The following is a 54,298-nucleotide window of genomic DNA, read 5'->3' on the forward strand; positions in this document are numbered from 1 at the left end:
GCGCCCGAAACCCTTCGACACTTGCGACCGTTAGCTTCGGGATCACAAATCGAGGTAAGCTGACACTGACGCGCACAGATCCGAGTCTCTTATTATCATGTCGCGCGGCATACACTGGCGCGACGGGGTAATCCCATTCATTATACGACATTCCAACCTCCGACTGTGAACTTGTCCCCCAAACGCTCTTATTAAAGCACTGCGGAACCCAAGCGCCCCTCCTGCGGGATACGTTCCTGCAACCAACGGCCACGCGATCTGCCTGGAATAGGTGACATTCGACATTCGATGGGAGGTAGAACCAGGCCAGCGAAAGCAACGCCGCCGCTCTCTGTCAGGGCGAAACGGGCGGCGACATTCGCGCACGCTTTATTTCGATATCGCTTGGTTGACGAAGCAAATGGATCTTGTTCCCGCGCCGCACAATTAATCCGGCTTTCTCAAATGCGCTAAGCCACCCTTCCATCGGCCATATCTTCCAACGTGCCCGAAAGAGGCTGGCGTTGTGGACAATGTCCTTCAGATGTTGGAGCGGCGGCTCGAAAACGTCGTGATATTGATGAAACGCCCCTGCGCCGCCCAGGAATAACAGCGGCAAGCCTGCTGCGCGCGCGCGGAAGCCGAAGTCGGTATCTTCACCGCCATAGCCGGTAAAGGCTTCGTCAAAACCGCCCATATCCAGAAATCGCTGACGATGGATGCCGAACGCCAGCGACCAGAACAGACCGGCATTATCTTCTTGCCGCACTCCGTTTAAAGGAAATTGTCGAACTGGATGCCCCTGAACGCGCGATAGGAGATCGGCCTCATCCCATTCACCACGGGCATCGTTAGGCCCTAGATAGCGTATCTCGGCGCAGATCAGCGCGTTATGCTCGGTCAGGCAATGTGTGATCGCACTGGTCAGTGCACGCATCGGGATGCAGTCGACGTCGAGGAACAACAGCTTGTCCCCTCTCGCCGCTCGTGCGGCGGCGTTCCGGGCTGCCGCGAGTGGCAGTCCGGGGTCATCGAGACGCAGGATCTGAAGCGGGAATGGCGCTTGTTCGGCGCTGATCGGCGGACTGCTGGCCATGTCGACGATGATGAATTCGTCGGGGAAATGCGCGCTGCGCCGCAGACCTTCGAACATTTGTGCCAGATGGGCCGGCCGATCCTTGACGATGGTGAGGACGCTCAGGGTCATACTAGCGCACGCCACAGGTCGAGGCGATAATGTGGCATGCGCTCTGTGGTGATGACAGTGATTGCAGAGGCTAGAGGGGCCTGTAATTTCCCCACCGCATCATCACCGCTCTGGGGATAGTCGGTGTCGCCGGTCCAGTGGACGAGCAGGATATCCCCGCCGGGCGCTATATGGGTGATGATCCACTGGGCGGCGCGGCTGATATCCTGGTCATCCCAATAATAGGCGACTTCGGACAGGATGATGAGATCGAAGGCGCTTCCCATCGGCGCCTGCCCCGGAAACGCCATCCGGCCGAAGGAAACATGATCGAATGCGGCACAGCGCTCGCGCGCTGCTTTCAACGCTGTTTCGCTGACGTCGATCGCCAGCAATGCGTGGCAATGGGTTGCCAGCAACTGCGTCAGGACACCTTTTGCGCATCCAATCTCGAAACCCAGTTCATAGGTCCGTCCCGCCAGGACGCGGATGCTATGAGCATATTTGTCCCGCTCATAGGCGCTGCTTTCCAGTTCCCAGGGATCTTCGGTCCTGCGAAATATTGTCTCGAAATAATCATGGCCCAGGCTGGTCTTATGCCGCGTCATTTGGCTCTCCGCAGGTAGAGGACATCGCTGGCTGGCATGGCACGATGCGAGGCGGGCAGTCGGAAGCCGGGACCGTGGGACGCGGTAAGCTGGCTACGGTGCGCGGCCAAGGCGTGACGGCGTTGTCCGCGCAACATGGGCGCGGTGCGCAGCTTCCGGTGCGTGCGGGAATCAGGGGCTTTCGACCAGACGACATATTCGGCGACGACCAGCCTGCCCCTGGCCCATTGTCCAACTGCATAGGCCAGCTGCGCCGCGGCCTGATGGTCGCAATGGGATTCGTGACTGGCGGTAACGGCAAGGGCATCGACCTGCCAGCGACGGCAAAGGGCGGTCAGCCGTCGGGTAGCCCGGTCGAAAGCCGGATGCCCCGGCTGTGCAGGTGCAGCATCCTTCCAGTCAAGATGCAGCGGCGGTTGGCGGCGACTACCAGTCAGACGACGCAAAGCGGTGGCGGCTTCGCGTTTCCGGCTGATGACCAGTTTTCCTGACCGACCTGACGCTATTTCATGCGATCCCGACCCGTCAGTGAGATAGATAAGGCCCGCCAGTCGCCCAGCCCTCGCCGTCTGCGCGATGAGCGCGGCAGCCCCCAGCGTCTCGTCATCGGGATGCGGCGCTAGCACCAGCCACCGCAGCGTTCGCCAGGGTTTAGCGGACAAGGATAGCCCTACCACAAGGCGTCCTCCGTGCCCCAGGCGTCATGGTCGAGCCAGGCGAGCGCAGCCTGATCGCCAGCATAGTCGGGTCCGCCCTGCCGAAGATAGAGGCTGAGGTCGCGGATGATCTTGTCGATCCGTTCGCCGTCCATCGCGCTGCGCGTGCCGGTGATGCGGGCGGCCAGTTCCATGACGTCCAAACCCGCACGCTCGACTATGCCGCGCGTCATGCGGGCGAAGGCGGGGCCATCGGGATCATCGTGCGCAGCCCGGAGCGCACATTCACGGACCCAGAGATAGGCGGTGCGGGTTGCGGCAACCGCATCAGCGAATTTCGCGCGTTGCAGCGGATCGGCGCGCGCCGCATCAGACATGGCAAGCCGGATTTCGATCAAGAGCGCCTCGATCCCCCCCAGTTGCACGGCGGTGAAACGCCACGCGCCCGTTGTAAAGCGGGGTTCGCGATCATAATCCCCGGGCTGGCCGAGCAGATGCGATGGATCGACCGCCATGCCCGTCAGGTCATAGAAGCCACTACCGGTCGCCCGCATACCCCTGATCCGCCATTGCGACAGGTCGGTCCGGGCGGGGTCGTCGGCACGGACGACGACCAGTCGCCGTTCGCCGTCTTCGGGCTGCGCGGTGATGACGGCATAGGCTAGACCGCCAGCGCCGGTCGCGAAAGACTTGCGGCCATCCAGTGCGGATTGGCATAGCTGTACCCCCGGCTGTGGCTCGGTGGCCCACACGCCGTAAAACGCACCCTGAGCGAGTTTTTGCCCCAAATCTGCCTTTTGCGCGGGAGAGCCAAACCAGTCGAACAGCGCGAGCGCGTTGGCATGGCCTTCATAGAGCCGCCCGACGCTGAGGTCAGCGCGACCAATGATCCGCAGGACGGTCATCAGGCACTGGTTCCGTGCGACGGCATCGTCAAAGGCCTCGCCGCCGCTTTCTAGCGGCGCGAAGGTGCGATGGAGATCCGCAACGACGAGCGCTTTCATGCTTTCCACCGGAAAGATCGGCGCGGCATCATAGCGGCTGCCGAGCGCGACAAGGGTGGGTGTGATCGCCCCGGCGCGCGCAGTCGGGGTGCCGATGCTGGAACAGGGATGGCGGGACAGGGTCATACTACAGGTTCCAGTTCTTGCACAGCAGTGGCGGCCATTGTCGCGAGCCAAGTCGCTGCTGCATCAACACCATTGCGATCGTGCAGGCGTTTGCGGGCGTAAGGCGGCAATGCCTTTGCCTGGCTGATGAAAGTTGGCCATTGGTCGGGGGAGGGCCATGTTTCGAGCATGATCGCAGCGCCCAGCGCGTGCAGGGCGCGTGCCGTTGCCCGTTGCTCACCAAAAGGGCGTTCCTCCGGAATGCAGAGGAAAGGACGATCGGCGGCGAGAACCGCCCCCATCAGCCCGTCACCCGCCGCGCCGACGATCAGCCCGGCGGAGGCGATTTCACACGCCGGATCGTCAACCCATCCGGCCAGATCGAGATTGGCGGGACGATCGGTCGGTGCGGTTACGGGGCCGATGACGCGCCATTGTATATCCGGGCAGGCGCGTGCGGCCTGTGCGATCGCTGCGCCATCGCCGGGCGGGCCGCCCCGACCGATCACTATGAGGATATGGTCGTCCTGCCGGGGATGATCCTGAGCAGCGGCAGTGATGGCGGGCAGATAGCGGGTCTTGTCCCTGATCCACGCAGGCGTCGATGGCATCTCCAGCTCAAGGTGAAACGGCGCGAGCAGCGCTGTAGCGCCACGAAACGCTTCGAGATGCGCCGCGTCGCTGCGTTCGCCGTTGAGCCGCACATAGACGGTGGGGACCGACGCAAGGCGCGCCAGCATCGCAACTTCGACCGAGACATCAACGACCATCAGCGCGGGGCGCTCCGTCGCGATCCATTGTGCGATCCGCGCCACGCGCGACCGCACGCCTTCATGGTCAACGGGCGCATAGTGCAGGGCGGCGGGGCGTGAGGCCGTGTCGTCCATCCCGTCGAATCGGCCGGACACGGGTCGGTCATCGGCAAGGTCAATTCCTGCTACGGCCAGCCCTGTACCAAGCAGGACGATCGGCCAGTCGATGGCGGCGGCAATTGCCTCCGCCCGCGCGCGATGCCCAGCGCCATGATGATGGACATAATAGCCGATCGGCCGGCGGGTCATGGGTGGAGTTCCAGCATCATGTCGTGCGGCATCGGAGGCAACAGGGGTTCCTGACGGGCGATCAAAGCAGCGCCATCGGGCCGCGCACGCAATTGCTTGCGCCAGTGCGATCGCTCACGCCAGTGGGTGAAGGCAGGTGCCATGAGCGAGAGGCCGTTTTCGGCCCTTTCAAACAGCACCTGCATCGCAACTGCCATGCCGCCTTCCGCGCGTCCCTCCAGACGCGGGGAGACGCGGGTGTAAACCCTAACGGGGTGAACAAGGCGCGCGCCGCGGGCAAGCGCCGCCAATACAAGCGCGCGGTCCTCTCCGCTCGCTATGGCCGGAACGCCGCCGCAGGCCAGATAAAGCTTTGCCCGGATGGCGAGCGATGCGCCGGTATGATCGCCGTGGCGGGGCGCGGGATCCCAGGGCAGAGGATCGATCGCATCCTCAATAGCGCGGACGGCGGCCCAATATTCGTCCCATGCCATGCGCAAGCGATGCACGGGCGGTGGCAGGGATTCATCGCTATCGATGTCGATCCGGCCGCCGACCATGTCGGCACCACGCGAAAAGGCAGCCGCGATATTACGCAGCCAGTCTGTCGGAGGGCGGCTGTCAGCATCCGTACTGACGAGGGCAGCGCTGTCCAGCGCGGGCAGAAGGCCAAGGCCTGTGTCCATTGCGATCCGCCGGGCTGATCCGGCGTGCGCCAGTTCCGGCGCGAAAGTGCGTTCGACTATGCGGATGTCGAGCCGTCCGGCATGACGATGGCGGGCAGCGTCGGCAACGGCTCGGCTATCATCAGTGCTGTTGTTGATGGCTATCGCAACTGGAATCGCACCGGGCCAGTCCTGCATCGCCAGCGCATCCAGCAATATCGGCAACCGCGCGGCCTCGTTCCGCGCCGGGACGCAGACGCACAGGGTCATGGCGCTAGCGTCAGCCATGGGAAGCCGATCTCTGGTCTAGTGACGCATGGGACGGCAGCGTTGAGGGCATTAGGTGGATCGACGCCGTACGGTCGGCACGGGAGGGTGCCGTCGCCCTGTCGATCTGCCGCAGATAAAGCGCCTCATAATTGTCGACCATGCGTTCGGCATCGCACATTTGTTCCGCCCTGGTGCGGCAGGCGCTGCGGTCCCGCGCTAGAGCCGACAGCGCAGCGCTGGCGAGCGAAGTGACATCGTCCGGGGTCGCAAGCACCCCGCATGTCGTATCCAATATTTCAGGGATCGCCCCGCGCGCAAAGGCCGCGATTGGCACGCCACACGCAAGCGCTTCTGCAACGACAAGGCCGTAAGGTTCATCCCACATAGGGGTGCAGAGGAAGGCCCGCGCGCCGCCCACAAGCCGGGCGAGTTGCTGGTGCGCGAGATGCCCGACATGGGTGATGTCGTGGCCCAGCGCGGGCGCGATCTGTGTCCGATAATAATCATCGTCAAGGATTGGCCCTGCAATCCTGAGCGGGAGACCGACCTGCCGGGCAGCCTCGATCGCCAGATGCAAGCCCTTTTCCGGGACGATACGGCCGTACCAGACCACATAGGGATCGGCATCCGGCAGGCGATGAAAAGCAAATTTTTGCAGGTCGATGCCATTCCATATCACCGCGTCGCTATGGGTGACATGATTCCACAAAGCGGCAACCGAGCGGGACACGGCAACGAAACTATGGTTGCGCGCAGCGCAAAGGCGGATCCCGCTTTCCAGCCAGCAGAAGGGCGGCGTGTGCAGCGTCGTCACCATCGGCATGGGCAGGCTGTCAGCCATCGCGACGGGCAGATAATGCAGCGAATTATTATGGATGATGTCGAAATCGCGATGGCGCAGGTCGTTCATCAGGCTGAGATAGGCGTGATGCTCACGGAAGAAGGGCACGTCGTTCGCTTCTGTCGTACCCACGGTCTGGATCGCGGTTTCGGTGCAGATCGCTTCCAGGCCGATTCCGGGTGCCAATCGGGACGAAGCGAATAGCGTGACCGCATGGCCACGATCCCGCAGCGATCGCGCCAGCAAATGCGTGTGCATTTCCAGTCCGCCGGCAAAGGGTTCGGCAATCGGATGTTTTAGATGGGCGATGATGCCGATCCGCATTGAGTATGATCCTGTCGTGCGCATGGCTGGGGATGGTACGAGACCATCCCCTTAGATTGACATTGATAGCCCGCGATCAGGCGGCGGGCTGGGCGTCCAGATCGACCGCCAATTCGCGCGGCCAGTGGCGCAATGCCCGGCAGGCAGTCAGGAAAGCGCCTGCATCCTTGGCTGTGGCCAGCGGTAGGCAGGCCTCGTCCAAATCGTCGGCTATCCCCGCCTTTTCGAACAGCGCCTGGGCCTGCGCGGTCAGGCCGATATATTTGCAATGCGCAAAGGCGTCGGTGACGAAATCCTTGGCGGCCGCGTCGATTGCCAGCAAACCAGCACCCTCCTCCGACGCCACCACGGCAACTGCGTCGAACAGGACAGAGGGACCGCCGTCAATCTTCTGTTTGGCCGCTACGGCCGTGCCATCCGATAGAGTGACGCCGCCAATCTTGGGGGCGACGACCTCGTAAACCGCGCCTTCCTTGTCCACGGCCTTGACCAGCGCATTGAAGATCGCGGCGTCGGCACCGTCGGTCAGCAGGATGCCAAGTTTGCACCCCTTGAAACTGTCCGGTCCGTTCTTGAGGATGCTGAGCGCATCGGACGGCGGCAGGTCCATCATCGTCGGGCGCGCTGCCTGCGCCGGATCAGGCAAGGCAAGGCCAAGTCCGTTGGCTACAGTCTGCGCCAGCGTAGCGTCGATATTGAGCAAGTGAGAGACCGTCCGCGAACGGATATCGGGGCGTTCGACCTTGCTCAGTTCAAAGACGATGGCATCGCCGATATGCTTCTGCTCGGTCGGCGTCTGGCTGTTGAAGAATTGCCGCGCCTGGCTGTAGTGATCGGCGAAACTTTCCGAGCGGACCCGCTGCTTGGGGCCGTCTGCCTCCTGCGTGTAACTGGTGAAACCACGCTCTGGGTCCTCGCGCGGGCCACCTTGTTCGGTACCCCAGCTATTGGGTTCATAATTGGCGCGACCCTTGGGATTGCGCATCGCCATATGCCCGTCCTGCTGGAAATGGGCCATCGGACATTTGGGTGCATTGATCGGCAAATGGGTGAAGTTAGTGCTGCCCAGACGCTTAATCTGGGTGTCGAGATAGGAAAAATTACGGCCCTGAAGTAGCGGATCGTTGGAAAAGTCGATGCCTGGCGGGACATTCTGGGTCATGAAGGCGACCTGTTCTGTCTCGGCAAAGAAATTATCGACGACCCGGTCCAGCACCAGCCGCCCGACGATGCGGACCGGCACCAGTTCCTCCGGGATCAGCTTGGTCGCGTCCAGCACGTCGAAGTCGAAACTGTCGGCAAACGCATCGCCGAACAACTGGACCCCCAACTCCCATTCCGGGAAGTCCCCGGCGTTAATGGCGTCCCACAGGTCGCGACGATGGAAGTCGGGATCGGCGCCGTTGATCTTGACCGCCTCGTTCCACATAACCGACTGCAGGCCCTGCTTGGGCTTCCAGTGAAATTTGACGAAGGTCGACTTGCCGTCCGCATTGACGAGACGGAAAGTATGGACGCCAAACCCCTCCATGGTGCGCAGTGATCGCGGAATGGCGCGATCCGACATCGTCCACATGACCATGTGAAAGCTTTCAGGCGTCAGGCTAATAAAGTCCCAGAAATTGTCATGAGCGGTCTGCGCCTGCGGGAAGTCGCGGTCAGGCTCCGGCTTGGCGGCGTGGATCAGGTCGGGGAATTTGATTGCATCCTGAATGAAGAATACCGGGATGTTGTTGCCAACGATATCCCAATTGCCCTCCTGCGTGTAAAGCTTCACGGCAAAGCCACGCACGTCGCGGGCGAGATCGGCCGACCCCTTGGATCCGGCAACTGTCGAGAAGCGCACGAAGGCAGGCACGCGTTCACCGACCCGCTGGAGGACATCCGCACGCGTAACGTCGCTCAGGGATTCCGTCAGTTCGAAATAGCCATGCGCACCGTAACCGCGGGCGTGGACGACGCGCTCGGGGATGCGTTCATGGTCGAAATGGAACATTTTTTCGCGGAAGTGGGAATCCTCCAGCAAGGTTGGGCCACGCGCGCCCTGCTTCAGGCTGTTCTGGTCATCAGCGACCGGGATGCCATGTGCCGTTGTCAAGAATGCGACATCTCCTCCTGCAACCTGATGCGTTTCGCCACCTTCGGCCTGCGGTTCGGCAAAGCTGTTCGAGATGCTTTCGGCGGGCGCAGATGGGGAAGTCTTTTTGGGCGTCTCGCCGGAGACTTTATCGACGGTGGAAGGAGACTTGGCCATGGGACATCCTCATGCACGAGAAACGTGTCGGACGCAGGTCCAGCACATTGGGAGTAGTGATCGAGAAACATGCGAATTCCCGATCATCACAGGGAATCCGCGGCATTTGTGGAGAGATAACCCGCCGTTCTTCAGCAAGTTGCGCAGACCGCCCTAAAACTAATGTGCATCATAGCGATTTATTTATGGTGGCTGGATACCGCGTCGCCACGGACCGTTCCTATAGTTCAAAGCCAAGTCTTTTCGCTATGAAGGGCCGATATTGTTTACGGACAAATTTCTTAGGGATCGTCGCGGCGTCGAACTGGAAGTTCAGGAACGCGCTGTTCTGGAAAAAGCCATTTTCGAGATACGGACGATAGATGCGCGCAAGACTGTCGTGCAGGCTGGCGAAACCCTGTCCGTGAGCATGTTGTTGCTGGAAGGCTTCATGTGCCGTTATCTGGACGATCGCGAAGGTATGCGCCAACTTGTCGCCGTGCAGGTGCCAGGTGATTTTCTGGACTTGCACGCCTACCCGCTTAAAATATTGGATCATGATGTCGCCAGCCTGACCGCCGCCACGATTGCAGTCATTCCGCACAAGGCGCTGGACGAAATCAATGCGGCCATGCCTGAACTTACGCGCAAGCTGTGGTTTTCTACGCTCCTCGACGCGGCGATGCACCGGGCGTGGCTGTTCCGCCTGGGGCGGCTGGATGCGGTTGGACGAGTGGCGCATTTTCTGTCCGAAACCAATGTCCGGCTGGTTTCCGCCGGCCTGAGCGATGGGAACCGTTTTGTCCTTGGAATAACGCAAGCGGATATTTCGGAAATCTGTGGCATAACGAGTGTCCACGCCAATCGCGTGCTGCGGCAGTTACGGGAAGAGCGATTGTGCATCTTTCGCTCTTCCCTTGTGGAAATTCTCGACGTCGAGGGTCTGGCCCGCAGGGGCCAGTTCAATCCTGGCTATCTATACATCGAAAATAAATCCGGTCGCACGGACATCGAAAGGCCAACATCATGATACCCCCAGAAGATTCCGGTGTTCAATCGCTGCCCGGTAAGGCGAGCGTGGAAGAAGGGCTTGTCCTGCTGGATGGGCCAGATGGTGTCGCGGTCACCATGACAGCGTATGCCGCATTGGAAACTGGCAAAAGTCTACTCGAAGCGGCTAGGTTGATTGAAGAAAAATCGCACAATGACAAATTATAAAAAACCGACTTTCGCACAATAATTACATGGTTTAAGTCAAATTTCCCTGACCAACCAAATTTTGAAAATAATTGATCAGAATTAAAGTTGGCGCAGCGTTTGGTCTTCAAAATAGCAGACTGTTCACTCTTGGGGATGCAAATTGGCCAGTTGAATGGCCATTAAGGGGCGACTTGCGACCGGCGGCCTTATCGACGCCCCTTAAAACGGGAACGCCCGCCCCTGGGGAGTTTGCTGCCTTGCGGGTCAGCGGCATTCGCCATTTCAGTCGGATGGTCTGATAGCTTGCCACAGCGATGGCGCAGAATTGAAGTTAGCGCGCCAGCAGTAGAAGGAGAGCGGCGTCAGTGACGATAAAGTCGGTTGTGACGGACCAATGAACTTTCTCAGTCTCCAAAAATCCTCCCCAGAGCGCCAAATCCCACGTTCAAAGACAGATGCATCACGACTTCCCGGACCAAAGTCGGATGTCGGGAGTTATAGGTTGTGCGCGTGTAATGATCTTGGAGATGTGCGTGACGTTTGATGAGCAACTACCTGCGATGGTTTCTACCGGGACTGCCGGACTCGATGAGATTCTCAACGGCGGCCTTACTCCTGAGCGAATGTATCTAGTCGAAGGTACGCCGGGGACCGGCAAGACCACGCTCGGCCTCGGCTTCCTGCTCGCGGGCGCGGACGTAGGTGACATTAGTCTTTACATTACGTTGGCCGAAACTGAGGTCGAATTACGCGCTGTCGGCAAATCGCACGGTTGGTCGCTCGACAAGCTGCAGCTTTTTGAAATGGTCCCGGCAGACGGTTTTACCGAAGATCATGAACAGACATTGCTGCATCCGAGTGAGGTCGAACTCGGCGAAACGGTCCGCAATATCATGGCCAAGGTTGATGAGCTGCGGCCCGCGCGTGTTGTGCTCGACAGCCTCTCGGAGCTACGCCTGCTCGCGCAAAGTCCGATCCGCTACCGGCGCCAGATTCTCGCGCTCAAGCATTTCTTCTCCACCCGGGCCTGCACCGTCCTGGTGCTCGATGATAAGGGCGCGAGCGGAAGCGACCTGCAGCTCCACAGTATCGCGCACGGGGTCATCTCGCTCGATCAGTCGCTTGCGGGGTTCGGCGGGCAGAGGCGGCGGCTGCATGTCGTCAAGATGCGCGGCGTACAATTCCGTGGCGGCTACCATGACTTCGAGATCATGCGCGGCGGGCTCTGTGTTTTTCCGCGCCTGATCGCCGGAGATCATGACACCATCGACGGCGGCGCAGCGATGACGACCGGTTCGGACGAACTCGACACCCTGCTCGGCGGTGGCCTGGTTCCGGGGACCGCCACCTTGCTGACCGGACCGGCCGGGGTCGGCAAAACGACCGCCTCGGTGCAATGCATGGTCGCTGCGCTCGATCGTGGTGAGCGCGCCGCCTATTTCCTGTTCGACGAACGTGTACCGACGCTGATGGCGCGCAGCGCTGCGCTCGGCATGGACCTCAAGCCTTTTCTCGACAACGGTCCGCTGACCCTAAGGGCAATCGATCCCGCCGAAATGTCGCCTGGGGAATTCGCTGGCGCGGTCCGGTCAGCTGTCGAGGAAGATGGCGCCCGCATCGTCGTGATCGACAGCCTCAACGCCTATCTTCAGTCGATGCCGAACGAGCAGTTCCTCGTCCTGCAGATGCATGAGATGCTGAGCTATCTTGGCCAGAAGGGCGTCATCAGCCTGCTCATTCTTGGGCTGCACGGCGTCACTGGAGACATCCGCACCGATGTCGATCTGAGCTATTTGTCCGATACTGTCGTCCAGCTGCGTTATTTTGAGGCGCATGGCGAGGTCCGCCAGGCAATATCCGTCATCAAAACGCGCACAGCGCGGCACGAACGGACGATCCGCGAATTTCAGATCGGCAGCAGCGGGTTGCAACTCGGCGACCCACTTAGGCAATTCCAGGGCGTGCTGACGGGTGTCCCAACCTTTTCGGGCGAGGCGAATACATTGCTGGCGAGCCAGACGGATCCGGATACTCCTCGCGGATAGAATGAACGACCTTGTCCTGATCCTTGCGCCGCGTGGCCGCGATGCCGCAATTGCCGCTGGCCTGCTCGGCCGTCACGCCATCGCCGCGCGAATCTGCACGGATGTGCGCGACCTTGCCGAGCATCTTGATGAAGGTGTCGGTGCGGTCCTGCTCACCGAAGAAGCACTTGTCGGGGCCAACGCCTCGGAGATTGCTGGCTGGGTGGCCGGGCAGGAAAGCTGGTCGGACATTCCGTTCGTGGTGTTAGGTAACGGTTCGCGCACGCCGCGCACGGTCGCCGCGACCGAGCGGCTTGCCGAGCTTGGCAATGTCGTTCTGCTCGAGCGTCCGCTCCACGCCGAGGCGATGCTCGGCGCGATCCGTTCTTCGCTCAAAGCGCGCGCGCGGCAGTTCGAGGTGCGCGATTCCGCACGTTTGAGCGCGGCGCAGAACCGCATCCTCGCGCTTGCCGTCGAGGCCGCGCCGCTCACCACCACCCTAGAGGCAATTGTCCGCGAGGTCGAAACCCTGTCAACTTTTGGCGTGATCGGATCGATCCTGCTGCTGAGTGAAGACGGTAGTCGCCTACGCCATGGTGCGGGGCCGAGTCTGCCGGCTGCCTATAAAGACGCAATCGACGGCATCGAGGTTGGACCTGCAGTAGGCTCCTGCGGTACTGCGGTGTATCGCAAGGAGCCGGTGTTCGCTGCCGATATCTCTTCCGATCCGCTTTGGGTCGATTTTCGCGATTTGGCGCTGGCGCATGGCCTGCGTGCCTGCTGGTCCGTCCCGATCACTTCAGTCGAAGGCGAGATTCTGGGCACGTTCGCCATGTACCACAGCGAGCCGCGCGAGCCGGTCGCGACAGACCTCATCATCGTAGACTTCGTGGTGCGCACCGCCGGCATCGTCATCGCACGGACGCGGGCCGAGGATAATCTTCGCGCCAGCGAGGCCCGCTATCGCCAGATCGTCGAAGGGGCGGACGAATTCGCCATCGTGTCGCTCGACCCGGTCGGCACGATCACCGGATGGAGTAGCGGCGCCACACGTCTGCTGGGTTATTCGGCAAGCGAGGCGCTCGGCCAGACTGGTGGCCTGTTCTTCACGCCCGAGGACCAGGCCGCGAATGTGCCGGCGCAGGAAATGGCGCGGGCGACAGCGAAGGGCCGTGCCGTCAACGAGCGATGGCATGTGCGGAAAGATGGTCGTCGATTCTGGGCCTCAGGTCTCACCATGCCGCTCGCCGAACGTGACGGCGGCTACGTCACCATCTTTCGCGATCGCACCGCCGAGCATGAAGCCGAAGCAGCGCTGCGCGAAAGCGAGGCACGCCTGCGCTTTTTTGGGGTATTGGAAGAGCGACTGTTCAGCGCGGCTACAGCCGACGATGCGATGCGGGCGGCAGCCGAAATGTTGGGGCAGCAGATCAATGCCTCCCGTTGCGCCTATGCCGATGTCGACGCCGACAATGATCGCTTCTGGATCCGCAACGACTATACAGCGCCAGGCATCGCGACCTCGGCCGGAATCTATAGCCTCGAACTGTTCGGCCCGCGCGCTGCCGCCGAACTGCGGCGGGGGCAAACCCTGATCGTCCGCGACGTGGCGGGCGAGCTCGGTGCCGATGAAGGGCGCGCGATGTTCCAATCGATCGGCATCGAGGCGATCGTCTGCTGCCCACTTGTAAAGCAAGGCCAGCTGGCCGCGATGATGGCAGTACATCAGGATGTCGCGCGCGATTGGAGTCTGAGCGAGATCGCCCTGATTCGTGAGGTTGTCGAGCGCTGCTGGGCGCATGTCGAACGTGTCGGCGCCGAGGCGCGGCTGCGAGAGAGCGAGGAGCGGCTGCGCCTTGCCGTTGAAAACGCCGAGATTGGCTTTTGGGATGTCGATGTCGTCAACGACCTGCTGATCTGGCCTACTCGAACCAAGGCCATGTTCGGGATTTCCGCCGATGTCCCGGTCACAATGGCAGACTTTTACGCGGGCTTGCATCCCGACGACCTTGAAGCGACGACTGCAGCCTATCTGGCGGCTGCCGACCCTGTGCAGCGTGCACTTTACGAGGTCGATTATCGCACCGTCGGAAAGGAAGACGGCGTGCTGCGCTGGGTGGCTGCAAAGGGGCGTGGTGTGTTCGATGCCTTGGGGCGCTGTCTGCGTGTCGCCGGCACCGCGCTCGACATCACCGCGCGCAAGCAGGCCGAGGAGGCCCTGCGCGACCTCAATGCAACGCTCGAAACCCGGATCGCGGAGGCAATCGCGGAGCGCGAGGCAGCGCATGAGGCACTGCGCCAAAGTCAGAAAATGGAGGCGATGGGCCAACTGACCGGAGGAGTTGCGCACGACTTTAACAATCTACTTACCCCGATCGTTGGTTCATTGGACATGCTCCAACGTAAGGGGGTCGGAACCGAGCGTGAGCAGCGCTTGATCGCGGGTGCGGCGCAGTCCGCCGAACGCGCTCGAGTGCTGGTGCAGCGTCTACTCGCCTTCGCGCGGCGCCAGCCATTGCAATCTGTCGCCGTCGATATCGCCCTGCTGGTCGCCGGGATGGGCGATCTCGTCGAAAGCACCACCGGGCCTCAGATCAAGGTCGTAGTCAATGTCGCCAGCGACCTGCCGTCGGCCAGAGCTGATCCCAATCAGCTCGAAATGGCGCTGTTGAACCTCTCGGTGAACGCGCGCGACGCCATGCCCGATGGCGGAACACTGCGCATCTCGGCGAGGGCTGAGCCAGTAGGCGCAAACCATCGCTCCGGCCTTTCCCCGGGAGAATATATTCGAATCTCTGTCGCCGACACAGGGTCAGGCATGGATGAGGTTACGCTCGCCCGCGCGATCGAGCCCTTTTTCTCGACCAAGGGGATCGGCAAGGGCACTGGCCTTGGCTTGTCGATGGTGCATGGCCTGGTCTCGCAGCTAGGCGGCGGTCTTACCATCCAAAGCCGACTCGACATGGGTACCAACATCGAACTCTGGCTCCCTGTTAGCGCAACACGTGCCGAGGGAGTGCCGGATCACCAGCGTGCCGCAGCCGGCGCCACGCATCAAGGCGTGGCACTGCTCGTCGATGACGAGGAAATGGTTCGCATGAGCACAGCCGATATGCTTGCAGAGCTCGGCTATGCCATAATCGAAGCCAATTCAGCGGAGGAAGCGCTACGGCTGCTGGATAGCGGTACGCTCGTCGACATTGTCGTGACTGACCATCTCATGCCCGGCATGACGGGTACCGACCTCGCCCTACGCGTCCGGTTGGCGCGGCCGCAACTGCCGATCCTGCTCGTATCAGGATATGCCGAACTCGAAGGCATCGATGCCAAACTTCCGCGGCTGACCAAACCATTTCGAAAGGATGAGCTTGCAGCGACGCTCACTTCGCTACTCCATTAGATGTCCGGTCAAACGGCAACAGACAGCGTCGTCGACCGGCTGGTTTGCGTGAGACAAATGACGGATTTTAGCACGAACGGTCGCTCATGACATTATTGCTAAACGTCGTGAGTTGGTCGACTGCTGCGGCAGATTTCTAGCCGATAACCGGCAACGCGCGTTCGAACGCCTATTCCATCGACGGGACCGCATTCTGCCAAACCCGGCGAAAAAAGCGATAGTTCCACCAATCCGTCAGCGTTTTAAAATATTTGGTATCGTTACAACGGATCCGTCGCTCTCCACCGATGGCATGGTTAAACCAAGCCCTTGATCCATAATTTTGTCATGACAACCACATAAAATGCTGGAGTCGAACGCGATTCAGGCCATCAGCCCCGCTCATCCCGCACCAGCCGCTCGACAAGGCGGTTGAAGAGCGTGACGCCCCGATCATGTGCCGTTGGCATGATCGCGTCACTCGGACTCTCGGCGATAACGCGATTCTGGGCTTCGATCATTATTTTGTCTTCGCCAAAAGCCATCGCAGCGAGCTGCATCATTCTATCGCGCATGGCTTCATCGCCGTGCCCGCAATGCGGACCCCAGCTGAAGAAATAGCGGGCGGTGCCATCGGTCAGCGGAGTGACAGCCTGGCTGGTAAAATTGCGCCCGCTGATAGCCTCATCGAAGTCAGGGGAGCCAAAATCGAGCGCCGCAGCAGTTCCGGCTGAAAAGCTGGCAGCCTCCATGAGTAGCACGCCCGGCAGCAGGAACTCATAAGTCATGTAGTTGTCGAACCGCTCGACAGAGTCGCGGTTCCGAACATCGGGCGCGTTCTCCGTCCAGCGTGAGACGCGCACGCCGCGTTCAATCGGGGTAATGTCGGGCAGGCGTTCGGCGAAGGACGGCCCGGCTTGAAAGCTGGCGGCATGGACGTATGTCAGGTGGCTGAAATCGAGCAGGTTGTCGCAGATGAGTCTGGCCTCCGCTGCATAGTCGAGATGCCCGTGTCCAAGGAGGAAGCGGCCGTCATCATAGCCCACAGCTGGGGGAATCAGGCTTTCTTCGGCCTGTGCCGGATCGCCCATCCAGACCCAAACCCAGCTGTGCCGGACGGCCACGGGGTAGGCCCGGACCCGCGCTTGCGGCGGCACCTTGTCCTGCCCCGGAATCTCTAGCACGTCGCCATCGGCCCCGAAGAGCAGACCATGGTACATGCATCGCAGGTTAGCGCCTTCGCAGCGCCCGAGCGACAAGGGCGCAAGACGATGGACGCAGCGGTCTTCCAGCGCATGAACCACGCCATCACCATCGCGCCACAGCACGATCCGATCCCCCAATATCCGTAGTGCCATTGGCTCAGCCTCGGCGAGCTCCATATCCCAGGCGGCGACGTACCAGCAGTTGCGAACATAGATCATTGGCATTTTCTCCGCATCGTCCTCATGCGTCAGCGCGTTCGGCGTCCATCATTTTCTGCAGGACACGTCTGCCCAAAACGGCGGTGCCATCACTCTTCAACATCAGTTCGGGCGGGAGCTCATCCATCGTGCGGATGATCTTCTCGATCTCGACCGTGGCGAACATGTCTTCTGCTAGCACTGGCTTGAGGTACTCGATCATCTCGTCGACCCCTTTGTGGTCGATTGATCCCATCGCGAAGAAGTAGTTGGTGGTATAGCGCTTGGCCGGGGTGACCGCGTGCCACACGCGCGAGGAATTGAGCACCTCTCCGGCGCATGGATGTCCTTCCGAGACCAGCATTTCGCCGATGCCCGCGTGGAAGCCAGGGAAGTGGAAATCCATACCGGAAACCCGGTCGATCGGTCCGTCAAAATCGATCCGCCCTTCGGACACGGCCTGACGCTTCGTGTTGCGCATGATTCGACGGCTGCGAACGCGGCGTTCGTTTGTGTCGCGCTCTTCGGGCGTTGCCGCATCGTCCGGCGTTCCGATCGAGGAAGAATGCAGATATCCCAAGTGGGTGAGATCGAGCAGGTTGTCGTTAAGCAGCTGATAGCGGCCATCTACCTCGTGATAGTAGAACGGCTCACTCCGGTAGCCATCGAGACCGAAGCCGATCTCTTCCATGTCCGGAATGAGAGACGGGTCAGCCTTCCCGGCATCGCCTGGCCAGATCCATGCCCACAGGCCGCGCTCGACGAGCGGGTAGCTGCGGATCGAGTAGACGCCGGGGACGGATTGCTGGCTCGGCACAAATGTGCACTTGCCGCCGGAATCGAAAGTGATCCCGTGATAGCCGCACTGAACGGCGTCCCCCACACGCTTGCTTGCGCCGAGCGGGTAGTGGCGGTGCGGGCAGCGCCCTTCGACTGCGACGGCGGTGCCGTCGGCCTTGCGGTAGAGTACGACCGGCTGGTTGAGTATCCAGCGCGACAGCAGCGCCTCGCCGATCTCGCTCGTGAAGGCTGCGACATACCAGCCGTTGCGCGGGGCATAACTTCCTTCGCTGAAAGGGTACATAAAACTTGCTCGCATTGGGCGCGGACTGGAGGGTTCCAGCCAACGCAGGTTGTTAAAAGCGGCGCCGGATGCTGACAGACCATTCGCGCGGACTCCCGACGACGGCAGTCGCCAGGTCAAGGTTGGCCACGTTCTCGGCGGCACCGACAAAGGCGTCCAGATCAAGGATGCTGGTCTGGTTGCGCGCTTCGAACAATTGCGTGGGCATCGCGGTGATTGCCTGCGGTATATCCTGCAGGCGCTGTTCGAGAAATTGCGCCGTGACGATGATCTCTTGGGTAGTCAGTGGCATTGTGTCCACAAGCGCTTGGTCATCAGCAGCGCTTGCCGCCGTAGGAACAAGCGTCATGAGCGTCAGTAGCGAGCCATTCGCCAGCCGTGAAATGGGCTTTTTCATCCAGGTTCTCCCATCGCAGCGCTTCTTGTCGAACACCGTTAGACGAACACTGTTAGACATTTGCGGAAAGGCGGTCAATAGAGCTGGAATGAATGATGCGACCGACCCCAGACTGACTGTTGAGCAGATCGTGGATCAGGCACTCGAGCTCCTTCGCGAGGAAGGCATGGACAAGCTAAGCATGCGCCGACTGGCCGCGCGCGTTGGGGTTCGTGCGCCGACTCTGTACTACTACCTGCCAGACAAGGCGGCCCTCATGACGGCGATGATGGAGCGGCTGTTTGCGCGCTGCCTCGACCTCATTCCTCCTACCACCGACTGGCAGACTTGGATACGCGGTTTCGGGCGCGCCATCTGGAAGGTGCAGGACACCTACCCGTTCACTGGGGAGCTGATCACTGCAAGCATACTCGATGAAGACTATTTTGCGCGCACCACGCTGCGATTGCAGGAAATCCTGAAGGATTTCGGACCGCCGATCGAAAGGCTCATGGACCTCCAGTCAGCGGTGCAATCGTTGATGACCGGGTGGTCCACTTTTGCCCACGCCCGATATGCGGGCCAGCTCGGCCGGATACTTGACGTGGAACGGCTGGCTTTTGAAAGCCTCGATGCCCTGATCAGAGGCTGGCGACTGAGCTGAACTGATAGGTCGGGTTCCGAAATTTGAGGCGAGTCTGAGGTGAGCTCCGCGTGCGCTGTTCATTGCAGCGTAGAGCCGCAACGGCTTTGACGTCGGCAGCGGCTTCCTCTTGAAGCTCGTTGGCAACGTCCGTTTTCCTCCGAAGCCGTCGCTCACAGCAGTGTCAGCGAACGGCAAAAACTGGTCCAGGCTGTGTAAAAACGCGATTGGCAAATCTGTGCGGGGGTACCGTTGGCTTTGAGGACGGCGAGCCTTGGTGGTTTGCACGCGGCCTTAGCTTGCGATGGCTTTCAGGATTGCCTTGCTTCCCATGATATTGAGCACTCGGGTCAGATTATAGGCCAGAACGTGGAGCGCCATTTCGGTTGCAACACGCGGCTTGGTTTTCGTGAGGAAGTGGGTGGAGCCCATCCGGACTTTGAGGGTGCCAAAGGGATGCTCGACCGTTTGTCGCCGTATGCGCATGGCATCGGGATTGGCGTCGAGCCGTTCCTGCATGGCTTCGAGGACGGTCTCATGCTCCCATCGAGTGACGCGCCGTTCCTTGCCCGGTGTACATTGAGCCTTGATCGGACATTTCGGACAAGCACTTGTCCAGTATCGGCTCATCGTCAGACCCGCTTCCACATTAGTGTAGCGATAGGTCAGCATGTCGCCGGCCGGACAGCGATAGACATCCTGCTCGGGCAGGTAGACGAAGTCAGCTTTTCCGAAGCGCCCCTCCGCCTTGGCACGGGAGGTCATCGGTTTCGGTAAGGTCACGGTGATGCCAGCCTGTTCGCTGGCCAGTATCTCTTGGCCCGAGAAGTAGCCGCGATCGGCCACCACATCGAGTTGCCCTACTTCCAAAACTGCTTTCGCCTTCTTCGCCATGCCACTCAACTGCGCCCGGTCGGTGCCGATATTCGTGACCTCGTGTGCGACGATGAGATGGTGCTCGGTATCGACAGCGGCCTGTACATTATAGCCCACAACGCCCGTTCCGCGCCCGCTGCTCGACATTGATCGCGCGTCAGGATCCGTCAGCGATATCTGGCGATCTGGTGACGCCAGCATCTGCGCTTCCAGTCCATCGAGGCGCTCCATCTCCTGCTCGAGCCTCGTGATTTTCTCCTTGAGCCTGTCCGTCTTGGCCACCAGCACATCCGTCGGCTCCTGCCGGTCGGCAGTATCCAACTGGGCCAGATAGCGAGCAACGCTCTCCTCGATCTGTTGACGTCGGCGCTCCAGCTTGGCTTTGGTGAAGTTGCGATCCCGGTTGTTCACGGCCTTGAACTTGCTGCCGTCGATGGCGACGCTTGCACCCGCCAGCAGTCCCATTTGGCGGCACAACAGGACAAAGCGCCCGCAGACCTGCCGGATCGCTTCGCCATTATTGCGGCGAAAGTCAGCGATCGTCTTGTGGTCGGGCACGAGCCGCCCGATCAACCACATCAGTTCGACGTTCCGGTCCGCCTCACACTCCAGGCGGCGGCTCGACTGGACCCGGTGCAGATAGCCATAGATGTAGAGCTTAAGCAAAACCGAGGGATGATAAGAAGGGCGCCCCGTCGCAGCAGGCTCAACACCAGCAAAGCCAAGCTTCCAAAGATCAAGCGCATAGACAAAGGCATCGACCGCCCGAACCGGATTATCCTCTCCGATCCAGTCATCAACACACGGCGGGAAAAGTGTCGTTTGATTACGATCCGCACCGGTGATGAAGCGACCCATATGACCCTCCAGACTGTCTGGCCATCATAGCATATCTACCGCGTTTTAACACAGTCTGGGTCGCGACCTGCCGGTTAGCGGACCGCATCCAGGAACGTAAAATTGGCAGCTGAATGGCGACAAAGGGTCGAAATAGCGGAATTATCGATCCGTCACATTCATGTTTGCGGATTGACCGGCGAATGGCATTCCGCGCACATCTGTGACCGCAGTCGAATTTCGGAGGGTAATGTTGGACCGCTGGCAAGCCATGAAGATATTCGTCCGCGTAGCGGAAACCGGCAGTTTCGCGGAGGCCGCGCGGCAACGGCATCTAAGCCCGCCGGTAGTCACCCGGGCGATCTCTGCGCTGGAGGAGGATGTCGGCGTGCGGCTGCTGACGCGGACGACGCGGTCGGTGAAGCTGACAGAAGCAGGCCGCGGCTATCTGGACGATTGTCGCCGCATATTGGCCGATATGGCAGATGCGGACGCGGCAGCGGCGGGCGCCCATGGCAACCCCACCGGGACATTGATCGTCACCGGATCGGTGATCTTTGGCCAGATGTATGTGTTGCCGATCCTGCTCGACTATCTGGATTACTTTCCCGCCGTAACCGGGCGTAGCCTGTTCGTCGATCGGCTGGTCAACATCGTCGAAGAAGGAATCGATGTAGCGGTGCGGATCGGGCATCTGCCGGACTCCGGGCTGAGCGCCATTCGCGTCGGCACGGTCCGGCGCGTCATCTGCGTCGCGCCGGCCTATTTCGAGCATCATTCCAGTCCCCGGACACCAGCCGACCTTGTCAATCATCGCATCATCGCGCCGACCGGAGCATGGGCGTCTCCGGAATGGCACTTTGGCGCGAAGGGCAGGAGCAGCGTCACCGTTCAACCGGCGCTGTTCTGCAACACCAATGAAGCGGCCATCGCCGCTGCCGAGCAAGGCTGGGGGCTGACCCGTGTACTATCCTATCAGGTTGAGCCCGCTCTGGCGGCCGGGCGATTGGTAACAGTACTGGACGAACATATGGAAAGGCCGTTGCCGATTCATGTCATCCATGCCGAAGGTCGGCGGGCTGCCGCTAAGGTGCGCAGCTTCGTCGATCTGGCTGTCGACCGGTTGCGGGCCAATCCGCAGTTCCAGTCGGCATAGTCGTAATTCCATTTTCAGAAATAATGATTTCCAGATTTATCGAATTATCAGGAATCCGAAGAAGGATTATTCCTGCCTTCAGAAGCTGAAGCCCCGTGGCTCAGCGCCCCAATAGGGTGGAGGACATGATGAAGAAACTGGTCATTTCGATGCTGCTGGCGACTGCCGGCATCACTTCCCCGGCCGATGCGGTCGCCGCGCCTGCCAGCACCGTCACACAGATTGCGCCCGCCACGATCCATTATCGTTACGTCACTATCGAAGGCGTGAAGATGTTTTATCGCGAGGCCGGTCCCGCAAATGGCCCGGTGTTGCTGCTGCTCCACGGCTTTCCGACATCGTCGCACATGTTCCGCAATCTCATCCCGCTGCTCGCCGACCGCTATCATGTGATCGCACCGGACTATCCGGGCTTTGGCCAGAGCGACGCACCCGACCATCGCCAGTTCAGCTACAGCTTCGGTCATTATGCCAACATGGTCGACGCACTGATGGGCAAGATCGGCGCCCAGCGCTATACCATGTATGTCATGGATTATGGCGCCCCGGTCGGCTACCGGCTGGCGCTCAAGCATCCCGATCGGGTCAGCGCGCTGATCGTCCAGAATGGCAACGCCTATGACGAGGGGCTTGGCGCTTTCTGGAATCCGATCAAGACATATTGGAAGAGTGGATCAGCTAATGATCGAGAGGCGCAAGCCTGGCTAGTCGGCCTTGATGCCACCAAGTTCCAATATACCGATGGCGTACGGGACGTGTCGCGGATCAGCCCGGACAACTGGGTCCATGACCAGGCGCTGCTCGACCGGCCGGGCAACAAGGATATCCAGCTCGACCTGTTTTATGACTATCGCACCAATGTGCCGCTCTATCCGGCGTTTCAGGCCTTTTTTCGCGAGCGTAAGCCACCGACGCTGATCCTCTGGGGCAAGAATGACACCATCTTCCCTGAGCCTGGCGCGCATCCCTATCGACGCGACCTGCCGGATGCGGAGATGCATATTCTCGATACCGGCCATTTTGCCCTGGAAGACAGACTGGACGAGATGGCGCCACTGATCCGCGACTTCCTCGATCGCAAGGTGACGATGCGCTGAACCCCGGTCCGGGTCCGTCCTTCAATGGCTGCCCCAGACCTGATGGGAGATAGACCATGTCCTACGGCTTTCTTGATATCGCGACGACACCAAGCGTGCGCGCAGCTCAGGCGGAGATGGGCGCAAACGCCCATTGGGCAGCGTTCAGCGGTAATCGTGCCTTTGACCGCTTCACTGCGAATGAAGGTAATTTCCTGGCGGCGCGGGACAGCTTCTACATGGCGACCGTGTCGGAGGATGGCTGGCCCTATGTCAAGCATCGCGGCGGTCCAGCAGGTTTCCTCAGGATGATCGACGACCGGACGCTGGCCTTCGCCGATTATCGCGGCAACCGCCAATATATCAGCACTGGAAATCTGGCCGCGAACGACCGGGCGTGCCTGATCTTGATGGACTATCCCCGTCGTGCGCGGTTGAAGATTTACGTCCATGTTGAGAAACTGGCGCTTGATGCCGACGCGGCCCTCGCCGACCTCGTCATGAACAAAGATTACAAGGCGCGGGCAGAGCGCATATTTCGACTGCGGCTTGAGGCCTTTGATTGGAACTGCCCCCAGCATATCACGCCTCGCTTCACGGAGCGCGAAATCGAACAGGCAGTCCTGCCGCTCCACCAACGGCTGGCGCAGCTGGAAGCCGAGAACAGGGTGCTACAAGACCGCCTTGCCAAATTAGGAAACGCATGATGGAAAATCAGAGACCGCCTCTGCCGCCCTTCACCTTGGAGAGCGCAACAGAGAAGGTGCGCCTGGCCGAGGACGGGTGGAACAGACGGGATCCGGCCAGAGTCGCCCTGGCCTATACCCCGCTCAGCCAATGGCGGAACCGCGCTGAATTCATTGACGGCCGTTCCGCGATCATCGCCTTCCTCACCCTCAAGTGGGAACGGGAGTTGGAATATCGGCTGATCAAAGAATTATGGGCCTTTCGCGACAGCCGCATTGCAGTGCGCTTTGCCTATGAATGGCATGACGACAGCGGCAACTGGTTCCGTTCCTATGGCAACGAGAATTGGGAGTTCGATGAGAATGGTCTGATGCGTCTGCGTCTCGCCTGCATCAACGATGAGCCGATCAGCGCGGTGGAGCGGAAATTCCACTGGACGCAGGGGCGAAGGCCCGATGATCATCCAGGGTTGAGTGACCTTGGACTTTAAAAGCGACCTGCGACGAAGCTCACCACTCGAAAGAGGACCGACCGGGACTTTCATGGGGGAAATCAGTCTCTCTATTGCAAGAAAGGATCGACGCACGACCTGCGCATGGGCTGCGTGCTTGGAGGTTGTGATACGGATCATACCGGCGGGCCGCTCGCGCCGCTCCGTCAAGGACGAAAGCTTGTTGTCGATACACTCCAGCGCCGGGCACAGCGCTTCCAGCAACCGCTCGCCGGCCACCGTAGGGGACACGCTTCGGGTGGTGCGGGTAATCAGGCGCAGCTCCAGCTTCGCCTCCAGGCGTCACATCGAACGGCTGGGCGACGATTGCGACACACCGAGCCACGCCGCAGCAAGCGTGAAGCTTCGTTCCTCCGCCACGGCAAGAAACATGGCGAGCGTTCCAAGATCCTCACGCCGCCTGGGTTTTGCCGCCACTAATCGCTTTCATGACAACGGGTCATAGGCTTATCCCATATCGTCTGTCTAATCAGAACAATCGCGGTCGCTTATCTATGCTGGGAAGCGTGATGCTGTTTGGCGTGGCGCGATAGTAAAAGCAGGAGTGATCCTATGCAGAAGCGCACGTTGGGGCAAAGCGGCCTTGAAGTATCGGCACTAGGTTTAGGCTGTATGGGTCTAAGCTTCGGCTATGGGCCGGCGACTGATCGCACAGAAGCTGTCACACTAATCCGTGCCGCATACGAGCGGGGTGTAACCTTTTTCGATACCGCAGAGGCTTATGGTCCTGGGACCAACGAGGAAGTCGTCGGCGAGGCGCTGGCGCCGTTTCGTGACGATATCGTGATCGCGACGAAGTTCGGTTTCAAGAACGGGGTTCCGGCCGATGGTCTCGACAGCCGCCCGGAGCGTATCCGGCAGGTCGCCGACGAAGCCCTCACCCGACTAAGGACCGATCGCATAGATCTATTCTATCAGCACCGCGTCGATCCGGCCGTCCCGATGGAAGACGTCGCCGGCACGGTGAAAGACCTGATCCTTTCCGGCAAGGTGAAGCATTTCGGCTTGTCCGAGGCAGGCCCGGCGTCGATCCGCAGTGCTCACGCGGTGCAACCCGTCGCCGCGGTGCAGAGCGAATATTCGATGTTCTGGCGGGAGCCGGAGGCCAAGATCCTGCCGCTGCTCGAGGAGCTGGGGATCGGCTTCGTACCATTCTCGCCGCTTGGGAAGGGCTTCCTCACAGGCAAACTCGATCAGAACACGACCTTTGCCAAAGACGATTTCCGTAGCACCGTTCCTCGGTTCGCACCCGACGCGCTGAAGGCGAACCAGGTGCTTGTCGAGCTTGTCAGGTCGATCGCATCGGAGAAGGGCGCAAGCGCGGCGCAGGTCGCTCTGGCCTGGCTGCTCGCGCAACGCCCGTGGATCGTGCCCATTCCGGGCACGACCAAACTACATCGGCTCGAGGAAAACTTGGGCGGCGCGAGCGTTGTTATCACCGACGAGGATATCGCCCGCATCGCCCAAGCGCTCGCTGGCATCGAGGTTCAAGGTGAGAGGTACAACACTTCGTATCAGCGCCTCGTCAACCGCTGAACCGATCAAGGAAGAACCATCATGAACGTTACAACCCCAACGGTCACGCTGAACAATGGCGTCGAGATGCCGATACTCGGCTTTGGCGTGTTCCAGGTACCGGACCCCGCCGAATGCGAACGCAGCGTCCGCGACGCGATCGATGCCGGATATCGGCTTCTCGATACCGCAGCCTCCTATGGCAACGAACAAGCGGTCGGCGACGCGATCAGGAACAACGGAATCGACCGCAGCGAACTGTTCGTCACGACCAAGCTGTGGGTCGAGGATGCGAGCTATGAAGGCGCCAAGGCTGCCTTCGAGCGCTCCATGGACAAGCTGCAGCTCGACTATCTCGACCTCTACCTGATCCACCAGCCCTATGGCGACGTGTACGGAGCGTGGCGGGCAATGGAGGAACTGCATCGTGCCGGACGCATCCGTGCGATCGGTGTCAGCAATTTCCACCCGGACCGTCTAGTCGATTTCGTCCTGCACAACGAAATCACGCCGGCGGTGAACCAGATCGAGATCCACCCTTTTCACCAACAGGCCGATGCGCAGGCGACGCTTGCGGAATACAAGGTTCAGCCCGAAGCCTGGGGTCCGTTCGCCGAGGGCAAGAATGGCCTTTTCACCAACGCGGCGCTCCAGTCGATTGGTGATAAGTACGGCAAGAGCGTTGCGCAGGTTGTGCTGCGCTGGCTGATCCAGCGCGGGATCGTCGCCATCCCCAAGTCGGTCCGCAAGGAGCGAATGGCCGAGAATTTCGCGGTATTCGACTTTGAGTTGGGCCAGGGCGACGTCGCCGCCATCGCAGCGCTCGATCAGAAGGCCAGCAGTTTCTTCGATCACCGCGACCCGGCGATGGTGAAGTGGCTCGGCACGCGCAAGCTCGAGGCTTGAGCCTGCACCACAGGAGGATGAGACAATGAGCGAGAACTATCAGCATCGATCGGACGTCGACCTCTCCTCGGAGCCGGGGGGGCGTGGCAGTCGTACCGCTCCTCGGCGGCGCAGCCACGCCCGCTTGGCTCATGCGACCGGCTCCGGTCGCGCAGCAAGTTCGGCCGTCAGCTGACGGCGGCGGCTCGGGAAGCGAGGTCTCCAGCATCGGCATTGGCGTCCAGAACAATAGCCGCAAGTACGCAACGGAGGCGCCGTACCGACCCGAGCAGATCGCGCTTCTTCGCGCTGCCTTCGACCAAGGTGTCAGCTTCTTCGACACCGCAGAGGCATACAGCCCGCACGAGTGCAAGCGCATGGCGTTGAAGTGACCCCGCCGGGGCAATCTCCTGCTGCGGACCGGCCAGCTATTCACCGGCTCCGCAGCGGTGACGTCGCCCTTCAAGGGCACGGACGACGCGCGGCTAGGAGGCGGACACGCCGACGCCGGCCGGAAAAGGTTGATGCCGACACATTGCACGCCTTCCCTCCGCCAGAACCATCGCCAGCATGCTCACGATCCGCCGCGATGATTTGTCGAAATCAGAAACAGTGACGGTCGCCGCCGCAGTAACCGGTGTGCCCTCACTCGTTGAAGCGCGCGAAATTGTTGAGAGCTTCCATGCCATGATCCGTCGTAAGGCAGAAGCCGATCTCAATCCGTGGATCGAACGCGCACGCGTCAGCCGTGTCGCTTCGTTCGCCAGTGGCATAGTCAAGGATATCGCCGCTGTCCGCGCGGCGATCGTGTCGCACTGGTCCAACGGCCAAACCGGAGGGCAAATCACCAAGCTCAAACTCGTCAAACGTCAGATGTATGGCCGAGGAAAGCTGGACCTCCTCCAAGCAAGGCTGATCGGGGCACCATGACCACGCGCTTCATCAAATCTGCGTGAGAGCCCAATATTGACCCCACCTTCGAGTGGTGGGGCGGTTATCCCGATAGTCGATAGGAGGGGGCCCGCGGACGACGACGCGCACCGTCAGGTGTGCTGGCGGCGGCGTCCGTGGGAGGTCTGGTGACCCACCGGGTTAACCGCCGGGGATGGAGGTCTGGGGCAAGGGGTTTTCGGCTCAGGTGTCAACACCGGGATAAAAAACGGGCCAGGCTGTCATGACCGGTCGAAAGTCGAGCTCTGGCGCTCTTCGGTGATGACCTCTGCGGTCGGGGACCCCCGAGTCCGAAGGCGAACTCGCTAAACAGCGAGCCGCAGACACCGTTACTCCCGCTACATCATTTCGTGGAAGCTGTGCACCACAATGATGGCTGGCGACCGCTGGATCTGGCTTTGCCCATACCACCTGCCCCCACGAGTTGCACAGGGGCAAATGGTATGGGTAGCCGCTCATCCTTTAGATTTCAGCGTCAAGGGAAGGCCGGCGTACATTATGACGGCCTCTTCAACCACTGCCGCCATTTCCTGATTGATGCGGCCCGCAACATCGCGAAACCTTCTGGCAAGGGCGTTGTCGGGTACAATGCCCAGACCCACTTCGTTGGCGACCAGAATGACCGGCCCCCGCGCGGTTGAAAGCGAGCGCGCCAGTCCTTCCGTAGCGGTAGCCGTATCGCGTTCCGCCAGCATCAGGTTCGAAGCCCACAACGTTAGGCAATCTACCAGCACCACCGTTTCCGGCGTGCTATATGCCGTGATTGCCTCTGCCAGGTCCAGCGGGGCCTCGACAGTTGACCAGCGCGGACTGCGATCGGCGCGGTGTAGCTCGATTCGCTGGCGCATCTCATCATCGAAGGCCTGGGCTGTCGCCAGATAGACCAATTTACCTGTCAGGACTTCGGCCCGGCCTTGGGCAAAGCGGCTTTTGCCCGAACGCGCTCCGCCCAGCACCAGCAAATGGGGCAAAGCACTGCTCATGCGCTGCCTCTCGCTGGGACGGAGGCGGGTCGTTCCGCCATCGCCAGCGCCACCAGCGCGTCGATATCGAGATGCTCCTTCAGCGCGGCTGCGATCTCGTCCAGCGCCACCTCGACGGTGAAGCCATAGCCCACGCCCCCGACTTCTACATCCATGCGCGACAGCAGTGCCCGGCGCAGCTCCGCATCGGCCAGCAGGCCGTGGACATAGGAACCAAACACCGTTCCGCCCGCATTTATCGCGCCATCGCAGCCTCCATTGGAAAGCAGGGCAAAGGGGCGCTGCGTGTCCGGCCCGCTGGTTTGCCCCATGTGCATTTCATAGCCCTGAAAAGGCGCACCCATCGCCAGCCCGCTTATCGGGCGCAACGCCTTGTGCGCGTGCAGGGTCGTTTCGACATCCAGCAGGCCAAGGCCGCTGGCAGCGCTGGCCGGACCCTCCAGTCCAGCCGGATCGGCGATGCTTTTACCGAGCATCTGGTGACCACCGCAAAGCCCAAGGATCAGCCCGCCGCGCCGGTAATGCGCCAAAATATCGATGTCCCAGCCCTCTGCACGCAGAGCGGCCAGATCGGCTATGGTCGCCTTCGATCCGGGGAGGATGATCAACAATGCCTCTGCCGGGATCGGCTGGCCGGGTGGGACCATGTGCAGGCCCACACCGTGTTCGAGTTTCAGCGGATCAAGGTCATCGAAATTGGATATGCGCGGCAGGATCGGACAGGCAATCAGTCTGCTGCCCCGCGCGCGCCTCTTGCCGCGTTCCAGCACCACGGTCGCATTGTTGGACATATTCTGCGGCTTGAACGGCAAGACCCGAAGGCCGCGTTTCACCAAGGCGCGGCACAGTCCGGCCACCAGTATGGATTTGCCCACGTCAGAGCCTTTGCCCTGAAACATTATAGCGCCCATGCCACACTTCCTTCCACGAACCACAGACACAGGCAGGCACGGGCGTAGATAGTCAGCCCACGCTGAATGTCCTCTGCCCGGGCCAGGTGACTGCCCTCGCCAATCCAGGGCTTGTCCGAAAAGATCCCGTCATAGGCGATTGGTCCCGCCAGCCGCAGCCCCAGTACCCCGGCCATCGCCGCCTCTGGCCAGCCCGCATTGGGCGAAGCGTGCCTGGACGCATCGCGCCACAGTATCCGCCAGCCACCCCCGCCGCACAGGCATATCAGCAATCCCGATAGCCGCGCCGGAACGAGATTCATCGCATCATCGCTGCGGGCTGCAGCCCAGCCATAGGCATGCCATCGCTCCTCGCGGTGCCCGATCATGCTGTCGGCGGTGTTGATCGCCTTATAGGCCCAGATACCGGGCAAGCCCAGCAAGAGCAGCCAGAACAACGGCGCGACCACGCCATCGCAGAAACTTTCCGCCAGACTCTCGATGGCCGCGCGGGCAACACCCGCTTCATCAAGCGCCGTCGTATCACGGCCAACGATCATGCCGACTGCGACGCGCGCGGCGGGCAGATCCTGCCGCTCCAGTGCATCGGCAACGGGGCGGACATGATCGTACAGGCTGCGCTGCGCCAGACCCGGCCAGGCCAGCACAGCGATCAGGGGCAAGGCCCAAGGCCCGGCGATTGCCACGAGCAGACTTTGCAGCACCCAGCCCGCACCGCCCGTCACACCCAGCAGGATCAGGACGGTGAACGCCCCGGCCATGCGCCGCTGTCCATTGGAACGCGAGGGGACATTCCAGCGCCGTTCCAGCGCGGCGATAATCCGCGCAAAGATGCCCACAGGATGGCCGATCCGGCGATACAGCGGCTGAGGCCAGCCCACTGCCGCATCGAGCACCGAGGCCAGGAAAGCAGTCAAATCAATCATCAGCCAGCGCCGCATCAAGGCGATCCAGCGCCTCACGGTCGGCGGGCAGGCCCAGGCGCAGCCAGCGCGGATCGTAATCGAACGGTCGCGTCAGGATTGCATGGCGCGCAAGGCGTTCGAACAGCGCGGCGGCATCGTCCGTTTCGATCAGCCGGAACAGCGGGCAGGCGCCCATCGCGCTGAAGCCCCGGCGCGCCAGCACCGTATCCAGCGCGGTGGCCTGTTCGCGCAGGGCCATCCGCATGGCGGTGATCCAATGCGCATCGCGATAGGCCGCCAAGCCGATGGCCAGCGCCGCTGCCGATAGAGGCCAACTACCCAGCCGCTGCCGATATTGCCCGATCACCTCGCGCGGCCCCAGCACAAAGCCGAGCCGCACCCCGGCCAGCCCGAAGAACTTGCCGAACGAGCGAAAGATAATCAGCCGCTGCCCGTCCTGCACATGGGCGGCAAGACTGCTGTGCGGGGCGGCATCGGCAAAGGCTTCGTCCACGACCAGCCACGCTGCGCTGTCGCGCCGCGCCTCCAGCCAGCCCAGCAGCGTCACGGGCGAGGTGATCTGCCCATCGGGGTTGTTGGGATTGGCGAGGATGAGGGTCGCCTCCTCTGTCCCCGCCAATTCGGTCAGGGCCACGGGGCGACTGTGGGGGATTATTTCGCCATGGGTGCGATAGCTGGGCTGGGCATGGATAGCGGGGCCGGGCAGGATATCGCCCAGCATGCGCAAGCCGATCTCCGTGCCCGGAACGGCGCAGACATGGGCAGGGTCCGCGCCGAAACAGGCGGCGGCGGCGGCCTCCAGATCGTTCAGCGCGCCGGTGTCGGGCAGAACCTGCCAGTCCACTGCCAGATTGTCCGCGCCGGGCCAGCCATGCGGATTGATCCCGGTGGACAAATCGATCCACGGCGCCTTGCCCATGCCGAACTGCGCCATGGCATCGACCAACCTGCCGCCGTGAATACTGAAGCTGTTCATGTCGTGTGTATCCATAGGCCTGTGATTGCCACGCTCAGCAGCAAGCCGGTTTCGATCAACTCGATGCCTGCACCATGGCCATCGCCGGAAATCCCGCCCAACGCGCGGCGCACGTGCCACCCCCACCACAGAACGAGCAATGGTGTGATAAGCAGCGCCGGAGTGAACCACGCCGCCGCTGCCAGCGCGGCCGCCCAGCCCGCAAGATCGATCGGGCCGATGGCGGAACGGAATCGAGCCGCGAGCCCCTGATGCAGAGGCGTCAGCCACCATGTCCACACCAGCGGGCCGATGCGCGCGGCAAACGGCACCAGTGCCAGCGCGCCAAACGCCCGTGCATCCACCAGCATATCCAGCAGCACCAACTTGCTCAGCAGTTGCAGCACAATCGCGACAGCGCCGAAGCTGCCGACATGGGGATCGGCCAGAACGGCCAGCAGCCGCTCGCGATCTTTATGCGCCGCGCCGCTGGCATCGGCGAGGTCGGCCAGGCCATCAAGGTGCAGCGCGCCGGTCACGCCCACCCAGACGATCAGCGCGGCCAATGCGCCCAGCCGGTGATCGAGCAGCGATCCAGCCCATATCGCCCCCGCGACCGCTGCGCCAATCACCAGGCCTACAACGGGAAACCAGCGCATCGATCGGGCGAACGCGGCATCATCCACGTCGATTGTCCGCAGTGGAGCTGGCATCGGCAGCCGCGTCAGAAATTGCAGGGCGATGAGGAAACCCTTCATGGATAAAGCCCGGCGATCTGTGCCGAGGGAGTTACTCCGGGCCAGACGCGCAACGTCAGCAGGCAATTATAGGGCAGATCAACCGCCCACGTCTGACGCATGTCAAACCCGCACAGCACCGCCAGCGCCGCGCGCATCGTGCCAGCATGCGTGACGATCAGCGTTGGCCTCGCGGCCAGATCGTCAATGGCAGCGGACACACGGTCCACCAGCGCCGACCAGCGTTCTCCGCTGGGCGGGGCCTGGCCATCGGGATCGTCCCAGAACCGCGCCAGCGCCGCGCCTTCTACTTCGCCCGGGGACATCCCGTCCCATGCGCCAAAGTCCAGCTCGCGCCAGCGCGCATCGATGGCCAGCGGCACGCCGGTCGCCAGCGCGATAGCCTCGCCCGCCAAACGCGCGCGGGACAGGTCGGAGGCGATCAGCACCTCCGCCGCCAGATCGCGCGCCTGATCGACGCAGGCCCCGATGCCGGTGGCGGTGGGCCGGGCATCGGTGCGACCGATCAGCCGCCCCGCGCCTTCCGGCTCGCCATGGCGTAGGAGATAGAGGGGAAAGCTACTCACAACCCGCCCGCCACCCCGGCCTCGGCAAATGTCGCCATGCCATTGTGCGTGGCCAGCGCTGCCCGGATTACCGACACCGCCAGTGCCGCGCCGCTGCCTTCGCCCAATCGCATCCCCAGCGAAAGCAGGGGATCAAACCCCAAATGCCCCAGCAGTCGGATATGCCCCGGTTCAGCCGAACAATGACCCGCCAGGCAATGATCAGTGATCGCCGGAGCGGCAGCGGCAAGCGGCGCCAGCGCGGAGCAGCTGATGAACCCGTCCAGCACCACCGGAATGCGCAGGCGGCGCGCCTCCAGCACGGCCCCGGCGACCGCGGCGATTTCGCGCCCGCCCAACCGGCGCAAAGTCTCAAACGGGGTGTGCGGCGCATTAGCGTGACAGGCCAGCGCCCGGTCCACCACCGCCACCTTGCGCGCAAGGCCGTCCGTATCGACTCCTGTGCCCGGCCCGACCCATTGCGCGGGCGTGCCGCCATAACTGCGCGCGCACAGCGCGGCGGCGGCGGTCGAATTGCCAATCCCCATTTCGCCGACGACCAGCAGGTGCAACCCCGGCTCCACCACCTCCGCTCCGGCAGAAAGTGCGGCAAGACATTCCGCCTCGTCCATTGCCGCAGCCATGGTGAAATCCGCCGTGGGCCGGTCGAGATCGAGTGCAACCACCCGCAGCTCCAACCCGGCCGCCCCGGCCAGTGCGTTGATCGCCGCTCCGCCAGCAGTGAAATTGCCGACCATCGCCGCAGTCACGCTGGTAGGATAGGCGCTGACACCGTGAACGACGAAGCCGTGATTTCCGGCAAAGATCGCCGCGCGGCCCTGTTCGATCACCGGCTGCACCGTCCTCTGCCATCCGGCCATAAACACCGCGATGTCTTCCAGCATCCCCAGCGATCCGGCCGGTTTGGTCAGGCTGGCCTGCCGTGCCCGCGCAGCGGCGATGGCGTCCGCATCGGCCACAGGCAAACACTCAAGCGCCGCTTCAAACGCGGCAAGGGACGCAAACCGGCTCATTCCGCAACGAAGCCCTGCGGCGGAGTGCGGGTTATGAAATGGCCCTTCACGCCTTGCGGCCATTGCTTGAACGGCACCCGGCCATGCTCGCTGGCGGCATAGTGAACCGCATAGTCCAGAATGGCGGTGGCGGCGTCCTCGTCCGGCGTGAACCGGCCCAGGACGTAGCCGACCTTGCCCGGCGCGCGCAGGTGGATGGTGCAAAAATCGGTGCAGGCAAACAGGCAGGGCATTTCCTGCACGGCGACCCCGGCATAGCGCGCGTCGCTCTGCTGAACCGAGCGCAGCGCTGCAACAAGTTGCGCGCCGCCGCGCATGCCGGCGTCGTCCTCACGCGCATCGGCACTGTGGCGGCAGGTGTTGCAGGCCACGATAGCGGGGCCGTCCTCCACGGGTATCAGCATGGTTTTCTGGTCCTTTGATTGAAAATCATCGTTCGAACACCCGGTCAGCCCACGGCTCACGCTGCTGCCAGCCGCGCTGTTCCAGTTCGGGGGTATCGGACGTGTCTGCCGGGTAACCGATGCACAGCAGCGCGATCAGCGACCAGGTGGCGGGAACGTCGAGCAGGGCATGGACCGCCGGTGGATCAACGATCGACACCCAGCCAAGGCCAAGCCCGCGCAGCCGCGCCGCCAGCCACAGATTGTGGATCGCCAGCACGCACGAATAACGCAACATTTCGGGCATGGTGGCAATACCAAGGCCGTGGCCCGCCTCGGGATGTTCGTCACAGAACACCGCGATCAGTTCGGGCGCCTCACGCAAGCCGTGCAGCTTGAGCGACAGGTAGTGATCGTACCGCGCCTGCCCGGTATAGCGCTCTGCCGCATGGGCGCTTTGCCCATCGGCATGCGCGGCCAGCGCCTCGCGGATGTCCGGCGTCCGCACGCGCACGAAACGCCAGGGCTGCGCATTGCCGACCGACGGCGCGAGCGAGGCGCACGCGAGTAGCGCACACATGTCCGCTTCCGCCACGGCGCGGCGGTCGAAATGCCGCACATCGCGCCGCCAGCGCAGCAATTGCGTGAATTGCTCCGCAAATTCCGCGTCGAACAGAGGCGGGGCGTCGCTCAGAACTCAATCCCCGCCTGCGCTTTCACGCCCGCACGGAAGGGGTGCTTGACCATGGTCATCTCGGTGACAAGGTCGGCCACCTCGATCAGCGCGTCGGGTGCATTGCGGCCCGTGACGATGACATGCTTCATCGCGTCGCGCGCGGTCAGCACCGCCACCACTTCATCGACCGGCAGATAGTCATACCGCAGCACGATGTTCAGTTCGTCGGCCAGCACCATGTGATAGCTGGGGTCGGCGATCATACGCTTGACCTCGTCCCAACCGGCTCGGGCCGCCGCGATATCGCGCGTGCGGTCCTGCGTGTCCCAGGTGAAACCCTCGCCCATCGGCTTGAATTCGACATTGTCGGGAAAGGCATCGAACACGGCCTTTTCACCCGTTTTCATCGCCCCTTTGACGAACTGGACCACCCCCACTTTCATGCCGTGGCCAATGGCGCGAACCACCATGCCCAGCGCCGCGCTGGTCTTGCCCTTGCCCTTGCCGGTGTGGACGATCAGCAGACCCTGTTCGCGGGTCTTGCTGGCCATGATCTTGGCCTGCGCGGTCTGCTTCTTGCGCATCTTTTCGGCGTGGCGGGCATCGTCGCCTGCAACATCTACTTGGTTTTCAGGTTCCATCGGCCAATTCCCTTCGCATGAGATAGACATCCATGATCCAGCCATGGCGCGCGCGAAGTTCCGCCCGACGCAGCGCGATCCGGGGACCAGTTTCGGCAAGCGGGCCTTGTTCCAACGCCTCGTGCGCCATGCCCAGATAGGCGCCCCACCAGATGGTGATGCCCTGCGGCGCCAAGCCCTCGAACGCGCAACCACCGTCGAGCATCACGACAATCGTGTCTGCCCCGGTGGGCCAGCCATGAGCGCGCAGCAGCCGCCCGGTGGTGATCGTCACCGGCCCGGCAAGAGGATTGAGCGGCATGGCATGGGCGGCGGTCAGTACCTGAATACTGGTGATCCCCGGCACCACTCGCACGGCAATATCAATGCCCGCATCGCGCAACCGTTCGGCAATGCGCAAGCTACTGTCGTAAAGGGAGGGGTCGCCCCAGACGAGCAGCGCCAGCTTGCCGCCTTCGGGTAAATGTTCGGCGACCTGCGCCTGCCACGCATCGGCAATGGCATCGTGCCAGGCGTTGACGTCATCCAGATAGGCGGCCCCATCACCGCGCACCGGCAGATCAAATTCCACAATCCGCGTTGGCCCCGTCAGCACCTGCGCGCAGATCTCCCGGCGCAGGTCGATCAGGTCGGACTTGGCCTGCCCCTTGCGCGGCAACAGGATCAGGTCGGCTTGGTTCATCGCCGCCACGGCCTGCGCTGTCAGGTGATCGGGGTTGCCCGTGCCGATGCCAATCAGGTGGAGGTCGATCATTGGGCTTCTCGGCACGAAGCGGGCGCGATCATGTGGAAATAGCTGCCGGTGACATGGCCGCGATGCGATCCGCTTTCGGCCACCACCGCGCCTTCGGCATCGATCACAAGCGCCAGCGGCGCGTCGCTTTGTTCAACGATGGTGGAATAGTGGAACTCGTGCCCGCGCAGCCTGGTCCCGGCGGCAAGGCCAGATATCGGCACCAGCAGTTCGGCATGGCGATAGCCAAGGTGCATCTTGCGCTGGGCATGGCTGGTGACCAGCCCCAACAGCCCGGCCATCCGGTGCCGTTCGCCGCTCTTGTCGATCAACCCCTCGCCCAGCACCATATAGCCGCCGCATTCGCCGTGGACGGGCCACGTTTCGGCATGGCGGCGCAGGCCGGACAGGAATGCCGCGGCGGCGGCGATGGTCCCGGCGTGCAATTCGGGATAGCCGCCAGGCAACCACACCAGATCGGCATGGTCGGCGGGCGCCTGATCGGCCAGTGGCGAAAACGGCAGGATCTCCGCCCCGGCGCGCCGCCAGCCTTCGATCAGATGCGGATAGACGAAAGAAAAGGCGGCATCGCGGGCCATGGCAATCCGCTGGGCCGGCGGGGCGGGCAGCTTGCCGCCGTCGGCTTGTGGTGCGGCACCGGCGGCACGGCGAACGGCATCAAGATCAACATGGGCGCGCAGGAACGCCGCAAACTCGGCAATCGCGCGATCAAGGTCGGGATGCTCCACCGCCTGAACCAGCCCAAGATGGCGTTCGGGCAGGGTCAGGTCGCCGCGCCGTGGCAGGGCGCCCAGCACCGTAATGCCCACCGCCTCCATCCCCTTGCGGACCAGCCGTTCGTGGCGCGGACTGGCCACGCGGTTCAGGATCACCCCGGCAAATGGCAGTTGCGGGTCAAGGCATTTGAAGCCCAGCGCAGTTGCGGCGGCGGACTGTGCCTGCCCCGATACATCCAGCACCAGCACGATCGGCCAGCCCATGCGGCGCGCCATATCGGCGCTGGCGCCATTGGCCGATGCGCCCTTGCTGGCCACGCCGTCAAACAGGCCCATCGACCCTTCGGCCAGCACCATGTCCGCGCCTGTAGCCTGCGCCGCGATGGCATCAATCAGATCGCCGTCCATCGCCCAGCTATCGAGGTTGAACGACGGTCTGCCGCAAGCGGCGCGGTGAAAGGCCGGGTCGATATAGTCCGGCCCGCTCTTGAACGGCTGCACCGCCAGCCCGTCTTCAGTCAGGGCGCGCAGCAGGCCCAGCATCACCGTGGTCTTGCCGGTGCCCGATGCGGGAGCGGCGATTATCAATCCCGGAGTCTGATGGCGCGCGCTCATTCGCCCGCACCGGCAAAGCGTGACGTGGCATCCTGCGGCCGAAAGCGGCGGTCATAACCGGGCGCGTAAAGGCTGCTTTCGGCAAAATCCTGCGCTGCCAGCACCCGCCCGACAAGGATCAGGGCGGTGCGTTGCAGATTTTTGGCCATGCTACCCGCCACGGCCTGCTCGATCGTGTCGAGCGTGGCGCGCACGATCCGTTGATCAGGCCAGCTGGCGCGCCAGATCACGGCGACGGGGCAATCCACGCCATAGGCCGGCGTCAGATCCGCCACCACTTGCGCCAGATTGTGAACCGAAAGGTGAACGGCCAGCGTCGCGCCGGTAACGGCAAAATTGGTCAGGCTTTCGGCGGGCGGCATGGTGCTGGCGCGGCCCGGCGTGCGGGTCAGCACCAGCGATTGCGACAGTGCTGGCAGGGTCAGTTCTGCCTCCAGCGCAGCGGCGGCGGCGGCGAACGCCGGGACACCGGGCGTCACGGTAAAGGGAATGTCCAGCGCGCGCAGGCGGCGCAATTGCTCACCCATCGCCGACCAGACCGACAAGTCGCCCGAATGCAGTCGCGCCACATCGTGCCCGGCGGCATGGGCGGCGGCGATTTCGGCCATGATCTGGTCCAGTTCCAGCGACGCGGTGTTCACGATTCGGGCGCCCGGCGGGCAATGATCGAGCACGGCGACCGGGATCAGCGACCCGGCATAAAGGCACACCGGGCTGCCCGCGATCAGATCGCGTCCGCGCAAAGTGAGAAGATCGGGCGCGCCGGGACCGGCGCCGATGAAGTGGATGGTCATGTCGGGGTTCCCTGAAGGTTTACACTGGCAGCAATGGCGCACGTCGCCATGCGATCGGGGGAGATGCGGCGCGGCGAGAGGAGGCGCGCGCCTGCGCCAGCGGCGGCCAGTGCCGATGCCTCTGCCACGCTGCCAACTGCGCGGGCGCTCAGGCTGGCGACGGAGCAGGTGGCGGTCGAGGTGGCGACCAATGCATCGGGCGCCACGCCCGTCAGCGGAAGGCCCAAGGCTTCTGCAAGCGGGAGCAGCACAGCGAGCTTGTCTTGCGCCGTGGCCAGATGGGTCACCAGCGGTTGCCCCTGCCCTGCCAGCGCGAATGCAGCGCGCAGCGAGGGCAGGCTGACGCCTGATCGAAAACCGAACCCCGCGACAATCACAGCGTCACGCTCCATTGCACCACCGGATAGCGTGCGCGCCAGCCATACCGGTTACCCAGCGGTGCAGCATCGGCCAGTTCGATACGCAGTAAGCTGCCATCCGTTTGGCCATGCCACCGCGCCAGCAACGCTTCTGATTCCAGCGTCACCGCATTGGCCACCAGCCGCGTTCCGGCGGGCAAACGTGCCCACAGCGTGTCCAGCAAGGCTTCCGATAAACCACCGCCGATGAACACCGCATCGGGCAATGGTCCCGGTGGCAGGGCATCCGGCGCGCGCCCGACGACAACTCCCAGCCGATCGACGCCCAGCGCGGCAGCATTGGCCCGTGCCCGGTCCGCGCGCACCGGATCGGCCTCTATCGCACAGGCCCGGTTGGCCGGGTGGGCCAGCAGCCATTCGATCCCGATCGATCCCGATCCCGCGCCAATATCCCACAGCAGTTCACCCGCACACGGGGCCAGCGCCGATAGCGTCAGCGCGCGCACCGGGCGCTTGGTGATCTGTCCGTCGGATGCAAACCAGTGGTCTGGTCGGCCCGCCGCCAGTGGCAAGGCGTCACCGTGCCCGGCACACTCGATCCCGACCGCAACCGGATGGGCGATGTCGGTAAAGGACAGTGCAACCGCAGTCACTTGGCGCATCCGTTCACGCGGACCACCCAGCGCCTCCATCACCTGTAGCACTGACGGGCCAAAGCCCCGCCCGGTCAGATAGTCAGCCAGCGCGGCCACCGCCGCGCCATCGCGCAACAGCGCCAGGATGCGTTGCCCAGGCGCCAGGTGGGGATTGAGCCGGTCTAACGGCGCGGCGTGCAAACCAAGGCAGGCCACATCCTGAAGCGCCCAACCCAATCGCGCGGCGGCCAGCGTGAAGGTGGAAGCCGCGGGAATCGCCACCCATTCGCCAGGATCGAGATGCCGGGTGACGCTGCTCCCTGCCCCGAACCAGAACGGATCGCCCGACGCCAGCATCACCACCCTCCGCCCGCGATGGTCCAGCACGCGCGCAATCCCGTCGCTAAACGGCACTGGCCATTCGATCGTGACACAGGTAATCGCGGGCAACAGCGCAAGGTGTCGGGCCGGGCCCATGACCAGTTCCGCCTGCGCCAGCGCCGCCCGGCTCGCGGCGGACAGGCCATCCGGCCCGTCCTCGCCGACGCCGATGATTGTCAACCACGCTTGGGGAGCCATCTCAGCCATGCCAAATGTCCTCCTGCTGGGCGGCACAACCGAGGCCAACGCGCTGGCCCGGCGGCTCGCGGCGCTGGGCATTGCGGCGACGCTCAGCTATGCCGGACGGACGGAAAATCCCCGCGCTCAACCGGTGCCGGTGCGCGTCGGCGGGTTCGGCGGCGTGGCGGGGCTGACCGATTATCTGCGCCACCACCGCGTGACTCATCTGGTGGATGCGACCCACCCCTTTGCCGCGACGATGAGTGGCCATGCCATGGAGGCAGCCCGTTTGGCCGGAGTGCCTCATGTGGCGTTGACCCGCCGGGCGTGGCAGCCGATTGCCGGTGACCGCTGGACCCGCGTTGCCGACATCGACAGCGCGGTCGCCGCGCTGGCAGGCCCGGCCCGCCGCATCATGCTGGCGCTCGGGCGGACGCATGTAGCAGCCTTCGGTGCCCAGCCGCAGCATCATTATCTGCTGCGCTTTGTCGATGTGCCAGACCAGCCGCCCTGCTTGGCCCATCACACCCTGATCGTTGATCGCGGGCCGTTCAACGTTACCGGCGACAGCGCGTTGATGCAGGCCCACGCCATCGATCTGGTGGTGTGCAAGAATGCAGGCGGCAGCGGCGCCGATGCCAAGCTGAACGCCGCGCGAAATCTGGGCTTGCCGGTCCTGATGATTGATCGCCCCGCCGTTCCGCGCCGGACCGAATGCTATCGCCCCGAAGATGTGCTGGTGTGGCTGGGTCATGATGCCGAACCCAAAGCCGAGCGGGGCGTATAGAAGATGGGGCCAGCCGCACATTCGATGATCCGCGTCAGGCTCGATCCGACGATGACCATGGTCCGCATGTCGGCCATATTCGCGCGCGCCTGACCTAGCGGTAAGATCCGCAATTGCTCGTCGGGCGTCGATACGGCGCGGGCGAACAGGATCGGGCGATCAGAACCGCACACCTCGCGCAGCAGTTCCAGCACGCGTTCGAAACCTTCGGGCCGGGCTTTTGACCTCGGGTTGTAGAAGGCCATGGCGAAGTCCGCCTCCGCCGCCAGTCGCAACCGTTTTTCGATCAAAACCCACGGCTTGAGATTGTCCGACAGGTTGATCGCGCAAAAATCATGGCCCAGCGGCGCCCCCGCCCGCGCGCTGGCGGCCAGCATCGCGGTAATGCCCGCCAGCACCCGGATGTCGAGATCGCGCCAGTGGGCCGGGCCAGCCTCCAGCGCCTCGAACACGGCGGCGGCCATTGCGAAAACGCCCGGATCGCCCGACGATACTACCACCACGCGCCGCCCCTGCGCCGCCAGTTCCAGCGCATGAGCGGCCCGGTCCAACTCCACCCGGTTGTTGGACGGGTGCAGCGTCAGCCCGGCGCGCGGGACGATCCGGGCGACATAGGGAATATAGCCGATAACATCGCTCGCCCCGGCCAGAGCGGCGGTGACTTCGGGCGTAATCAGCGCCTCATCCCCCGGCCCCAGACCGGCGATGGCCAGCCAGCCGCTCATGGCCCCGGCACTCATGGCCGGCGCCCCTGGCCATGGATCAGCAGGATCGAGAAATAGGGCGTGACGCTGGTCGCGTCGCTCAACCGGGTGACCCGCTGGCCGGGCATGGCCGCATGTTCGACCAGCCAGGCCGCGTCCTCGCGTCCCGCCGCCGCCACCGCGCGGCGCAGTTTGGGCAGGTTGCGCCCGATCTTCATCACCACCAGCGCATCGGTATCGCGGATGCGGCGCGCCAGTTCCTCCTCGGGCAGGGTCGCCATCGCGATGGTCAGCACATCATCGCCCCAGGTGATAGGAATGTCGGTCGCATTCCACGCCCCGGCCATACCGGTGATGCCCGGCACCACCGCCACCGGGACGATGCCCGTTAACCGGCCATGAAGATGCATGAACGAGCCGTAGAAGAACGGATCGCCTTCACACAACACGACTACGTCCTCGCCCGCCAGCGACAGCGCCAGCAGTCGCTGCGTGCATTCGGCATAGAAGGCGGAAAGGCAGTCGTTGTAGCGGGGATCGGACAACGGGATCTCGGTCGTTACCGGATATTCCATCGGAATTTCGATCACGTCGGCGTGGAGCATACCTTCGACAATCCGCCGCGCTTGCCCCGGCCGTCCGGCCTTGCGGAAATAGGCCACGTGGCGCGCCACGCGCACCAGCCGGTCGGCGCGCACGCTCAGCAGATCGACCGCGCCGGGACCAAGCCCGACACCGTGGATCGTTCCCGCAGGAATGGTTTCTGGCAGCATGTTCATTCGGCGCGGCTTGCCAAAGCGTTGATCGAGGCGACCGAGATCGCGCTGCCGCCCAGCCGCCCTTCGACAATGCAGCACGACACCGGCGGCGCCGCCCACAGCGCGGCCTTGGATTCGGCTGCGCCGACAAAGCCCACCGGACACCCGATGATGGCCGCAGGGCGCGGGCAATCGGGATCTTCCAGCATATTCAGCAAATGGAACAGCGCGGTTGGCGCATTCCCGATGACCACCACCGCGCCCGCCAGATGCGGTCGCCACAGTTCCAGCGCGGCGGCGGAACGGGTGTTGCCCATCGCCCGCGCCATGTCCGGTACTGGCGGCGCATTGAGCGTGCAGATGATCGGATTGTTGGCCGACAGGCGTGCGCGGGTGATCCCTTCGGACACCATCCGCGCATCGCACAGCACCGGCGCGCCAGCGGCCAGCGCAGCGCTGGCCGTTTGTGCAAAACCGGGCGAAAAGCGGATATGCGCCGCCAGTTCGACCATCCCGGCGGCGTGGATCATGCGGACCGCCACCGGCTCCTCATCGGCAGAAAAGGGCGCCAGATCGGCTTCGGCGCGGATCGTCGCGAAGGACTGGCGATAAATGGCCGCGCCATCGGTTTCATAGATATGGGGCATCAAACGGTTCCAAATTGGGCAAGAAGGTCGGCTGGGCCAAGCGCGGAGCGAACCGCTGGCCCTCCGGCGCGCGCGTTCAGGGAAAGATCGAACAGGCCATCGCGGCCCGTCAGCGTGACATCGGCGGAGCGCGGGCGGGCACAGCCCTTCGCACAGCCCGAAACATGCAGCCGTCCGGCGACATGCGGAGCAAGGCGACGGGCAAGATCGCGGGTTTCGACCGTCGCCTGCGGGCAGCAAGGCACGCCCGGGCAGGCATCGACATGCAGCAGCGGATCGGCCGGATCATCGATCAGGCCATCCACCTGCACGGCAGGCGCGCCTTCCACTACCAGCACCCGCCAAGGAGCGATCCGCACTGCTCTGGCTGACGATGCTTCCATCATCCCGGCCAGCACCCGCGCTTCCACGCGTCCGAACGGCAGGCCATGAGCCATGCCCAGCTCGTGCGGACCCGGCGCGATGCGAGCGGCCGACGGCGCGGGCAGAAGGTCGCCACAGGTCCATTCGGGCAGGGCAGCCGTGTGCCGGGCCATGCGCCCCGCATCGCCGCCGCCGCTTGCGACGAACCAGTGTGCCAGCGCGATCAGGGCGTCCACTTCCTTGCCCGCAGCAACCGCAACACCGGCAGGGCGTCCATCTGCCCGCAGGATCAGGCCACCATTCCCTCCGCGCTCGATGCGGAAATCACCCACCTCGCCCTGCAGGGCGCAGCCCCGACCAGCATCGATAACGAAGCCCATCTTGCCCGGCAGATCGGGCAACTCATTCAACCGGGTCAGCAACTCGCCCACAATGCGATGGCTGTCATCATCGGCGCGCCAATCCGGCGCGATCAGAATATTGCGTCGCTGTTCGATGACGGGGTCACCGTCCACCAGATCGAGCGTCAGCAAACGGTCGAGCAGCGCCTGCCAGCCGGTATCGCGCACCCCACGAAGCTGGAGATTGGCGCGGGCGGTGATGTCGATCAGGGCATTGCCATGCGCGATGGCGGCATCGCACAGGCCCAGCACTTGCGCGCGGGTCAGGCGGCCAAGCCGCGGCTTTGCCCGCATCAGCAACCCGTCGCCCGCGATCATCGGGTGCCACGCATCGGGGCACCAACCCCTCACCATAGGCCCGGTCATGTCCGGTCCTCATGGCTGGGCAGGCTGGCGAGGATGGAATTGCGCCGGGTCTGCCACAGCCCGGCGGCATGGAGCGCTGCAAAGCGGGCTTCCATCGCCGCCAGCGCGCCGGGATTCTCGCGCACAAGAAACGCGCGAACATCAGCTTGGCCCAGCGTCGCATCGTGATAGAGATCGAACAGATGCGGCGGCACGCTACCTGAAAGGTGCGCAAAGGCGCCCATATGATCCAGCGTCCCGGCCAGTTCCGCGCCCCCACGAAAGCCATGGCGCATCATGCCTGCAACCCAGCCGGGATGCGCAGCGCGGGCGCGGACCACGCGGGCGATCTCTTCGGTCAGGGTCCGCGCCGTCGGCTGTGCCGGGTTACGATTGTCGAGGTGGTAGAGCGCCGCCGAACCTCCCGCCCCACTCGTCCCACCCATCAGCGCCTTGGCAGCCGCAAACCCCGCCGCATGCGCGGCATAGTCCGCGGCCAGCAGCAGATCGGTTTCCGGCAAGTCCTGAAGATGAACAAAGGCGTCTGCCGCTTCGACGCGCCGACGCAGGCCCTCAGGATCGGGCGTGCCCCCGATCGCATCGGAGGTTGCGTCAAACGCATGATCCGATGCCGCCAGCCATGCCTCTCCGGCCGAGCGTCGCGCCGCATCGGTATAGACCTCGGCCGCATCGCCAAGGCCAAGGCCATAACTCCCCGGCGCCGGTCCATAGACTCGCGGGGCCGGCGCCTGGCCCGCAAACGGGTTCCAGTCCGCCGGTTCATCCCGCAAACAAAGCGCGCGTACCGCCTGGCCAAACAGCATGGGCAACGTCGGGAAGGCATCGCGGAATAGACCGGAAACCCGCAGGGTCCCGTCGATGCGGGGCCGGTCGAGCAGTGCCAGCGGCAGAATCTCAACGCCCGTCACCCGTTCGGATGTCATGTCCCACACCGGTTTTGCGCCCAGCAGGTGCAGCGCCATGGCGAATTCCTCGCCCGCCGTGCGCATCGTGGCCGATCCCCACAGATCGATCACCAGCCCGCGCGGATAATCGCCATGATCCTGCAAATGCCGCCGGATCAGTTCCTCGGCCAGTGTCACGCCTTGCGCATGGGCGGCGCGCGATGGCACCGCGCGAGGGTCTATCGCAAAGAGGTTGCGCCCGGTCGGCAGAACATCGCTGCGCCCGCGAAACGGGGAGCCGGAGGGACCGGGCGGAACGCGCCGTCCGTCCAGCGCCGTCAGCAATCCGGCCCGCTCGGCTGCGCCCTGATCTCCCCGCCCGAACACATGCAGCCCGTCACCGAACTGGCTGTCCTTTACATCGCAAACGAAGCGATCGATCCGGGTGATCGCCTCAACCAGCGTGGCCGCGCCATCAAGGCCCAGTTCCGCCTCCAGCCCCAGCACGCGCGCTTCGTCGCGGATGCTCGCTTGCAGGCGGTCGCGGCGGGCCGGGTCCAGCCCGTCAGCGTTGGAGAATTCATCCAGCAGCGCCTCGATCCGAGCCAGCCCCGCACCGCTTTCGCTTTGCACCAGTGGTGGCGGGACGTGCCCGATGGTGACGGCGCCAATGCGCCGCTTGGCCTGCGCGGCTTCGCCCGGATCGTTGACGATGAACGGGTAGATTACAGGCATCGCGCCGGTCAGCGTCTCGGGCCAGCAGGCGTCGGACAGCGCCACCGATTTGCCCGGCAGCCATTCCAGCGTGCCATGCGCGCCGATATTGACCAGCGCGTCGCTTCCCAGTGCGCGCAGCCATAGATAGAACGCGACATAGCCATGGCGCGGGCAGCGGGAAAGATCGTGATAGTCCCCGTCGCGATGTGCGCGCTCGCCCCGTTCCGGCTGCAAGGCGACCAGCGCGTTGCCGATGGACAGCGCGGCAAAACGGAACGCGCCATCAGCGACGGCCGCATCGGCTTCCGGTTCGCCCCACGCGGCGTAAAGCTGCGCGCGCAAGGCTTCGGGCAGTGTCGCCAACGCCTTGCGATACTCGACCAGCGGCCAGTGCTGATGTGTGCATTCAAGGAGCGCTGCCAGACCGGCCCGCGCGTCAGTGGCATATCCCGCCTCGGCCAGATCGGCCAGGGTCGCCTCGGCTGAGGCGAGCGCATCCAGCCCCACGGCGTGGGCCATCTGGTATGCCTTGCCGGGATAAGTCGACAGGACCAGCGCAACCCGCCGCTCGGCAACCGGCGTTTGCGCAAGTGCGATCCAGCCTGCCACGCGCGCAGTGATCGCCTCGATCCGGTCGGGATCGGCGCGGTGGACGGTGCGGGCAAAGGCCAGCGCGGGATCGAGCGCACCCGCTTCCTTGAAACTGGCGACGCCTGCAAACACCCGCCCGTCAATCTCGGGCAGCACCACATGCATGGCGAGGTCTGCCGGGGACAGCCCGCGCGAAGCTGCTGCCCAGCCGGCACGGCCCGACGTGGCCAGCGCCAGTTGGAACACGGGAACCCCCGCGCCATCGAGCGGGGTTTCGCCATCCTCACCGCGCGCGGAAAAGGCTGTGGCGTTGATGATCGCTGCCGGGCAAAGCCCGCGCACCCAGCGGTCCACCTGCTCACGCACCTGCGGGGCTTTCAGTGAGGGGACGAAGATCGACAACGCATCAAAACCACGCCGCTCGAACGCAGCATGGAGGGCGGCAAACGGATCCAGATCGTGCGCGGTCAGGTACGAGCGATAGAATATGATCAGGACCAGCGGCCGCTCAGCATGGCGCGCAAAGGCTTCGGGATCGATCACGCCCCGGACGGGATGCCAGCCTCCAGCCATCGGCAGCGGATCGCATGTCCGGGCGGGGGCATCGATCAGCCCCGCCAGCCGTGACAGTGCGGCAAGCGCCGCCTGCGCCGCTTCTGCGCCGCCCGCATCGCACCACAGCGCAAGTTCGCGCAACGCAGGCACGGGCATGGTCGATACCGCATCCAGCCGTGCGTCCTCAAAGCCGTCGCCGGGCAGCACCGCCAGCGCGATCCCGCGCGACCGGGCCAACGCCTCGACCTGTTGCAGCCCATAGCTCCAATAGGGCGTGCCGCCGATCAGCCGGATCAGAATCGCCTTGGCGCCCGGCAGCGTCCGCTCGACATACGTGTCGACCGACAGGGGGTGCATCAGCGCAGCCAGATTGGCGAGCCGCAGCGAAGGAAATGCAGCATTGCGCGCGCGGGCATGATGCCAGGCTGCCGCGAATGCGCCCAAGTCGCTGTCCGAAAAGGACAGGAACACCAAATCCGCAGGCTCCTGCCCCAGATCCTGCGGGACGGCGGTTTCCTCCATCCCGTGCGTTTCGCGGAAGATGACGTGCATGGCCCGCGCCTTACGCCAGCAGCACCGCGCGAATGACCCCTGGATCGACATGATCGTGCTCGGCAATGGCGACCAGCGTAGTGCAGCGCGGCTCGTCAGGCCGCCACGGGCGGTCGTACTGGTGGCGCACCCGCGCGCCTACCGCCTGCACCAGCAGCCGCATCGGCTTCCCCGCTACAGCGGCATAGCCCTTTACGCGCAGGATATCGTGATCGCGGGCCAGCGTTTCGATGCGCGCCACAAGCGCCGCCGGATCGGCGATCTCGCCCCATTCGACGACGGTGCTGTCAAAATCATCATGCTCGTGATCGTCCTCACCATCGTGGTGCGACGGGCGCGCGCCGATGTCGTCTTCTGCGGCGGCATCAAGCCCCAGGATGATACGCGGATCGACCACGCCTTCGGTCAATTCGATCACCGGCACCGCGCGGCCAATCTCGGCGGCGATGATCGCGCGTGCGGCGGCAACGCCTTCGGGGCCGGCCAGATCAACCTTGGTCAGCAGAATCATGTCGGCGCATGCCAACTGGTCCTCGAACACTTCGGACAGCGGCGTTTCGTGATCGATGTTCGGATCGGCGGCGCGTTGTGCATCAAGCGCGGCCATATCGGGCGCAAACCGCCCCGATGCCACCGCCTCGGCATCGGCCAGCGCCAGCACGCCGTCGACGGTGACGCGGCTACGGATCGCGGGCCAGTCAAACGCCTTGAGCAACGGCTTGGGCAACGCCAGACCCGATGTCTCGATCAGGATGTGATCCGGGCGCGGATCGAGCGCCAGCAGCTTTTCCACTGTAGGAATGAAATCATCCGCCACGGTGCAGCAGATGCAGCCATTAGCCAGCTCGACGATGTTTTCCGCCGGGCAATCAGGAATGGCGCAGGATTGCAGAATATCGCCATCCACACCCAGCGTGCCGAATTCGTTGACCACCACGGCCAGCCTGCGGCGTCCCGCATTGCGGATCAGGTGGCTGATGAGCGTGGTTTTCCCCGCGCCAAGAAAGCCCGTAATGATCGTGACCGGCACCTTTGACAGGTCGGACATAGTAACTTCTCCGCGCGCCAGAGCGAGACACGGCGGGGCTTGCCGGACAAGTCCGGTCGGAGCGCGACGACGGGCGGGCGCGACAAAGCACCCGTTACCACGCAACCCGTGCAGCCCCAGCCACACAGCTTCGTCGCTCAGACGGAGAGTTACCGTGCCGTGACCATCCCCTGGATCAGGCAAGAGCGACCGGTGCGCCGGCAGGTCTCCTGGCTCGCGGGTCACAGCTTGATGCACGCCTTCCCAGACTTGGCGCTTGCGCGCTGTCCAGTGGCCGCCCCTGAGTTCAGGAGCATGTGCATCGCGCTATCCGCTTACAGTTGCAGGGACAGCCACGGATTTGGGAGCAAGCTCCCGCACCGCATTCCCGATTAAGCCCCTCGCGGGGCACCGGCACGATCATCGAAGGGCGGGATACCCCGTTCCTTCGCCGAGCGCTCTAGACGAAATTGGAAGACAAGCCAATCGATGTTGTTGCTTCATCCTCTTCACGCCACTGCCTTATCTCGGCCGGGTTGGCGGCCAGCCGTTCGATCGCATCGCAGGGATAGGTCCAGAGCGATATCTCGGTTGTGTCTCGTTTGATTCTGGAGGTTCCCGATCTGGCCAAGCGGCCATCCTTGGCCCACCGTATCCGCTCGCGTGACGTGATACCGAGAATATCCTCGACCTGTCGTTGACTGACAGACTTGCACGCTATCCGGAAAAGCCGTTTCCGTATGGCATCAACGAGATCTTCCGCAGCTTGCCTTGAATCTGCATCAAAGACACAGCTTCTACTGGATTTGACGAATGTTCCGGCAGAACGCGCCATCAGCATCCGGATGGCCGCGTCACGCTCGCCGCAATGCACGCGAAGTCCGAGCGGCATACGGACGTCGAGATCAATAGAGACAGTGCAGGACTCGTCGTCGTGCCTGAGCAAGACGCAACGATCAACGCGGGACCGGTCAGGCAACGACCGAGACCTCGATTTCATCGAAACGCTTCCAGCGGTAGATCGCGAAACTTGCCAGCCAGCAGAACACGAAGAGACCGATGATGGCAAAGCCGAGGCCGTTGAAATTTTCGCCCAGTTCAGCGGCGATCCGCCATGGCGTACCGGTAAGGCTCAGCTTGTCGCCGATCAGTGCCAGCGTTTCGATTCCACCAATGACAATCGCCACGATGGCCGAGATCAGCGTGATGGTAATGTTGTAGTAGAGTTTGCGGATCGGCTTCACGAAGGCCCATTCATAAGCCCCCAGCATCACCACGCCGTCCGCCGTATCGATCAGCGCCATGCCGGCCGCGAACAGCGCAGGCAGGACCAGAATTGTCCCGATCGACAGGCCATTGGCAGCCTGACTGGCCGACATGCCCAGAATGGCGACTTCGGTTGCGGTATCGAACCCAAGCCCGAACAGAAACCCCAGCGGGGCCATATGCCAGCTTTTGTTCACGAGGCGGAACATCGGCCGGAACATTCTGGAAAGCAGACCGCGCCCACCCAATAGCAGATCAAGATCTTCCTCGGCATAGCTACCGCCTGCACGAACATGCGCAAAGGTCCGCCAGACAGAGCGCAGGATGACCAGGTTCATGCCGGCGATCGTGAACAGGAAAAGCGCAGAAATCACGGTTGCAATCACACCGCCGATTTCCTTGAAGGTGCCGAACTGCGACAGCGCGCTGGCCGTCATCGCAATGATAATCGATGCTATGGCAATGATCCCGGAATGCCCGATCGCGAACCAGAATCCGACCGAGACCGGGCGCTGCCCGTCCTGCATCAGCTTGCGGGTCACATTGTCGATGGACGCAATATGATCGGCATCAACCGCGTGACGCAGGCCCAGCCCCCAGGCAAGCACGGCGGTGCCGAGCATCAACGGCTGTGCATGAAACAGGCTGAATGCCCAGACCCAGACGCCAATGTTGGCGGCGATCAATCCGGCAAACAAGGCGCCAATTCGTCGGCGCAGAGACAGGGACGGCAGTGTCTTCGTGAGGGGCATGATTGGCTCGGCGATTGAGGAATGAACAAACGAAGGACGGTGCCGCAGACGTGCTGCAGCGCCGCCGATCAAGGGATTTCGCTAGAAGTTGACCTTTGCGCCAATCCTCACGGTTCGAGGTTCGACCACGCGGCTCAACCGGCCTTCCACCGGAGCACCTGCATCGAAGGCGGGGATGTAGGACTCGTAATAATAGGCGATGTCCTTGTCCCGGCTGAAGATGTTCAGCACTTCTCCAAATATCTCGACCTTCTTGCCTTTCCACGCGGCCCGGGCATTTATGACGCTGCTGCCCCGATCCCGGACACTGTTATCCTCGACAAGCGGAGAAGGTCCAAGGTAGCGCACCCGAATGCTGGCTTCCCAAGGATCAAGAATGATGGCGGCACCGGCTGAAGCCGCGTTCTCAAATGCATTGGGGATGTGATCGCCATTGTCGAAGCGCGCATGGCTGGCGGTATAGTTTCCATCAAGCGCAAGCCACAGGAACGGCCGCCAGAAGGCGACGATTTCATAGCCATGACGTCCACTGGCACCCGACGGTTCAACAGCATTGGAATCGCCAATGAAACGTAGTTCGCTGCCGACATGCAGCCACCAGTAAGTCGCGGTTAACGTGACCCCGGAGAATTGAATGCGTCCTCCCAGTTCCTTGCCGATGCCGCGAACCAGAACGGGAACAGGCGTGTCCGTGTTGACCGCACCTCGAACGTCGTTGGAATGGAATCCACCGCCCCAGTTGGCGTAAAGTTCAAGATGCGGCGTAACCTGATAGGCGATTGATGCCTTGGAAGAGAGAATCGACGCTGAGCCACTGCCTTCGCCCAGCGACGCCGCAACAGCATCTCGTGCACGCACGGAATAGTGATAATAGTCCCCGCGAAGACCACCTGTCACACGCAGTCCAGCCAAGGGCTTCCAAGCGACTTCGCCGTAGAGCGCGGAAGACAATTCCCCGACTCGATAGTGCCCGAGAGATTCAAGAAATGCGCGGGCAGCGGTTCGATCGACACCAACATCCCCGACGGCGTCGTATCTGTTTTCGGTGCCAAGGCTCACAGCCAGACTGTCAGCGATTTTCCAATGTTTTTGTGCGGATAGCCCGAGGACCCAACGCCAGTCGAACTGCTTGATCTGCGCGCTTGTGCCATCCGGATCGGTGTAAGTGGGGTTCGAGAACATCGACCAGTCGTAAAACTGGGCATAGACATTGGCGCGCCAGGTAGGCTCCTTGACCGCGATGTTAGCCAGCAGGCGCGTCGTCTCACCCCGCGCGGAAGGATCTGGAGAGCAGAACACATCCGCACACAACGCCTTGCCGATAATGCGCTCGGGGATTTGCTCGGTTGGGTGCCATGTTGCCCGGTAAGCTTGGAGCGACGCCTCCAATGTGCCCGCACCGGACGGCTTGCTATATTTCGCGAACCCCGAGAAATGGCGCAGACGTTCAGGTTCCTGCCATGGTCCGTCATAGGTCTTGGCCTGGGCGACAAGTGTGAGGTCGCCGGCGCCCAGATCGTGCAATGTTCCGCCTGCTGCAACGCGGCGCCAACCATAGGAACCCGTCTCGGCCGATGCCCATGGCCGGTCGTAACCCTTGATGGTCGTCATATAGGCTGCTCCCGCCAGAGCGAAATCACCGCCGTCGGCGTGATAGGTCCCTTTACGAAAATCTTCCCGGCCAACGATCTCCGGAATGAGGCCATTGAGGTCGAGATAGCCATGGCCATGTCCGTGGGTACGAAAGTTCATCTGCACATCATCGATATAGGTGCTGAAGTCAGACCCATGGTCGAGGTTGAAACCGCGCAGGAAATACTGGTTGGCTTTGCCGCTCCCCGAATGCTGGGTGGCAACCAGCCCGGGCACCGCTTCCAGCAGTTCAGCCACGCGGAGCAGTGGCCGCACAAGGAGATCGGCCCCGCGAACGCTTCCTTCGCTCGCTGATTTGGCGGTGCCGATCATGGCCTCACCTCGACCGAAAACCACAATGTCCTTGCCTGCCACGACGACACTCACGCTTGTGTGCGTTTCGATGTCACAGGTTTCGGCAAATGCCGACGTACCGATACAGAGCAGTGCAAGAGCGCTGCTGGTAGTAATGGTCTTGATCACGAAATAGTCCCCCGGCGTCTTGCGACGTGGCCGGGGCAATCCCGCGCGAACGGGCGACACGCGCGGCTGCCGGACGCCATGGGTGGCCGACGCACGTCTCCGATGCGGCCCCAGCCGCTCGTTCGTCGCTCAGACGGAGTTCACCGTGCCGCAGCCATCCTCTGGACCAAGGCAAGAGCGACCAGACGCCGGCAGGTCTCCTGGCTCACGGGTCACAGCTTGATGCACGCCTTCCCAGACCTCGCATGATTTAGCGTCCGGCCCAGTGGCTGCCCCTTCCAAGAGGAGCGATGTACATCGCGCTATCCGCTTACAGTTGCAGAGACAGCCGCGGATTTGGAAGCAAGCTTCCGCACCGCATTCCCGATTAAGCCCCTTTCGGGGGCACCGGCGCGATCAATGAAAGCCGGACTTGTCCGCCTTTCATTCGCTCGCCTAACTGAAGTGATCGGAAAAGCCAATGACGCTTGGAGCAGGGATTGAATCAACGATTACTGCACCCCACGCTACCATTGCCATTGACACGGCCAGAGCGCGCCAACCGCGCGCACTCGATTTGAATGGCGGGTTTTCCCTGAATCTGTCGTTGGCCATCGGACTCCTGTACGACCGGAAGTGGGTCGGCAGTTGCCTTTTTGGTCACAATTCTTGGCTTAGCTATAATTTCAGCAATCTCGGCGCCAGCAACATTTTGCAAGACTGAGGCCATTGCAAAGCTGAGCATTCCACAGCATGATAAGGTCCGTGGCGGGCAGGCCCTGTTGTGGGTGTCCCAAGTGAAACAAATGCCGTTAGCCGTCGAACAGCGACGGCCCTTGCCGGTTATAATTCTGTATCTGCGAGATGCCGATCCGCAGGGCAAAAGCTCGTCGAGCAGCGACGAACTGATCCCGAACTATCTTGCAATCTGCTGTAATCGGATTCACGATGGAAATCGGTAGCCGTCAACAGCGACAGAAGTTCCCCCGGCCTGATGAGCCGGTGCTCAACCTTGCCTCCTGCGGCAGCGGCCCCAATCCGCGTCTGGTCAAGCTGGTTCGCCTGCTTGCCCGTCGTGCCGCGCGGAAGGCGTATCTGGAGATGCTGGAGGAGCGCCGCACGACCCGCTCCTGAGACGAGGAGTTCCGTTCCGTGAAGGTTGCTTTATACGCTCGCTATTCTTCCGACAATCAACGTGACGCCTCCATTGCCGACCAGTTGCGCATCTGTCGCCTGCATGCCGAAAAGCAGGGCTGGCAGATTGTCGAGGAATATACCGATCATGCCGTTTCCGGCGCTTCACTGCTGCGGCCGGGCATTCAGGCGCTGATCGCAGACGCCAGTCGCGGACGCTTCAACTTCGTGCTGGCCGAGGCCATGGATCGGCTGTCGCGCGATCAGGAGGATATTGCCGGGCTGTTCAAGCGGATGGCCTATGGCGACGTGAAGATGGTCACCCTGTCAGAAGGCGAGATCACCCATCTGCATATCGGCCTCAAAGGTACGATGAACGCCCTGTTTCTCAAGGATCTCGCCGACAAAACGCGCCGTGGTTTGCGCGGCCGGGTCGAGAAAGGCAAGTCGGGCGGTGGTAACAGCTATGGCTATGACGTCGTCAAACGGCTCGATGCCAACGGCGAACTGATCCGGGGCGACCGCTCCATCAATGACGCACAGGCAAGCGTGATCCAGCGCATCTTTCGCGACTATGTCGCTGGCAAATCGGCCAAACGGATAGCAACCGAGCTGAACAAAGAGGGTATCGAGGCACCGACCGGCGGCACCTGGGGCTTTAGTACCATCAATGGCAATCCCAAGCGCGGCACCGGCATCCTCAACAATGAGCTCTATATCGGCAAGCTGATCTGGAATCGGCAACGCTTCATCAAGGATCCCAATACCGGCAAACGGCAAGCCCGGCCCAACCCAGAATCCGAATGGATCATTCATGACGTGCCCGAACTGCGCCTGATCGATGATGCTCTCTGGCAGCATGCCAAGGAACGGCAAAAATCCTGCCAGGTGGATCAATTAAATCCAGCAGTGGACTGGCGTGCCGCGCGACAATCAGGAT

Annotated in this window: 53 protein-coding genes, 2 pseudogenes and 2 riboswitches; of the genes and pseudogenes, 18 read left to right on the forward strand and 37 right to left on the reverse strand. The window is 62.7% G+C overall.

Features of this window, described 5'->3' with window-relative positions; genetic code table 11:
- Positions 1-334: 334 nt before the first annotated feature.
- From EBBID32_RS12700 to EBBID32_RS12735, 8 genes are all read right to left on the reverse strand, one after another.
- Positions 335-1,186, reverse strand: a complete 852-nt coding sequence (locus EBBID32_RS12700; protein WP_006958155.1) for a glycosyltransferase family 2 protein — start codon at positions 1,184-1,186, stop codon at positions 335-337.
- Complete coding sequence (locus EBBID32_RS12705; RefSeq protein ID WP_006958156.1) at positions 1,183-1,773, reverse strand: SAM-dependent methyltransferase; 591 nt, start codon at positions 1,771-1,773, stop codon at positions 1,183-1,185. The genes EBBID32_RS12700 and EBBID32_RS12705 overlap by 4 nt, the downstream gene beginning before the upstream one ends.
- Entirely contained in the window at positions 1,770-2,435 is a 666-nt protein-coding gene (locus EBBID32_RS23605; RefSeq protein ID WP_231382189.1) for a PIG-L deacetylase family protein, read from the reverse strand. Before EBBID32_RS23605 ends, EBBID32_RS12705 begins: the two co-directional genes overlap by 4 nt.
- An 8-nt stretch (positions 2,436-2,443) precedes the next feature.
- A complete protein-coding gene (locus tag EBBID32_RS12715) occupies positions 2,444-3,559 on the reverse strand; it encodes an acyl-CoA dehydrogenase family protein (protein WP_006958158.1) in 1,116 nt (371 codons plus the stop codon).
- Positions 3,556-4,599 carry a hypothetical protein gene (locus EBBID32_RS12720; RefSeq protein WP_006958159.1) on the reverse strand — a complete coding sequence of 348 codons (1,044 nt, stop codon included), beginning with the start codon at positions 4,597-4,599 and terminating at the stop codon, positions 3,556-3,558. Before EBBID32_RS12720 ends, EBBID32_RS12715 begins: the two co-directional genes overlap by 4 nt.
- The gene (locus EBBID32_RS12725; RefSeq protein ID WP_037490566.1) at positions 4,596-5,531 is read right to left on the reverse strand and encodes a glycosyltransferase; all 936 of its coding nucleotides are present in this window, start codon (positions 5,529-5,531) and stop codon (positions 4,596-4,598) included. The genes EBBID32_RS12720 and EBBID32_RS12725 overlap by 4 nt, the downstream gene beginning before the upstream one ends.
- Positions 5,524-6,678 (reverse strand): glycosyltransferase, encoded by a 1,155-nt coding sequence (locus tag EBBID32_RS12730; protein WP_006958161.1) that lies wholly within the window; start codon positions 6,676-6,678, stop codon positions 5,524-5,526. The genes EBBID32_RS12725 and EBBID32_RS12730 overlap by 8 nt, the downstream gene beginning before the upstream one ends.
- Before the next feature lie 76 nt (positions 6,679-6,754).
- Complete coding sequence (locus tag EBBID32_RS12735) at positions 6,755-8,932, reverse strand: catalase (protein WP_006958162.1); 2,178 nt, start codon at positions 8,930-8,932, stop codon at positions 6,755-6,757.
- Positions 8,933-9,194: 262 nt separating this feature from the next.
- On the opposite strand from EBBID32_RS12735, the gene EBBID32_RS12740 reads away from it, so the two are divergent.
- The 5 genes and pseudogenes from EBBID32_RS12740 to EBBID32_RS25365 all read left to right on the forward strand — a co-directional run bounded on the left by EBBID32_RS12740 (position 9,195) and on the right by EBBID32_RS25365 (position 15,535).
- Positions 9,195-9,941 (forward strand): Crp/Fnr family transcriptional regulator, encoded by a 747-nt coding sequence (locus EBBID32_RS12740; protein ID WP_196805648.1) that lies wholly within the window; start codon positions 9,195-9,197, stop codon positions 9,939-9,941.
- Positions 9,938-10,129 carry a hypothetical protein gene (locus EBBID32_RS12745; RefSeq protein ID WP_037490568.1) on the forward strand — a complete coding sequence of 64 codons (192 nt, stop codon included), beginning with the start codon at positions 9,938-9,940 and terminating at the stop codon, positions 10,127-10,129. Before EBBID32_RS12740 ends, EBBID32_RS12745 begins: the two co-directional genes overlap by 4 nt.
- A 509-nt stretch (positions 10,130-10,638) precedes the next feature.
- The gene (locus EBBID32_RS12750) at positions 10,639-12,156 is read left to right on the forward strand and encodes an ATPase domain-containing protein (RefSeq protein WP_051093345.1); all 1,518 of its coding nucleotides are present in this window, start codon (positions 10,639-10,641) and stop codon (positions 12,154-12,156) included.
- Positions 12,157-12,502: 346 nt separating this feature from the next.
- A pseudogene (locus EBBID32_RS25360) lies at positions 12,503-13,921 on the forward strand (GAF domain-containing protein); the annotation flags it as partial.
- 42 nt (positions 13,922-13,963) lie between these two features.
- Positions 13,964-15,535, forward strand: coding sequence for an ATP-binding protein (locus EBBID32_RS25365; RefSeq protein ID WP_440590965.1), 1,572 nt, complete (start codon positions 13,964-13,966; stop codon positions 15,533-15,535).
- A gap of 371 nt (positions 15,536-15,906) precedes the next feature.
- On the opposite strand, the gene EBBID32_RS12760 is transcribed toward EBBID32_RS25365, so the two are convergent.
- The 3 genes from EBBID32_RS12760 to EBBID32_RS24130 are packed head-to-tail and all read right to left on the reverse strand — an operon-like array spanning position 15,907 to position 18,398.
- Positions 15,907-16,938 carry an aromatic ring-hydroxylating dioxygenase subunit alpha gene (locus tag EBBID32_RS12760; RefSeq protein WP_006958172.1) on the reverse strand — a complete coding sequence of 344 codons (1,032 nt, stop codon included), beginning with the start codon at positions 16,936-16,938 and terminating at the stop codon, positions 15,907-15,909.
- Positions 16,939-16,960: 22 nt separating this feature from the next.
- Positions 16,961-18,001 (reverse strand): Rieske 2Fe-2S domain-containing protein, encoded by a 1,041-nt coding sequence (locus EBBID32_RS12765; RefSeq protein ID WP_006958187.1) that lies wholly within the window; start codon positions 17,999-18,001, stop codon positions 16,961-16,963.
- Between the two features lie 52 nt (positions 18,002-18,053).
- Positions 18,054-18,398 carry a hypothetical protein gene (locus EBBID32_RS24130; RefSeq protein WP_037490570.1) on the reverse strand — a complete coding sequence of 115 codons (345 nt, stop codon included), beginning with the start codon at positions 18,396-18,398 and terminating at the stop codon, positions 18,054-18,056.
- A gap of 88 nt (positions 18,399-18,486) precedes the next feature.
- Between EBBID32_RS24130 and EBBID32_RS23615 the strand changes: the two genes are divergently transcribed.
- Positions 18,487-19,041: a TetR/AcrR family transcriptional regulator gene (locus EBBID32_RS23615; protein ID WP_006958189.1), complete on the forward strand. Its 555-nt coding sequence runs from the start codon at positions 18,487-18,489 to the stop codon at positions 19,039-19,041.
- Positions 19,042-19,314: 273 nt separating this feature from the next.
- On the opposite strand, the gene EBBID32_RS12780 is transcribed toward EBBID32_RS23615, so the two are convergent.
- Positions 19,315-20,754, reverse strand: coding sequence for an IS1182 family transposase (locus tag EBBID32_RS12780; protein ID WP_006958190.1), 1,440 nt, complete (start codon positions 20,752-20,754; stop codon positions 19,315-19,317).
- Between the two features lie 250 nt (positions 20,755-21,004).
- On the opposite strand from EBBID32_RS12780, the gene EBBID32_RS12785 reads away from it, so the two are divergent.
- From EBBID32_RS12785 to EBBID32_RS12800, 4 genes are all read left to right on the forward strand, one after another.
- Positions 21,005-21,889 (forward strand): LysR family transcriptional regulator, encoded by an 885-nt coding sequence (locus EBBID32_RS12785; protein WP_231382190.1) that lies wholly within the window; start codon positions 21,005-21,007, stop codon positions 21,887-21,889.
- Positions 21,890-22,014: 125 nt separating this feature from the next.
- Positions 22,015-22,986 (forward strand): alpha/beta fold hydrolase, encoded by a 972-nt coding sequence (locus EBBID32_RS12790; RefSeq protein WP_006958193.1) that lies wholly within the window; start codon positions 22,015-22,017, stop codon positions 22,984-22,986.
- A gap of 56 nt (positions 22,987-23,042) precedes the next feature.
- Positions 23,043-23,672, forward strand: a complete 630-nt coding sequence (locus EBBID32_RS12795) for a pyridoxamine 5'-phosphate oxidase family protein (protein WP_006958195.1) — start codon at positions 23,043-23,045, stop codon at positions 23,670-23,672.
- On the forward strand, positions 23,672-24,142 hold the full coding sequence (locus EBBID32_RS12800; protein ID WP_037490572.1) for a nuclear transport factor 2 family protein: 471 nt from the start codon (positions 23,672-23,674) through the stop codon (positions 24,140-24,142). Before EBBID32_RS12795 ends, EBBID32_RS12800 begins: the two co-directional genes overlap by 1 nt.
- 303 nt (positions 24,143-24,445) lie before the next feature.
- On the opposite strand, the gene EBBID32_RS24920 is transcribed toward EBBID32_RS12800, so the two are convergent.
- Positions 24,446-24,580, reverse strand: coding sequence for a LysR family transcriptional regulator (locus EBBID32_RS24920; protein ID WP_006958197.1), 135 nt, complete (start codon positions 24,578-24,580; stop codon positions 24,446-24,448).
- Between the two features lie 135 nt (positions 24,581-24,715).
- On the opposite strand from EBBID32_RS24920, the gene EBBID32_RS12805 reads away from it, so the two are divergent.
- From EBBID32_RS12805 to EBBID32_RS12820, 4 genes are all read left to right on the forward strand, one after another.
- Positions 24,716-25,699 (forward strand): aldo/keto reductase, encoded by a 984-nt coding sequence (locus EBBID32_RS12805; protein ID WP_006958198.1) that lies wholly within the window; start codon positions 24,716-24,718, stop codon positions 25,697-25,699.
- 21 nt (positions 25,700-25,720) lie between these two features.
- Positions 25,721-26,584: an aldo/keto reductase gene (locus EBBID32_RS12810; protein WP_006958199.1), complete on the forward strand. Its 864-nt coding sequence runs from the start codon at positions 25,721-25,723 to the stop codon at positions 26,582-26,584.
- An 83-nt stretch (positions 26,585-26,667) separates the two neighbouring features.
- Entirely contained in the window at positions 26,668-26,955 is a 288-nt protein-coding gene (locus tag EBBID32_RS12815; RefSeq protein WP_037490574.1) for an aldo/keto reductase, read from the forward strand.
- A gap of 178 nt (positions 26,956-27,133) precedes the next feature.
- Positions 27,134-27,493, forward strand: coding sequence for a transposase (locus tag EBBID32_RS12820; RefSeq protein WP_006958204.1), 360 nt, complete (start codon positions 27,134-27,136; stop codon positions 27,491-27,493).
- Positions 27,494-27,969: 476 nt separating this feature from the next.
- Here the strand turns inward: EBBID32_RS12820 and cobU are convergent, their stop codons facing one another.
- From cobU to cbiE, 15 genes and pseudogenes are all read right to left on the reverse strand, one after another.
- Positions 27,970-28,497, reverse strand: a complete 528-nt coding sequence (gene cobU / locus EBBID32_RS12825; protein ID WP_006958206.1) for a bifunctional adenosylcobinamide kinase/adenosylcobinamide-phosphate guanylyltransferase — start codon at positions 28,495-28,497, stop codon at positions 27,970-27,972.
- Positions 28,494-29,339, reverse strand: a pseudogene (locus EBBID32_RS12830) (cobyric acid synthase); the annotation flags it as partial. The gene cobU and the pseudogene EBBID32_RS12830, both read right to left, overlap by 4 nt.
- Positions 29,340-29,395: 56 nt before the next feature.
- A complete protein-coding gene (gene cbiB, locus EBBID32_RS12835; protein ID WP_006958210.1) occupies positions 29,396-30,334 on the reverse strand; it encodes an adenosylcobinamide-phosphate synthase CbiB in 939 nt (312 codons plus the stop codon).
- Positions 30,327-31,310 (reverse strand): threonine-phosphate decarboxylase CobD, encoded by a 984-nt coding sequence (gene cobD / locus EBBID32_RS12840; protein WP_006958212.1) that lies wholly within the window; start codon positions 31,308-31,310, stop codon positions 30,327-30,329. Before cobD ends, cbiB begins: the two co-directional genes overlap by 8 nt.
- Positions 31,307-32,047, reverse strand: a complete 741-nt coding sequence (locus EBBID32_RS12845; protein WP_006958221.1) for an adenosylcobinamide-GDP ribazoletransferase — start codon at positions 32,045-32,047, stop codon at positions 31,307-31,309. The genes cobD and EBBID32_RS12845 overlap by 4 nt, the downstream gene beginning before the upstream one ends.
- The gene (locus EBBID32_RS12850; protein WP_006958223.1) at positions 32,044-32,613 is read right to left on the reverse strand and encodes a histidine phosphatase family protein; all 570 of its coding nucleotides are present in this window, start codon (positions 32,611-32,613) and stop codon (positions 32,044-32,046) included. The genes EBBID32_RS12845 and EBBID32_RS12850 overlap by 4 nt, the downstream gene beginning before the upstream one ends.
- A complete protein-coding gene (gene cobT / locus EBBID32_RS12855) occupies positions 32,610-33,626 on the reverse strand; it encodes a nicotinate-nucleotide--dimethylbenzimidazole phosphoribosyltransferase (RefSeq protein WP_006958225.1) in 1,017 nt (338 codons plus the stop codon). Before cobT ends, EBBID32_RS12850 begins: the two co-directional genes overlap by 4 nt.
- The gene (locus EBBID32_RS12860; RefSeq protein WP_006958227.1) at positions 33,623-34,030 is read right to left on the reverse strand and encodes a DUF1636 domain-containing protein; all 408 of its coding nucleotides are present in this window, start codon (positions 34,028-34,030) and stop codon (positions 33,623-33,625) included. Before EBBID32_RS12860 ends, cobT begins: the two co-directional genes overlap by 4 nt.
- Positions 34,031-34,055: 25 nt before the next feature.
- A complete protein-coding gene (gene bluB / locus EBBID32_RS12865; RefSeq protein WP_037490577.1) occupies positions 34,056-34,703 on the reverse strand; it encodes a 5,6-dimethylbenzimidazole synthase in 648 nt (215 codons plus the stop codon).
- Positions 34,700-35,326, reverse strand: a complete 627-nt coding sequence (gene cobO / locus EBBID32_RS12870; protein WP_006958231.1) for a cob(I)yrinic acid a,c-diamide adenosyltransferase — start codon at positions 35,324-35,326, stop codon at positions 34,700-34,702. Before cobO ends, bluB begins: the two co-directional genes overlap by 4 nt.
- Positions 35,316-36,080, reverse strand: coding sequence for a precorrin-6A synthase (deacetylating) (gene cobF, locus EBBID32_RS12875; protein ID WP_006958233.1), 765 nt, complete (start codon positions 36,078-36,080; stop codon positions 35,316-35,318). The genes cobO and cobF overlap by 11 nt, the downstream gene beginning before the upstream one ends.
- On the reverse strand, positions 36,077-37,411 hold the full coding sequence (locus EBBID32_RS12880; RefSeq protein ID WP_006958235.1) for a cobyrinate a,c-diamide synthase: 1,335 nt from the start codon (positions 37,409-37,411) through the stop codon (positions 36,077-36,079). Before EBBID32_RS12880 ends, cobF begins: the two co-directional genes overlap by 4 nt.
- The gene (gene cobM / locus EBBID32_RS12885) at positions 37,408-38,205 is read right to left on the reverse strand and encodes a precorrin-4 C(11)-methyltransferase (protein WP_006958237.1); all 798 of its coding nucleotides are present in this window, start codon (positions 38,203-38,205) and stop codon (positions 37,408-37,410) included. Before cobM ends, EBBID32_RS12880 begins: the two co-directional genes overlap by 4 nt.
- Positions 38,202-38,582, reverse strand: a complete 381-nt coding sequence (locus EBBID32_RS12890) for a cobalamin biosynthesis protein (protein ID WP_006958239.1) — start codon at positions 38,580-38,582, stop codon at positions 38,202-38,204. Before EBBID32_RS12890 ends, cobM begins: the two co-directional genes overlap by 4 nt.
- The gene (gene cbiE / locus EBBID32_RS12895; RefSeq protein ID WP_440590966.1) at positions 38,579-39,778 is read right to left on the reverse strand and encodes a precorrin-6y C5,15-methyltransferase (decarboxylating) subunit CbiE; all 1,200 of its coding nucleotides are present in this window, start codon (positions 39,776-39,778) and stop codon (positions 38,579-38,581) included. The genes EBBID32_RS12890 and cbiE overlap by 4 nt, the downstream gene beginning before the upstream one ends.
- Positions 39,779-39,785: 7 nt before the next feature.
- Between cbiE and EBBID32_RS12900 the strand changes: the two genes are divergently transcribed.
- Positions 39,786-40,547, forward strand: coding sequence for a cobalt-precorrin-6A reductase (locus EBBID32_RS12900; protein ID WP_006958243.1), 762 nt, complete (start codon positions 39,786-39,788; stop codon positions 40,545-40,547).
- On the opposite strand, the gene cobJ is transcribed toward EBBID32_RS12900, so the two are convergent.
- The 9 genes from cobJ to EBBID32_RS12945 all read right to left on the reverse strand — a co-directional run bounded on the left by cobJ (position 40,511) and on the right by EBBID32_RS12945 (position 52,245).
- Positions 40,511-41,272 carry a precorrin-3B C(17)-methyltransferase gene (gene cobJ, locus EBBID32_RS12905; protein ID WP_006958247.1) on the reverse strand — a complete coding sequence of 254 codons (762 nt, stop codon included), beginning with the start codon at positions 41,270-41,272 and terminating at the stop codon, positions 40,511-40,513. The two genes, EBBID32_RS12900 and cobJ, sit on opposite strands and share 37 nt — an antisense overlap.
- Positions 41,273-41,283: 11 nt before the next feature.
- Positions 41,284-42,030, reverse strand: coding sequence for a precorrin-2 C(20)-methyltransferase (gene cobI, locus EBBID32_RS12910; RefSeq protein ID WP_006958248.1), 747 nt, complete (start codon positions 42,028-42,030; stop codon positions 41,284-41,286).
- Entirely contained in the window at positions 42,027-42,656 is a 630-nt protein-coding gene (locus EBBID32_RS12915) for a precorrin-8X methylmutase (protein WP_006958251.1), read from the reverse strand. The genes cobI and EBBID32_RS12915 overlap by 4 nt, the downstream gene beginning before the upstream one ends.
- The gene (locus EBBID32_RS12920; RefSeq protein WP_037490580.1) at positions 42,656-43,786 is read right to left on the reverse strand and encodes a cobalamin biosynthesis protein CobG; all 1,131 of its coding nucleotides are present in this window, start codon (positions 43,784-43,786) and stop codon (positions 42,656-42,658) included. The genes EBBID32_RS12915 and EBBID32_RS12920 overlap by 1 nt, the downstream gene beginning before the upstream one ends.
- The gene (gene cobN / locus EBBID32_RS12925) at positions 43,783-47,085 is read right to left on the reverse strand and encodes a cobaltochelatase subunit CobN (protein ID WP_006958254.1); all 3,303 of its coding nucleotides are present in this window, start codon (positions 47,083-47,085) and stop codon (positions 43,783-43,785) included. The genes EBBID32_RS12920 and cobN overlap by 4 nt, the downstream gene beginning before the upstream one ends.
- Before the next feature lie 10 nt (positions 47,086-47,095).
- Positions 47,096-48,133 carry a cobalamin biosynthesis protein CobW gene (gene cobW, locus EBBID32_RS12930; protein ID WP_006958256.1) on the reverse strand — a complete coding sequence of 346 codons (1,038 nt, stop codon included), beginning with the start codon at positions 48,131-48,133 and terminating at the stop codon, positions 47,096-47,098.
- A 182-nt stretch (positions 48,134-48,315) separates the two neighbouring features.
- A riboswitch (cobalamin riboswitch) is annotated at positions 48,316-48,543 on the reverse strand.
- A 29-nt stretch (positions 48,544-48,572) separates the two neighbouring features.
- Entirely contained in the window at positions 48,573-49,058 is a 486-nt protein-coding gene (locus EBBID32_RS24135; protein ID WP_231382192.1) for a hypothetical protein, read from the reverse strand.
- A gap of 25 nt (positions 49,059-49,083) precedes the next feature.
- A complete protein-coding gene (locus EBBID32_RS12940; protein WP_051093347.1) occupies positions 49,084-50,130 on the reverse strand; it encodes a HoxN/HupN/NixA family nickel/cobalt transporter in 1,047 nt (348 codons plus the stop codon).
- Positions 50,131-50,211: 81 nt separating this feature from the next.
- Complete coding sequence (locus EBBID32_RS12945; protein ID WP_156022558.1) at positions 50,212-52,245, reverse strand: TonB-dependent receptor; 2,034 nt, start codon at positions 52,243-52,245, stop codon at positions 50,212-50,214.
- Positions 52,246-52,418: 173 nt separating this feature from the next.
- A riboswitch (cobalamin riboswitch) is annotated at positions 52,419-52,652 on the reverse strand.
- Positions 52,653-52,705: 53 nt separating this feature from the next.
- Here EBBID32_RS12945 and EBBID32_RS24140 point away from each other — a divergent pair.
- From EBBID32_RS24140 to EBBID32_RS12955, 3 genes are all read left to right on the forward strand, one after another.
- The gene (locus EBBID32_RS24140) at positions 52,706-52,948 is read left to right on the forward strand and encodes a hypothetical protein (RefSeq protein ID WP_156022559.1); all 243 of its coding nucleotides are present in this window, start codon (positions 52,706-52,708) and stop codon (positions 52,946-52,948) included.
- Between the two features lie 224 nt (positions 52,949-53,172).
- Positions 53,173-53,358: a hypothetical protein gene (locus EBBID32_RS12950; protein WP_037490585.1), complete on the forward strand. Its 186-nt coding sequence runs from the start codon at positions 53,173-53,175 to the stop codon at positions 53,356-53,358.
- An 18-nt stretch (positions 53,359-53,376) separates the two neighbouring features.
- The coding region (locus EBBID32_RS12955; RefSeq protein ID WP_196805649.1) for a recombinase family protein at positions 53,377-54,298 on the forward strand (922 nt) is incomplete at its 3' end.

The sequence above is a fragment of the Sphingobium indicum BiD32 genome, from assembly GCF_000382885.1.
Taxonomy (GTDB): Bacteria; Pseudomonadota; Alphaproteobacteria; order Sphingomonadales; family Sphingomonadaceae; genus Sphingobium; species Sphingobium japonicum_C.

What these genes read in the sequence shown, in the direction of transcription:
- cobO (WP_006958231.1), bottom strand. Translation starts at nt 35,326, where the DNA reads ATGGAACCTGAAAACCAAGTAGATGTTGCAGGCGACGATGCCCGCCAC.
- EBBID32_RS12730 (WP_006958161.1), bottom strand. Translation starts at nt 6,678, where the DNA reads ATGCGGATCGGCATCATCGCCCATCTAAAACATCCGATTGCCGAACCC.
- EBBID32_RS12805 (WP_006958198.1), top strand. Translation starts at nt 24,716, where the DNA reads ATGCAGAAGCGCACGTTGGGGCAAAGCGGCCTTGAAGTATCGGCACTA.
- EBBID32_RS12790 (WP_006958193.1), top strand. Translation starts at nt 22,015, where the DNA reads ATGATGAAGAAACTGGTCATTTCGATGCTGCTGGCGACTGCCGGCATC.
- EBBID32_RS12900 (WP_006958243.1), top strand. Translation starts at nt 39,786, where the DNA reads ATGCCAAATGTCCTCCTGCTGGGCGGCACAACCGAGGCCAACGCGCTG.
- cobD (WP_006958212.1), bottom strand. Translation starts at nt 31,310, where the DNA reads ATGAACAGCTTCAGTATTCACGGCGGCAGGTTGGTCGATGCCATGGCG.
- EBBID32_RS12810 (WP_006958199.1), top strand. Translation starts at nt 25,721, where the DNA reads ATGAACGTTACAACCCCAACGGTCACGCTGAACAATGGCGTCGAGATG.
- EBBID32_RS12780 (WP_006958190.1), bottom strand. Translation starts at nt 20,754, where the DNA reads ATGGGTCGCTTCATCACCGGTGCGGATCGTAATCAAACGACACTTTTC.
- cobW (WP_006958256.1), bottom strand. Translation starts at nt 48,133, where the DNA reads ATGTCCGACCTGTCAAAGGTGCCGGTCACGATCATTACGGGCTTTCTT.
- EBBID32_RS12915 (WP_006958251.1), bottom strand. Translation starts at nt 42,656, where the DNA reads ATGCCCCATATCTATGAAACCGATGGCGCGGCCATTTATCGCCAGTCC.
- EBBID32_RS24140 (WP_156022559.1), top strand. Translation starts at nt 52,706, where the DNA reads ATGACGCTTGGAGCAGGGATTGAATCAACGATTACTGCACCCCACGCT.
- EBBID32_RS12860 (WP_006958227.1), bottom strand. Translation starts at nt 34,030, where the DNA reads ATGCTGATACCCGTGGAGGACGGCCCCGCTATCGTGGCCTGCAACACC.
- cobF (WP_006958233.1), bottom strand. Translation starts at nt 36,080, where the DNA reads ATGATCGACCTCCACCTGATTGGCATCGGCACGGGCAACCCCGATCAC.
- EBBID32_RS12760 (WP_006958172.1), bottom strand. Translation starts at nt 16,938, where the DNA reads ATGATCTATGTTCGCAACTGCTGGTACGTCGCCGCCTGGGATATGGAG.
- EBBID32_RS12735 (WP_006958162.1), bottom strand. Translation starts at nt 8,932, where the DNA reads ATGGCCAAGTCTCCTTCCACCGTCGATAAAGTCTCCGGCGAGACGCCC.
- EBBID32_RS12750 (WP_051093345.1), top strand. Translation starts at nt 10,639, where the DNA reads ATGTGCGTGACGTTTGATGAGCAACTACCTGCGATGGTTTCTACCGGG.
- cobJ (WP_006958247.1), bottom strand. Translation starts at nt 41,272, where the DNA reads ATGAGCGGCTGGCTGGCCATCGCCGGTCTGGGGCCGGGGGATGAGGCG.
- EBBID32_RS12940 (WP_051093347.1), bottom strand. Translation starts at nt 50,130, where the DNA reads ATGCCCCTCACGAAGACACTGCCGTCCCTGTCTCTGCGCCGACGAATT.
- cbiE (WP_440590966.1), bottom strand. Translation starts at nt 39,778, where the DNA reads ATGGCTCCCCAAGCGTGGTTGACAATCATCGGCGTCGGCGAGGACGGG.
- EBBID32_RS12950 (WP_037490585.1), top strand. Translation starts at nt 53,173, where the DNA reads ATGGAAATCGGTAGCCGTCAACAGCGACAGAAGTTCCCCCGGCCTGAT.
- EBBID32_RS12765 (WP_006958187.1), bottom strand. Translation starts at nt 18,001, where the DNA reads ATGTACCCTTTCAGCGAAGGAAGTTATGCCCCGCGCAACGGCTGGTAT.
- EBBID32_RS12705 (WP_006958156.1), bottom strand. Translation starts at nt 1,773, where the DNA reads ATGACGCGGCATAAGACCAGCCTGGGCCATGATTATTTCGAGACAATA.
- cbiB (WP_006958210.1), bottom strand. Translation starts at nt 30,334, where the DNA reads ATGATTGATTTGACTGCTTTCCTGGCCTCGGTGCTCGATGCGGCAGTG.
- EBBID32_RS12795 (WP_006958195.1), top strand. Translation starts at nt 23,043, where the DNA reads ATGTCCTACGGCTTTCTTGATATCGCGACGACACCAAGCGTGCGCGCA.
- EBBID32_RS12720 (WP_006958159.1), bottom strand. Translation starts at nt 4,599, where the DNA reads ATGACCCGCCGGCCGATCGGCTATTATGTCCATCATCATGGCGCTGGG.
- EBBID32_RS12800 (WP_037490572.1), top strand. Translation starts at nt 23,672, where the DNA reads ATGGAAAATCAGAGACCGCCTCTGCCGCCCTTCACCTTGGAGAGCGCA.
- EBBID32_RS12725 (WP_037490566.1), bottom strand. Translation starts at nt 5,531, where the DNA reads ATGGCTGACGCTAGCGCCATGACCCTGTGCGTCTGCGTCCCGGCGCGG.
- cobT (WP_006958225.1), bottom strand. Translation starts at nt 33,626, where the DNA reads ATGAGCCGGTTTGCGTCCCTTGCCGCGTTTGAAGCGGCGCTTGAGTGT.
- cobI (WP_006958248.1), bottom strand. Translation starts at nt 42,030, where the DNA reads ATGAACATGCTGCCAGAAACCATTCCTGCGGGAACGATCCACGGTGTC.
- cobN (WP_006958254.1), bottom strand. Translation starts at nt 47,085, where the DNA reads ATGCACGTCATCTTCCGCGAAACGCACGGGATGGAGGAAACCGCCGTC.
- cobM (WP_006958237.1), bottom strand. Translation starts at nt 38,205, where the DNA reads ATGACCATCCACTTCATCGGCGCCGGTCCCGGCGCGCCCGATCTTCTC.
- EBBID32_RS12880 (WP_006958235.1), bottom strand. Translation starts at nt 37,411, where the DNA reads ATGAGCGCGCGCCATCAGACTCCGGGATTGATAATCGCCGCTCCCGCA.
- EBBID32_RS23615 (WP_006958189.1), top strand. Translation starts at nt 18,487, where the DNA reads ATGAATGATGCGACCGACCCCAGACTGACTGTTGAGCAGATCGTGGAT.
- cobU (WP_006958206.1), bottom strand. Translation starts at nt 28,497, where the DNA reads ATGAGCAGTGCTTTGCCCCATTTGCTGGTGCTGGGCGGAGCGCGTTCG.
- EBBID32_RS12845 (WP_006958221.1), bottom strand. Translation starts at nt 32,047, where the DNA reads ATGAAGGGTTTCCTCATCGCCCTGCAATTTCTGACGCGGCTGCCGATG.
- EBBID32_RS12700 (WP_006958155.1), bottom strand. Translation starts at nt 1,186, where the DNA reads ATGACCCTGAGCGTCCTCACCATCGTCAAGGATCGGCCGGCCCATCTG.
- EBBID32_RS12820 (WP_006958204.1), top strand. Translation starts at nt 27,134, where the DNA reads ATGCTCACGATCCGCCGCGATGATTTGTCGAAATCAGAAACAGTGACG.
- EBBID32_RS12785 (WP_231382190.1), top strand. Translation starts at nt 21,005, where the DNA reads ATGAAGATATTCGTCCGCGTAGCGGAAACCGGCAGTTTCGCGGAGGCC.
- EBBID32_RS12745 (WP_037490568.1), top strand. Translation starts at nt 9,938, where the DNA reads ATGATACCCCCAGAAGATTCCGGTGTTCAATCGCTGCCCGGTAAGGCG.
- EBBID32_RS24130 (WP_037490570.1), bottom strand. Translation starts at nt 18,398, where the DNA reads ATGAAAAAGCCCATTTCACGGCTGGCGAATGGCTCGCTACTGACGCTC.
- EBBID32_RS12715 (WP_006958158.1), bottom strand. Translation starts at nt 3,559, where the DNA reads ATGACCCTGTCCCGCCATCCCTGTTCCAGCATCGGCACCCCGACTGCG.
- EBBID32_RS12920 (WP_037490580.1), bottom strand. Translation starts at nt 43,786, where the DNA reads ATGACCGGGCCTATGGTGAGGGGTTGGTGCCCCGATGCGTGGCACCCG.